Annotated in this window: 43 protein-coding genes, 1 tRNA gene and 1 pseudogene (1 of these 45 only partly in view); 17 read left to right on the top strand and 28 right to left on the bottom strand. The window is 45.4% G+C overall.

Translation table 11 applies throughout. The features are described from left to right. Nucleotides 1-85: 85 nt before the first annotated feature. The 5 genes from K941_RS0102950 (at nucleotide 86) to K941_RS0102925 (ending at nucleotide 3,591) form a co-directional block, all read left to right on the top strand. Nucleotides 86-520 carry a hypothetical protein gene (locus K941_RS0102950; RefSeq protein ID WP_029102437.1) on the top strand — a complete coding sequence of 145 codons (435 nt, stop codon included), beginning with the start codon at nucleotides 86-88 and terminating at the stop codon, nucleotides 518-520. 349 nt (nucleotides 521-869) lie between these two features. After that, complete coding sequence (locus K941_RS0102940; protein WP_029102435.1) at nucleotides 870-1,814, top strand: transporter family protein; 945 nt, start codon at nucleotides 870-872, stop codon at nucleotides 1,812-1,814. A gap of 43 nt (nucleotides 1,815-1,857) precedes the next feature. Next, entirely contained in the window at nucleotides 1,858-2,454 is a 597-nt protein-coding gene (locus K941_RS14555; RefSeq protein WP_167539582.1) for a C39 family peptidase, read from the top strand. A gap of 67 nt (nucleotides 2,455-2,521) precedes the next feature. Then, entirely contained in the window at nucleotides 2,522-3,274 is a 753-nt protein-coding gene (gene recO, locus K941_RS0102930) for a DNA repair protein RecO (RefSeq protein ID WP_029102434.1), read from the top strand. A 95-nt stretch (nucleotides 3,275-3,369) separates the two neighbouring features. Next, nucleotides 3,370-3,591 carry a hypothetical protein gene (locus K941_RS0102925; protein WP_029102433.1) on the top strand — a complete coding sequence of 74 codons (222 nt, stop codon included), beginning with the start codon at nucleotides 3,370-3,372 and terminating at the stop codon, nucleotides 3,589-3,591. Nucleotides 3,592-3,750: 159 nt separating this feature from the next. On the opposite strand, the gene K941_RS0102920 is transcribed toward K941_RS0102925, so the two are convergent. The 4 genes from K941_RS0102920 to K941_RS0102900 all read right to left on the bottom strand — a co-directional run bounded on the left by K941_RS0102920 (nucleotide 3,751) and on the right by K941_RS0102900 (nucleotide 6,796). Further along, nucleotides 3,751-4,362, bottom strand: coding sequence for an OmpW/AlkL family protein (locus K941_RS0102920; RefSeq protein ID WP_029102432.1), 612 nt, complete (start codon nucleotides 4,360-4,362; stop codon nucleotides 3,751-3,753). A 154-nt stretch (nucleotides 4,363-4,516) separates the two neighbouring features. After that, entirely contained in the window at nucleotides 4,517-5,053 is a 537-nt protein-coding gene (locus K941_RS0102915) for a YecA/YgfB family protein (protein WP_029102431.1), read from the bottom strand. Between the two features lie 97 nt (nucleotides 5,054-5,150). Then, nucleotides 5,151-5,366: a PA3496 family putative envelope integrity protein gene (locus K941_RS0102910; protein ID WP_029102430.1), complete on the bottom strand. Its 216-nt coding sequence runs from the start codon at nucleotides 5,364-5,366 to the stop codon at nucleotides 5,151-5,153. Nucleotides 5,367-5,548: 182 nt separating this feature from the next. Beyond that, nucleotides 5,549-6,796: a hypothetical protein gene (locus tag K941_RS0102900; protein WP_029102429.1), complete on the bottom strand. Its 1,248-nt coding sequence runs from the start codon at nucleotides 6,794-6,796 to the stop codon at nucleotides 5,549-5,551. Nucleotides 6,797-7,028: 232 nt separating this feature from the next. Here K941_RS0102900 and serB point away from each other — a divergent pair, with 232 nt between their 5' ends. Then, on the top strand, nucleotides 7,029-8,234 hold the full coding sequence (gene serB, locus K941_RS0102895) for a phosphoserine phosphatase SerB (protein WP_029102428.1): 1,206 nt from the start codon (nucleotides 7,029-7,031) through the stop codon (nucleotides 8,232-8,234). An 85-nt stretch (nucleotides 8,235-8,319) separates the two neighbouring features. Beyond that, on the top strand, nucleotides 8,320-8,841 hold the full coding sequence (locus K941_RS14550; RefSeq protein ID WP_051225827.1) for a hypothetical protein: 522 nt from the start codon (nucleotides 8,320-8,322) through the stop codon (nucleotides 8,839-8,841). 129 nt (nucleotides 8,842-8,970) lie between these two features. On the opposite strand, the gene K941_RS0102885 is transcribed toward K941_RS14550, so the two are convergent. The 8 genes from K941_RS0102885 to K941_RS14545 form a co-directional block, all read right to left on the bottom strand. Continuing rightward, the gene (locus K941_RS0102885) at nucleotides 8,971-10,446 is read right to left on the bottom strand and encodes a UvrD-helicase domain-containing protein (RefSeq protein ID WP_029102427.1); all 1,476 of its coding nucleotides are present in this window, start codon (nucleotides 10,444-10,446) and stop codon (nucleotides 8,971-8,973) included. 106 nt (nucleotides 10,447-10,552) lie between these two features. Beyond that, entirely contained in the window at nucleotides 10,553-11,359 is an 807-nt protein-coding gene (locus K941_RS0102880; RefSeq protein ID WP_029102426.1) for an acetyl-CoA carboxylase carboxyltransferase subunit alpha, read from the bottom strand. A gap of 344 nt (nucleotides 11,360-11,703) precedes the next feature. After that, nucleotides 11,704-12,108, bottom strand: coding sequence for a hypothetical protein (locus K941_RS0102870; protein WP_029102425.1), 405 nt, complete (start codon nucleotides 12,106-12,108; stop codon nucleotides 11,704-11,706). Further along, a complete protein-coding gene (ppx, locus tag K941_RS0102865; protein ID WP_084137656.1) occupies nucleotides 12,105-13,664 on the bottom strand; it encodes an exopolyphosphatase in 1,560 nt (519 codons plus the stop codon). Before ppx ends, K941_RS0102870 begins: the two co-directional genes overlap by 4 nt. 289 nt (nucleotides 13,665-13,953) lie before the next feature. After that, nucleotides 13,954-14,139 carry a PIN domain-containing protein gene (locus K941_RS16710; protein WP_084137655.1) on the bottom strand — a complete coding sequence of 62 codons (186 nt, stop codon included), beginning with the start codon at nucleotides 14,137-14,139 and terminating at the stop codon, nucleotides 13,954-13,956. 8 nt (nucleotides 14,140-14,147) lie between these two features. After that, entirely contained in the window at nucleotides 14,148-14,321 is a 174-nt protein-coding gene (locus K941_RS17030) for a hypothetical protein (RefSeq protein WP_156892292.1), read from the bottom strand. Between the two features lie 60 nt (nucleotides 14,322-14,381). Then, the gene (locus K941_RS17025; protein WP_156892291.1) at nucleotides 14,382-14,522 is read right to left on the bottom strand and encodes a hypothetical protein; all 141 of its coding nucleotides are present in this window, start codon (nucleotides 14,520-14,522) and stop codon (nucleotides 14,382-14,384) included. A gap of 58 nt (nucleotides 14,523-14,580) precedes the next feature. Then, nucleotides 14,581-15,555 (bottom strand): RluA family pseudouridine synthase, encoded by a 975-nt coding sequence (locus tag K941_RS14545; protein ID WP_036387329.1) that lies wholly within the window; start codon nucleotides 15,553-15,555, stop codon nucleotides 14,581-14,583. Between the two features lie 722 nt (nucleotides 15,556-16,277). On the opposite strand from K941_RS14545, the gene K941_RS0102845 reads away from it, so the two are divergent. The 5 genes and pseudogenes from K941_RS0102845 (at nucleotide 16,278) to K941_RS0102825 (ending at nucleotide 21,601) form a co-directional block, all read left to right on the top strand. Further along, complete coding sequence (locus tag K941_RS0102845) at nucleotides 16,278-20,039, top strand: Rne/Rng family ribonuclease (RefSeq protein WP_029102423.1); 3,762 nt, start codon at nucleotides 16,278-16,280, stop codon at nucleotides 20,037-20,039. A 110-nt stretch (nucleotides 20,040-20,149) separates the two neighbouring features. Beyond that, nucleotides 20,150-20,226 (top strand) — tRNA-Pro (locus K941_RS0102840). A gap of 146 nt (nucleotides 20,227-20,372) precedes the next feature. Next, a pseudogene (locus K941_RS18070) lies at nucleotides 20,373-20,732 on the top strand (Arm DNA-binding domain-containing protein). Between the two features lie 200 nt (nucleotides 20,733-20,932). Then, the gene (locus K941_RS0102830; RefSeq protein WP_029102422.1) at nucleotides 20,933-21,259 is read left to right on the top strand and encodes a hypothetical protein; all 327 of its coding nucleotides are present in this window, start codon (nucleotides 20,933-20,935) and stop codon (nucleotides 21,257-21,259) included. A gap of 21 nt (nucleotides 21,260-21,280) precedes the next feature. Further along, the gene (locus K941_RS0102825; protein WP_029102421.1) at nucleotides 21,281-21,601 is read left to right on the top strand and encodes a hypothetical protein; all 321 of its coding nucleotides are present in this window, start codon (nucleotides 21,281-21,283) and stop codon (nucleotides 21,599-21,601) included. Between the two features lie 81 nt (nucleotides 21,602-21,682). On the opposite strand, the gene K941_RS0102820 is transcribed toward K941_RS0102825, so the two are convergent. From K941_RS0102820 to K941_RS0102790, 6 genes are all read right to left on the bottom strand, one after another. After that, on the bottom strand, nucleotides 21,683-22,831 hold the full coding sequence (locus tag K941_RS0102820) for an AAA family ATPase (protein WP_029102420.1): 1,149 nt from the start codon (nucleotides 22,829-22,831) through the stop codon (nucleotides 21,683-21,685). A 60-nt stretch (nucleotides 22,832-22,891) separates the two neighbouring features. Further along, on the bottom strand, nucleotides 22,892-23,650 hold the full coding sequence (locus K941_RS0102815) for a tRNA threonylcarbamoyladenosine dehydratase (protein WP_029102419.1): 759 nt from the start codon (nucleotides 23,648-23,650) through the stop codon (nucleotides 22,892-22,894). 72 nt (nucleotides 23,651-23,722) lie between these two features. Further along, nucleotides 23,723-24,559, bottom strand: a complete 837-nt coding sequence (locus K941_RS0102810; RefSeq protein ID WP_029102418.1) for a TatD family hydrolase — start codon at nucleotides 24,557-24,559, stop codon at nucleotides 23,723-23,725. Between the two features lie 97 nt (nucleotides 24,560-24,656). Next, the gene (locus K941_RS0102805; RefSeq protein ID WP_029102417.1) at nucleotides 24,657-25,541 is read right to left on the bottom strand and encodes an NTF2 fold immunity protein; all 885 of its coding nucleotides are present in this window, start codon (nucleotides 25,539-25,541) and stop codon (nucleotides 24,657-24,659) included. Beyond that, nucleotides 25,541-28,411 (bottom strand): excinuclease ABC subunit UvrA, encoded by a 2,871-nt coding sequence (gene uvrA / locus K941_RS0102800; protein WP_029102416.1) that lies wholly within the window; start codon nucleotides 28,409-28,411, stop codon nucleotides 25,541-25,543. The genes K941_RS0102805 and uvrA overlap by 1 nt, the downstream gene beginning before the upstream one ends. A 215-nt stretch (nucleotides 28,412-28,626) precedes the next feature. Then, nucleotides 28,627-29,142 carry a hypothetical protein gene (locus tag K941_RS0102790; RefSeq protein ID WP_029102415.1) on the bottom strand — a complete coding sequence of 172 codons (516 nt, stop codon included), beginning with the start codon at nucleotides 29,140-29,142 and terminating at the stop codon, nucleotides 28,627-28,629. Between the two features lie 579 nt (nucleotides 29,143-29,721). Between K941_RS0102790 and metN the strand changes: the two genes are divergently transcribed. From metN to K941_RS0102770, 3 genes are all read left to right on the top strand, one after another. After that, complete coding sequence (gene metN / locus K941_RS0102780) at nucleotides 29,722-30,768, top strand: methionine ABC transporter ATP-binding protein MetN (protein WP_029102414.1); 1,047 nt, start codon at nucleotides 29,722-29,724, stop codon at nucleotides 30,766-30,768. Next, on the top strand, nucleotides 30,758-31,447 hold the full coding sequence (locus tag K941_RS0102775) for a methionine ABC transporter permease (RefSeq protein ID WP_029102413.1): 690 nt from the start codon (nucleotides 30,758-30,760) through the stop codon (nucleotides 31,445-31,447). The genes metN and K941_RS0102775 overlap by 11 nt, the downstream gene beginning before the upstream one ends. A 267-nt stretch (nucleotides 31,448-31,714) precedes the next feature. After that, complete coding sequence (locus tag K941_RS0102770) at nucleotides 31,715-32,584, top strand: MetQ/NlpA family lipoprotein (RefSeq protein WP_029102412.1); 870 nt, start codon at nucleotides 31,715-31,717, stop codon at nucleotides 32,582-32,584. 96 nt (nucleotides 32,585-32,680) lie between these two features. On the opposite strand, the gene pilB is transcribed toward K941_RS0102770, so the two are convergent. Further along, nucleotides 32,681-34,390 carry a type IV-A pilus assembly ATPase PilB gene (gene pilB / locus K941_RS0102765; protein WP_029102411.1) on the bottom strand — a complete coding sequence of 570 codons (1,710 nt, stop codon included), beginning with the start codon at nucleotides 34,388-34,390 and terminating at the stop codon, nucleotides 32,681-32,683. A 300-nt stretch (nucleotides 34,391-34,690) separates the two neighbouring features. On the opposite strand from pilB, the gene tpiA reads away from it, so the two are divergent. Both tpiA and secG read left to right on the top strand, forming a co-directional pair. Then, nucleotides 34,691-35,440 carry a triose-phosphate isomerase gene (gene tpiA, locus K941_RS0102755; RefSeq protein ID WP_029102410.1) on the top strand — a complete coding sequence of 250 codons (750 nt, stop codon included), beginning with the start codon at nucleotides 34,691-34,693 and terminating at the stop codon, nucleotides 35,438-35,440. A gap of 10 nt (nucleotides 35,441-35,450) precedes the next feature. Beyond that, nucleotides 35,451-35,747 (top strand): preprotein translocase subunit SecG, encoded by a 297-nt coding sequence (gene secG / locus K941_RS0102750; RefSeq protein WP_029102409.1) that lies wholly within the window; start codon nucleotides 35,451-35,453, stop codon nucleotides 35,745-35,747. 156 nt (nucleotides 35,748-35,903) lie between these two features. Here secG and K941_RS14540 read toward each other — a convergent pair whose 3' ends face one another. The 9 genes from K941_RS14540 to lepA form a co-directional block, all read right to left on the bottom strand. Further along, nucleotides 35,904-36,392: a hypothetical protein gene (locus tag K941_RS14540; protein WP_051225826.1), complete on the bottom strand. Its 489-nt coding sequence runs from the start codon at nucleotides 36,390-36,392 to the stop codon at nucleotides 35,904-35,906. Nucleotides 36,393-36,657: 265 nt separating this feature from the next. After that, a complete protein-coding gene (locus K941_RS0102740; protein WP_029102408.1) occupies nucleotides 36,658-38,430 on the bottom strand; it encodes a sodium:solute symporter family protein in 1,773 nt (590 codons plus the stop codon). 2 nt (nucleotides 38,431-38,432) lie between these two features. Further along, nucleotides 38,433-38,741, bottom strand: coding sequence for a DUF4212 domain-containing protein (locus tag K941_RS14535; protein WP_051225824.1), 309 nt, complete (start codon nucleotides 38,739-38,741; stop codon nucleotides 38,433-38,435). Between the two features lie 184 nt (nucleotides 38,742-38,925). Further along, the gene (locus K941_RS0102730; protein WP_029102407.1) at nucleotides 38,926-39,537 is read right to left on the bottom strand and encodes a 3'-5' exonuclease; all 612 of its coding nucleotides are present in this window, start codon (nucleotides 39,535-39,537) and stop codon (nucleotides 38,926-38,928) included. A gap of 144 nt (nucleotides 39,538-39,681) precedes the next feature. After that, nucleotides 39,682-40,686 (bottom strand): GTPase Era, encoded by a 1,005-nt coding sequence (era, locus tag K941_RS0102725; protein ID WP_029102406.1) that lies wholly within the window; start codon nucleotides 40,684-40,686, stop codon nucleotides 39,682-39,684. Between the two features lie 248 nt (nucleotides 40,687-40,934). Then, nucleotides 40,935-41,678: a ribonuclease III gene (gene rnc, locus K941_RS0102720; RefSeq protein WP_029102405.1), complete on the bottom strand. Its 744-nt coding sequence runs from the start codon at nucleotides 41,676-41,678 to the stop codon at nucleotides 40,935-40,937. A 5-nt stretch (nucleotides 41,679-41,683) separates the two neighbouring features. Then, a complete protein-coding gene (locus tag K941_RS0102715) occupies nucleotides 41,684-42,076 on the bottom strand; it encodes a DUF4845 domain-containing protein (RefSeq protein ID WP_029102404.1) in 393 nt (130 codons plus the stop codon). 29 nt (nucleotides 42,077-42,105) lie between these two features. Beyond that, nucleotides 42,106-43,221 (bottom strand): signal peptidase I, encoded by a 1,116-nt coding sequence (lepB, locus tag K941_RS0102710; RefSeq protein WP_029102403.1) that lies wholly within the window; start codon nucleotides 43,219-43,221, stop codon nucleotides 42,106-42,108. 51 nt (nucleotides 43,222-43,272) lie between these two features. Next, a protein-coding gene (lepA, locus tag K941_RS0102705) for a translation elongation factor 4 (protein WP_029102402.1) crosses the window boundary here: on the bottom strand, nucleotides 43,273-44,447 show its 3' portion. The gene runs 625 nt beyond the window's last position; the window shows 1,175 of its 1,800 coding nt (coding positions 626-1,800); its start codon lies off the right edge, out of view — the gene reads right to left on this strand; the stop codon is at nucleotides 43,273-43,275.

The raw sequence follows: 44,447 nt of genomic DNA, 5'->3' as shown, positions 1-44,447 counted from the left end.
ATCTCTCACCATCATCATCTTAGTGTAGTTATCGGCTATCAGTATCAGACTGATGGTTTTTTCACAACGTTAATAAGGAAAACATATGAAAAAACTCTCAATCCTAGCACTAAGTGCTACCGTAGCCATCGCTCCTGCATTTGCAGAGACGACTGCTCATTATAACACACCGAGTGTGGAATTATCTACTCAAAATATCGACCTATCCTTCGCTTTTGATGATGTGGAAAATCTGCAAACAACAGACATGACACTTGCAGAAATGCAGGAGACAGAGGGGGCGGCGTTGCCATACATTGCAGGAGCAGCGGCAGTTGGTGGCTTTTACAATCTTGGCAGTTATGCTCACAATGTACCAAAAAATCAAAGAACTTGGCGTGGATATGCCACAGCTTTTGGTAGCGGAGCTATTGGCGGAGCAGTAGCAGCAACACCTATCGGAGCAATCAGAGCTCCAATTATCGGTGGCGGAATTGTACTTGCTGGTGGTAGTATAGCAAACAATAAAATGAGAAAATAAATCTAAAAATATCTCTATCTTGCAAGATTGTGGTGGATTTATGTTGTTATTTCCATCACAATTCAAATAATTTTGGAAAGTTTTAGATTATGGATAAATTCTCTTATTTCTTGGCAACAATGCTACTGTTTTCTATATTTCAATTTTTTAATACTTTCATAAAAAAAGAAAGCTTAACCTTACAAAATATTTGCTTTGCATTAGTTTTTTTACTATTGATGGGTTTGCTTTCCATCAAATCATTAGGAATATCAAATAACTCTTTGCTTTATATTGGTATGTCTTTATGCTACCCTTTTATGGGCATGGTTGCTATATTGCATATTTATAAGAAAGATGGGAAATAATAATGTACTTATTTAAAATCATTCTAGCTGTTGGCATCTTGTTATTTGCAAGTGTTACTCACGCCGACCTCCCTCTTACAGTCGATGACCTATTGGCGGATAAAAACCGCTTTAAGCTTGATACGGATTTGAGCTATTATAATCATCATCGTTCATCTGTCGCCACACAGGGTTTTGAGATGGTGGATTTGGGGCAGGGTCGCACGCTGTATATGCCATCCATCGGCGAGAGTAATGCCAATACCGATAGCCTGATTGCAGGGCTGGGCGTGCGTTATGGCGTGAGCGATAAGCTAGAAATGGGCGTAAAAACGAATGCCATCTATCGTAATGCACGCCACCAAAATGGTGCGGAATTGTCAAAGTCAAGCAACACTCATCTCAATGACATCAGCCTTAGTGCCCAATACCAATTTACCAAAAATCATGCCAAACTGCCTGACATGATTGGCTTTGGCGAGTTATCGCTATATGACAACACACAAGGGCTTAAAAGCAAAAGTGGCACGTCAGCACTGGTTGGCTTTACCACTTATACGGTCAATGACCCCATCGTACTTAGTCTGACAGGGACTTATCAATATCAGGCAAATCGTCAGACTAACGTGGGTACTCGTGTGGAGTTGGGTGATACAGCGACATTAAACGGCTCAGTGGGTTTTGCGGTTAATCCTGACATCACGCTGACAGGTGGAGTGGGCGTACGCCATAAATGGGCGGACAAAAATGAGCTGGGTAAATTCGAAAACAGAAGCACCCAAACCACGCTAAATCTAGGATTTGCCTATGCCTTGACCGCTCGGAGCAACCTAACTGCCAATGTTCGTATGCCCATCTCTGGCGATGGTGGAAGTACGCTGTCAGTGGGATTGACAACCAAACTTGGTGCATTGCCACCGCCTTTATCTCAAAAATACCGTCAAACCAAATCAGACACTGCCGACTGACATGACACATTTTTTAAAAATTGGGCTGGTAATATCAACCATCATGGCGACATATGCTCATGCTGATTGGTACACGCCAAATTCCCTTAGTACAAAAACCACGTGGAAAGACATCAAAGACAGTCAGCTGACCAAGCAAGACGTGGATTATTCGTGCGGTGCGTCATCGCTATCCACCGTTTTGACATACTTTTATCAAAACCCTAAAACCGAAAGCGAGATTTTGGACGACATGGCATTAGATGACGTGATGGCATCGTTTTTGGATTTGGCAAAAGTGAGTGAAAAATACGGCTACACCGCTCGTGGTATGATGATGGATTATGACACACTTGCCAAAATCAAAATCCCTGCCATCGTTTATGTCAATCACAAACGGAGCGACCATTTTAGTGTGGTGCGTGCCATTGACAAGCAAAATGTTTATTTGGCGGATAGCAGTTGGGGCAACCGCACGCTGACACGCAAGCAATTTGAAAAGTTGTGGCTTACCACCGACAACCTCACATCAGGCAAAGTACTACTTATACTACCCACCACCGACCACCAAAAACAGATGAGTGATAAGGATTTTACCGCCATACAAGACGCCCAAACTCTTTTAAGACAAAGTCCTGTATTGTTTAGGCGGTTTTTATAATCCACCAAAATAAACCCTTAGTTATCACTAGCACCAAACTGTTATTTTATACACCCAGCGACCCATCATGAAAAACGAGCCACTGACCGGCTATCTACTACATGCCCGAGCCTATCAAGAAAAACGGGCGATTTATCAGTTTTTTAGTGCCGAACATGGCGTGGTGCATGGCGTAGGCGTGCGTGGCATGCCGTCCTTTGCAGTGATTGAGCTGTTTGCCAGTGGGCAAAACACCCTAAAAAACTTCACCCAAATTCACATCACGACCACATCGCCCCCACGCTCTTTGGGGCAAAATCAGTACGCCCTACTCTATCTTAATGAACTCATCTGCCGACTCATCGCCCCCGAAAACCCCTGCCCCGCCCTATGGCAACACTACCATGACAGCGTGACACAACTCCAAGCTGTCAGTCATGACATGGGCGATGATAGAAATAATAAAACGGGCAACAACACCGCTCATGAGATGAGCAACATGAACAAGATGAAACGGACACTAAGGCAGTTTGAGAGAACGTTGTTTGATGAGCTGGGTGTAGGCATTGACTGGGGTGCAGATGAGACAGGGCAGGCGATTGATGTGCAGGCATATTATGACTTTATCCCCACACGGGGCTTTGTTAGCACCGACGGCACTGGCACATCAGGGGCACTGATTAGGGCAGTCAGCAAGACAGACCATCATCAGCCAAGCCCCACCGCCTTGGCACTGCTCGGACAGGTACATCAGGCGATGATAGACTACCTACTTGACTACAAACCCTTAAACAGTCGTAAGCTATGGGCAGAACAGGTCAGATATCGCCAGTTGTCTTGACCACCTGCCCTACTTCTGTTATCCTGCCCCACTTCTGTTATACAGTCAAAGAATTATAAAATTACCACAAATTCATGTCATGTGGATGTAGGGACGTGCTGAGCACGTCCTTTAATAATGCCAATTTTGGGGTGCAAAGTCAGCCCCATAAAGCCTATGGCAATCAGTTACAACTCACCATCCGCCACAAGCGTGCGAATCACCTTTTTGTCGTGCTTGCCCACGCTGGTTTTGGGAATGTCGGCGACAAAACGTACACTCTACAAAATGAAAAAGTACCACGGTTTTCTGTTCGTGGTAAGCCTGTCGAACCATGACGGAAACCAACCCGCAGGCAGGCTCAGGGCGAACGGTTTGTGTAGTAAAATTCAATTTTGTTGGCTGTAGCATAACTCATTTAAAACACTTGTAAAGATTTTTATAAATAAAAATCCCCAACCGACGGTCAGGGATTTGACGTCTAACTGATATACAGATTAGAATTTGTGGCTAACACCTAGGGCATAGACCACAGGGTTCACTTCTAGCTCACCGATTTTGACACCGTCAACTTCCAAATCAGTTTTTAGGTCTACATAACGCACGTCAGCAAACACGCCCCATGGTGATGATGGCTTAGAGTAAGTTACACCAATTTGAGCGGCAGGAGCAACGACAGTGTCTGCTTCTAGTTTGGCATTGCTACCAAGAAGCTCTTCTTCATAAGGCACAAGTACAGTCGCACCAATACCGATGTTAGCACCAAAACCGTTGTATTCTGGGGTGTTATATTTAAAAGTCAAAGTTGGTGGTAGGTGCTTGAATTTAGCCACATCGCCTCTGTTGGCATCATTGGCACCAACACTTACGGTGTGTTCAAATGGGCTCGCCAATAACAACTCTGCTGAAAATAGGCTGTTGGCAAAGCGATAGTCAAAAGAAGGCAATACCGCCATCTCACTGCTTACTTTGGCATTTGGGAGACCTGCGGCAATGTCTTTTTCGGCAGTTGGGTTAAGATAGCCTAGACCTGCTTTAAAAGTTAGGTTGGCAGACGCTGTGGCAGACAACGCAATTACGCTGGTCGCTAAAAGAATGTGTTTTAACATTGGGGGTTACCTGTGTTAATAAAAAGAAGTGTAAAATGGTTTTACACTTCTATTATAACGCATTTTTAATCATTTTGTCACAAAGCTTGGCATAATTATGACTAATTTTTATAAAAATTATCAAAAATGATAAAAATCGGTATAGTCATCGCCATCAATCATTGGTATGAAACAACAAAAACAGCTCAGTAACATTGCCTTCTAGGCTATTGGCGAGCTGTACCATCATGTCAATGTCACCTCTCATCATGCCAAGCTCTTCACTCTCTTCGTCCATGCCTGACAAGATAACCATCGGCAAGGTCAGCTCCGCCACGTCTTCTTCGGTGTCGGCATCATCAAACCAGTCCACAGACTCATCGCCATACATCGCCTCGATAAAGCCGATACACCACGCCACCACGTCTGAGTCTTCACCAAAGTCTTCTTCGTCGTCGTCAGCATCAAAGGGCAGTTCAACAGGCTCTTCGTCTTTTAAGGTTTGATAAATCTCATCTCGCCATGCCGTCAGGGCGGTTTTGACATCATCGCTCACGTCATTTTCATGCCCATTAAAATAGACAGACAGCCAATTTGGCAGAGGCTTGCCGACGATACTGGCGGTCAAAAACCCATGCGTGGCAACAGGGTCAAAGCCATAAGGGTTCGTCTCTTCGCTGTATAGTAGTGTTATTAATTCATCACGGGTCATGGGTGTACTCTTAGGGTTTGGATTACAATAGCATGGCTAAAAGTGGTATAATTAGATGACAGGCAAATGACAACACTAAACTTAGCCTAAGGCAAGTTTAGGCATCAAAATCATCATCGTCCAAATCATCAAATTCGGCAAAATCATCGTCATCTTCTAAGGCACGCATGAGTTTATTTAGGCGTTGCTCTTCGAGCATGGCGTCGATTTTAAGGCGTTTTTCTAAGGGTTTGGCTTTGGTGTCGTCTGCCAGTTGGGCATCGGCATCTTCTTCAAAATTATCATCATCAAAATCATCATCAAGACCGCTCATGATAACTCCTTTTGGATAAATGGGTTGGGGTAAATAATGGGCAAAATGGATAAATTTGTTTTTATTTTTAAATCAATTTGGCAAAAACAAACTGACCCAATTTCAAAATCCTTATAAAGGTAAAATCATCTTTTGTCAAGTAAATTTTTAAAAATATTACCACCATTCCCCATGTTTATCCATCAGCCAGACAGCAATACCTTGTCTCGCACTCGCTCCAATATCTCGGCATGGGATACGCTCACGTGTCTTAGATGACGGCATTCACGCTCGGCGACACTAATCGGGTCGGCAAGTTTTAGAAAATTACCGTGAGACGATAAATCCGTGATGACACGATTTGGCATCAGCACCAATGGCGTTTTGCGGTGTTTTATGCCCACGCTCACCACTTCGTCTTGACGGGCGATGTCGCTGACATAAGTACGCATGGGCAGGGCAAAGCGTTTGAGTTCACGGTGCTTGTCATAGATGGTTTGATTGAGCATGAGTATCAGCCGTGCCAGCAGGATGGATGCTAGGGCAGATTTGCTGTATTTGTCTTTGCCTGACAGCACGATACGACAGCCTTGGTCACCAAAGGGCGAGATACTCTCGACACTGACCCCATAAAACACAGGCAGGGCAAGCAGTTCGGTGGTCGCCTTACTAAGTAGCTGATGGCACAGCGAAAAATAGACGTTTTTGGTCTGATTGCCCACCGTGGCAAGCAGGTCGTTGGGGTCGTCAAAGCGGGCTTGGATGACATAAGTATGCTCGCTTTGTGTTTGATGTGACGGTTCAGATTGGGCGGAGGGCGTGTCATGCTTGGCGTGATGTGCACTAGATGAGCCTGTTTGAGTGCCGATGGGGTCGCCACTGCTGTGGGCGTGGTTCTTTTGATTGACATCATACAGCAGTCCCTTGGCAAGCAGGCGGTTACGCACGTCATGGGAAATCTCAAGGCGGATGGCATCGGTCGGGCGTGCCACATAGCCATAAATAAGCAATAGCAGTGCATGTAAAAACGCCACGCCCACCAGATACATCCAGTTATCAGAGATAATCTTGGCTCGATTAATCTCATGCGTCTGCACCGTCACATGGCCCAACACGCTTTGACTGCCTGTCACCACTTCTTTGACCGCATGCCCATTTGTCTCTTTGCCCACAGGCACGAGCAGATTGTCATTAACATCATACACCCCCACAAATGCCACGTCATCGCCCCGAATGTAGCGATTTGCCACCACGCTCATGCTGATGCGGTCGTTAATGCTAAGCGGTGCGGACAGCTCTTCGGCAATCGCCACCGCTTCTGCCTGTATGCTACGCTCATAACGCTCTTTTTGCTGTCGCTCGGCACTGATGACAAAAAACAGCAAATTTAGGGTTAGGCTTACCAAAATAAAAACAGCAAATAAGCCGTGACGGGGGGCAGGATAGGTCATGATGAATCGTTCATTGGGCGTGTAGACAAATAGGGTGTAGATTTTATCATTTTTTTTGTGAAATTTTAAGCACTTAAACTCATACTGGCATGATTTGGATAAAATTTTTACATAATATTGACCAAGTTGTTATAAAATTTCAATAATTCATGTTCATGCCAATTTTAACTTTTCATTGCTCAGCTAAAAATGTTACAATAAAACGCAACATCAACAATAACGAGTACTAACGATGAATACTTACGCATTTCCCAAAGATTCTAAGGCATGGCAAAATGCCATTGACCGTGTGGCACATCTCCTACCTGAGGGTACAACAGGCAGTATTCAAGCTCTAAAACAGTTGCCCGTTTTTGCCATTATTGTGGTGGTAGCAAAGACAGCAGTTGATAAACTGACAGACAGTGGTCGGCAAATGGATGACGTGGTGCAAGCATGGAGCAGTGAGCAAAGGGGCTGGCAAGCTGTGGTGGTCGCTGATGATGAGATGGCGGTTGCTAATGCACATCTGATTGGTACTCATGAGCATCTCTCTGACGTGGCGGTATATCGTTATCTACTCATCCCAACCGACCACAAAGAGATGAATGCCGACAAGCGTGAGGCGGTCGCCTATATCATCGATGAACAGCTGACGGCTTATCTAAGAAAAACCTTAAAGCCCAAGCCCAACTATCAATTTCAAGTTGATGAGACAGGGCAAGTATCCGAACTTACCCCCGAGCAGATGACACAACTCAAAAAAGGCTATATTGACGTTCATATCCTATCCATCGCCCAAATGCTTCGCCGTCATAAACTTGTTTGTTTTGACATGGATTCAACGCTCATTCATCAAGAGGTTATCGTTGAGTTGGCACGTATTGCCGGTGTGGCGGACAAGGTTGCAGAAATTACCGAATCTGCCATGCGTGGTGAGATAGATTTTAATGAAAGTTTTGCCAAACGTGTGGCACTCTTAGAGGGTGTGGATGTCTCGGTGGTTGATGATATCATCAAAGACCACATCAGCTTCTCAGAGGGGGCATTTGCCACCATCAAAGCCCTAAAAAGCAAAGACTGTCGCACGGTGCTGATATCAGGGGGCTTTACCCCGTTTGCCAAATATGTTGCCGAGACGTTGGGCATGGATGAATATCATGCCAATCCCCTACTGGCAACAGGCGGTAAGCTGACAGGCGGGGTTGGGTCTGATATCATTGACGGCAAAGCCAAAGCCCGCATTGTCGCTCATGTCGCTGATAAGATGGCGATAGACATGGAAGAAGTGGTGTGCGTGGGCGATGGGGCAAACGACTTGCCCATGATGGCGATTAGCGACATTGGTGTTGCCTATAAAGCCAAGCCCATCGTGCGTGTTAAAGCTGACACTTCGGTTAATATCACAGGACTAGAAGGCGTGCTGTACGCCATGGGTCATCGCTTTGATAAGCACTGATAAATCCAAGTTACCAAAAAACACTTTATAAACGCTCGGATTTGCGTTAGAGTATTATTTTTTATTTTGCCATTTTGAGAACATCATGCTAACTTTACCCATCATCGACGTAAAAACCGACCCTTTGGACGCCCTGCTGTACGGCTTAGGACTGCGACTGTCAGCCCTATCCAAGGGCGATAACGAGACTTATCACAACCTAGTCAAAGACAAAGAACTCGCCATTCAATTTAAAAGTGGCGATGACGTGGCACGCTACTACCGCTTTGTTGATGGGCATTTTGGGCAGGCGTTGGGGACTGCCAGACATGCTGATTTGACCATTGATTTTAAAGACTCCATGACGGGCGTGCGACTGCTTGCCAAAGGCGACATCACCAGTTTTATGAGTGCCGTCCAAGATGGCGATGTGGTCATCTCGGGCGATTATAAGCTCGTACTGTGGTTTGCAGGTGTTGCCAAGCAGGGGGCGAGCTTGCCTGAACCTTATGCCGATTATGTCAAACAAGCCAAGCCATATTTTGAGCAGGCTCGTCCTTATATAAATAAAGCGGTTGATTTTACCAATAAGACGTTTGGTAAAAATTTTGGCAAGTCTGGTAAATAACATCTCATTCATCAAATGCATAATACATGGGGGCGTGGCATACACGCCCTTTTTTACACGTCTCTTTTTAAAATGGATGTAACAAATCGCCCCATGTCATCCCCAATTTAAATCACTACACCCATTACCTTACCCATACACCAATTTCTTACCACTGACCAGTCCTGCCAACAGCTCCTTAATGCCGTCTACGTCCAGCACGTCCTTGCCCCGAGTGCAGGCGACATAGAGCAGGCGTAGCTCTTCGGGGCTGATTTTGACGGTTTGGCGATTGACATCGTACAAAAAGTCATCATCTATCTGCACCCTGCCCCATTCTAGCCCCTTGGATTTGTGGGCGGTAGAGACGACATAGTCAGCGTATGAATGCTTGGTTAGGTTATTGATGGCGGATGTGATGGTCTTGGTGCCATGCTCTTCGATGAGTCGCACCCATGTTTTTAGGTCACTGCCTTCGCCTGTCTCGCTAAACTCTTGGACTTCGCCCCAATGACTAAAAAAGGCAAGCTCGGGCGTGCCATAGGCGGATTTGCCATGTTTTAAGCTGTCCGCTCCTTGGCAAAATCGCAGTATCCTTGCACTGTCCGCTTGCAAGGCGACTTTATGCCCCATCTTTTGCCCTGCCAACAGACGCGCCATGGCGTTGGCGTTGGTACGACAAAGAATGGCATCTTTTTGCCCATTTGCCAGTAGGCGTGCGGTCATCGAATGTTTGGCAGGGTTGCCTTTTAGAGGGATTTCTTCTTGTAATGCCTTTAAAAAAATATTGGCAACTTTGGCAATCTCATCACCAAAGCGAAACGACTGCGTAAGTAGCGTGGCAGGATACGGCAAGCGTTTCATGGCGTTGGTCGCCCCCCGCCATTCATAAATCTGCTGATGAGCATCCCCGACATAGATGGTCTGCTTATTTTGTTGTAATAACGCCCCCATCATGAGCGGGTCAGCGTCTTGGGCTTCGTCAAACAGGATGAAGTCGGCAGGAATAATGGGATTTGAGAGCGTCCACAGTTTTAGATAGACATCATGCCCTATCCCTGCACTGTGGCGGGGGTCGATAGACGACAGCCAGCGATATTCAAAGGCAGGATAGAGTAGCTCTTGCAATCGCACCTTGTCAGCATTCGACAACCAAGACGGGGGCGTGATGTGGCGTGGGGCAGGATAGGCAGATGACGTCTTACAAAACGTAATGATGGCTTCGCTTATGATATTAGCAAGTTTGGCAGGTGTCAGCACCACGGATTTTTTGACCCCGTCAAAACTTCGCTCCACTTCGATGGCACTCAAGCCAAGCTCCGTTGCCAGCCTAGCAGGGGTCAGCCGTGGCAGGCTCACTTTGGCGGTAATGCCCTGTGGCACATGGCGATAGGCGAGCGAGTGAAAGGTTTGGCATTTGACATTGGGGGGAAATTTGCCTTGGGCTTCGCTAGCGATGGACTTATTAAATGCCAAATACAGCCCACGCCCACGCAAATTTTCGCTGATGAGTTTGAGTGTCGTGGTCTTGCCTGCCCCTGCATACGCCACGATTTTAAAGGAATCGCCTGTCATCGCCATATTTAGGGCGGATAATTGCTCATCGGTGGGGGCGTATGCGGTCATGGCGTTGGTCTGGATAAAACGTGGTATTATAGCAAATTTTGCCTGTATTGTCGGTAGTTTTGGCAATAATAAACCGCCCTTTTTGGCGGTTTGTCGAACATCACAATCACAGCGAAATCTTAGAATTAAATCTCATAAGACGCTCGTACCGCCCAGCGAGCAGCTCATTTTTGCCCAGCATTTCAAGCTCGTTTAATTGCTCGTTTAACAAATTTTTCAAATTTGTCATCACCACATCAGGCTCAATATGTCCACCAGCCCCTTCGTCCACAACTTCATCAATGAGTCCTAACTGGTGCAAATTATTTGCCGACAGTTTCAACGCTTCGGACGCATCAGGGGCTTTTTCGGCGGTTTTCCATAGGATAGAGGCACAGCCTTCGGGACTGATGACCGAATAAATGCTATTTTGGAGCATATTGACCTTATCCGCCACGCCAATGGCTAACGCCCCACCAGAGCCACCCTCGCCGATGACGGTAGCGATGATTGGGGTATTAAGACTGCTAAATACCGCAATGGCACGGGCAATGGCTTCTGCCTGCCCACGCTCTTCTGCTCCCACCCCCGGATACGCCCCTGGGGTGTCGATGAATGTCAAAACAGGCAAACCAAAGCGTTCTGCCATCTGCACAAGGCGAATGACCTTGCGGTAACCTTCGGGGCTTGCCATACCAAAATTGTGGGTAATCCGCTCACGAGTAGAACGCCCACGGTGCTGACCGATGACCATGACAGGCTTGCCGTCAAAACGAGCAAGACCGCCCAAAATCGCACGGTCGTCATGAAAAGCACGGTCGCCATGCAACTCATCAAACTCGGTAAATAGCGTCTTGACATAATCCAAAAACAGCGGACGGTCGGCATGGCGGGCAAGTTTGACACTTTCCCAAACGCTCACAGGTTGGTTCATAATGTTTCCTTATCATTCGTACAAATGTAAACTTATATAGTTTAGCATACTTTTTGGCGTTTGGGAAATGGTTTAGGGGTCGTCCCACGTTCGCCCATTGGTGTAGTTTTTCTTGACAAAAGGGAAATGGCTGGCGGTTGGGTCTTGTTGGAGCATTTTTACCATATTGCTAATTATCCAAATGCAACTTTTGAGACTTTCAGGAATGTATTTTTCATTTTGATGGGTAAAATAAAAAATAGCTCCCATTTCATTGGAATTGATTACATAAGAAAAATCATGCCATAATGACTTTTTATAACTTATCGCAAACGACAGATTGCCCTTAGATATATAAACACTTCCTATCTTATCAATCGGTACAGCCACAAGCTCTTTACCAAACACATCGTACACACGCACGCCCTGATGAGTGATGGCAATAAAAGGGGTGGTTTTTGGTAGATTTTAATTACTTTTAATTGCTTTTTATATTGGTATTTGTCAATCATTGAAATGACCGCAAATATCACGATGAGTAGAAGCCAAAACCAAATAACATCCAGTATCGAATTGCCCAAAGATAACAAAAGACCCAACACAAACAGTTGCCCTATCACCACCAAAGCACAAAACAACCAACCATGCAGATTGTCTTTTTTATGATACTCTGCAAATCGCTCTTCGGTGGTATTCTCACGCATGATGACAAACGGCAAGGGAATGCTCATACGGCTTGGAATGTCATCATTGCTCTTGTATACGGTCATGGATAGCCAACCACCGACAATTTCACCCCCCATTTGGCAAATTGGGCAATGTCATTATTTAGTTCATTAACGATAAGCTCTTTGTGCAGGCCGTCCCCTAGTGTGATTTTCCAGTGGTCTTTGTCTTTGCCAATAGACAAATAAATGGGAGCGGATTTGATAGTGCGTGAGTGGTTGGCGGTAACGGCAAGGCGTAAAATCAGGCACAGATAGGCAAGTTTGCGACCGCCTAAGTTTTCAATAACATCTAGGTTTTCGGATTTGAGTTTTCGTCTGTGGTTTAGGGCAATCTGAGCCATGCTCGCCTGCCCTGTCTGGGCAAATCCTGCAATGTCCGAAAATTCAAGCAAATACGCACTATGACGCTGATAGTTGCTATGACCCACGGCAAGCCCAATCTCATGCAAATTGGACGCACGGCGGAGCAAGTCCCTGTCTTCATCATCAAAGCCCAAATCTGCCTTGACCATATCAAACAGTCGCCCACAAGTCGTCATGACACGCCCTGCCTGCTTAAAATCCACCGAATACCGCTCAGCAAGGGCGGACACCGAACGGTCTCGCACGTCTTCATTGTCAAGTCGCCCCAGCATGTCATACATCACGCCTTCACGCAACGCCCCGTCTGAATAATAAAGCTCTTTAATATCAAGCGCTTGCATGATTGCCAACAGCTCCGCCACTCCTGCTGGGAATACCGCTTGGCGATGAGCTTTTACCCCTTCAAAGGTGATTTTGTCAATGTTGCCAAGTTTGATAAGGTGTTTTTTTAATTTTGTCATGCCGTCCAGCGTGATGACATCTTTGGCAAATCCAAGCTCTTCTAGCACAAGTTTACACGCCTTTGCCGTGCCAGATGACGCAATAGCGTTGTCCCAACCTGTTTTTTTGTAGCGTTTGGCGATACTTAACAGCTCGGTTTGGGTTGCCGTCATCGCCCCGTCAAACGCACGCTCGCTGATACGTCCGTCTGCAAAAAATTTGCGAGTAAAAGACACACAGCCCATTTGCAAACTTTCCATTTCAATGGGTTCAAAGCCTTGCCCGATGATAAATTCGGTACTGCCCCCACCAATGTCAATCACAAGGCGTTTGTCGGTACTGGCGTTAGAGTGCGACACACCAAGATAGATAAGGCGAGCTTCTTCACGCCCTGCGATGACTTCAATGGGCTTTGGCAAAAAAGCATTGGCACGGCGGATAAATTCTTGGGCGTTCACCGCCTTTCTTAGGGCATTGGTTGCCACCACCCTTAGGCGGTCGGGGCTGATTTCGCTGACATGGGGCAAAAAGCGTTTTAGGCAGTCAATGCCACGCTCCATGGCTTCCTCAGATAGGACGTTGTTTTCGTCAAGCCCTGCCCCTAATTGCACTTTTTCAGAAATGCTGGCGATACGGCGGACTTCGCCGTGGTCAAGCCGAGCGATTGCCAAGTGAAAACTGTTTGACCCCAAGTCTATCGCCCCCAAAAGTTCATCACGGGACAGCCCTGTGTCAGAAATGGATTTGGCAATGGCTTCATGGCGGGCGGTCGTGTCTATCATTACAGGTTTCATGGCGTTTTTCCAAAAAATATAAATGACTACTGTAAAATAAAATTGGCAAATTGTCTAGGGCTTTTTGGGGAAATTGGGTTGATTTGGGGAAGCGTTCTGTGTTTGTCTGTCGTAATGGTAAGGTGCGTATTACGCACCAATATTTTTTAATCCTTTGCTAATTTATGATAATTTTGGATAGATTTGTAGGAGCAAATTGCAATTTTTCCCTACCAATTTATCCAAAAAAACTTACCCATTAACAATGCCTAAAAACATAGTGGTGCGTGGTATGCACCTTACTTACTTCTTAACCCTGCGTCTCTTTTTGGTATTTATTCATCAATCCGTTATCAAGCGTTAAAAGCTGTAAATCATGGGTTAAGGCGGTAGCTAAGATGATACAATCAGGTAATTTTATCTTGTGGTGCTGTCTTAGACTGATGGCTTTATTTTCTATCTGGTCATCAATGGGCAATCTTTGAGAATTTGCCAATAAGCGACTTAAATTGTCGTGGTCTTGTACTCATAGCTCAAACCCCAACACTTCCATGCGGTTAATGGGCTGATGGCACATTCCGACAAATGCACGCCTGCCATAATTTCTATGGCTTTTGGATTGCTGTTGTATAATCCCAAAATAAAGCAGGTATCTATCAAATATTTAATCCCACTCATCACGCACCGCCTTTTTTCGGGCTAATTCATCACCCAAATGGGTACGATTGGGTAGGGTTTTTAAAAGTCTGTTACCAACATATCTTTGGGTTGATAGTCATTTTGTATTTTGTTAATTAACCACTCTTGGGCAGTCATGTCCTGTTGCTCGGCTTGTTCTATGACAATTTGGGCGGTGGTCGGTGGCAGGTCAATAATCATGGCTATCCTTTTATCATTAACTATTAAATGGCATCTTAGGCAATTATAACCCCAAACCCTACCCCTCACAAACCCCCCTCATATCATCAGGCATATCCACTTCAAACACCTGCACACCATCATCGCTTGGCACGGCAATCCGCCATGCGTGCAGACACAGCCGTTTTATGCCTTTTTGGGTGGCAAGGCTTGCTTGCGTGGGCGATTGGTATTTGTCATCGCCAAGCAAGGCATGACCGACACTTGCCATATGCACACGGATTTGGTGCGTGCGTCCTGTAAGCGGACTTGCCTTGACAAGGCTTACCGCCATGCCGTCTATCTCAAAAGTCGCCAGCACCTCTATCACAGTCTGGGACGGTTTACCGTCTTTATCTACCTTGACCCGTCTTTCGCCATTTTTTAGGGTATATTTAAGGAGCGGTTTGTCTATTTTTTGACCGCTCTTTACCGTGCCATGCGCCACGCACAGATAGTCTTTTTGTATGGTTTTTTCTCTAAAATGGGCTTGTAAGTCTTTTAAGGTACTGCGTTTTTTGGCGATAAGCAATAGCCCTGACGTGTCTTTGTCAATCCTATGGATAAGTTCTAAATATTTTTTGCCCGTTGCCACTCGCATGGCTTCAATCACCCCAAAACTCTCGCCACTTCCGCCATGCACCGCCAAGCCGTGCGGTTTGTTTAGCACAATCAAGCCGTCATTTTCAAACACCACTCGTCCAAGCAAGCCTTTGGCAAAGTCATCTGACACCACAGGCTCATCACGCACCGATAGGCGAATGGGAGCAACACGCACGACATCGCCTGTACTAATGCGGTCATGGGGCTTACAGCGTTTTTTGTTAATACGGATTTCATCGTCTCTGATGAGCTTATATAGGTGCGAGCGTGGCAAGCCTTTTAAGCGAGCGAGCAAAAAATTATCAATACGTTGTCCGTGTTGGCTTTCGGTTACGGTCAAAAAATTGACACGGCTAAAATCGCTAATCGCATCATCAGCCGATTGGGGCGTTTTGGGGGAATTTTGGGTCATATTGTTAAATTTTTAAAATTTTGATAGGAAAATTTGGGTAAATCTGATATAGTTTAGCACGTTACCAAATAAAGTGATGACAAAAGTGAAATTTTTGCCAAAAATGGCGTATTTTTAGGGCGTGTCTGCCTTTGATATTTGCAAGGAAAAATGAGAGAAATCACACGTTTTTCAAGGAAAAAGTGAAGTTTGATAGCAATTCTATCAAATGAACTTTTGACGAAGAAAAACAAGATTTAGCCTTTTTTCATGCAAAAATCGATTAAAGTTTTAAATTTTCATCAGATTTTAATAAAATGTTATCAAGGGTAGGCACGCCCTAGAATATCAAATGAATTTTAGATATTGATAAATCAAACTCATCACAGGTAGCCCACCCAATTTTTTATTTTGCACATCAAGGTGCGTAAGATTTTTTGCCAAACACACACAAAAACACAAGACAAACACTGTTTTTGTAGAATTTGCTGTTTGGTCTCATCGGTGCAAGCGATGACTGTATGATAAGGGTTATTCCCAACCAATTTTTTAGGCGTTGAACTGATTTGGTAATGATTTACCAAATGGGTTTTTAGTTTTGTAGATTTTTATTGTAAAAAGCCAAAACATGGGTGCTTATGTACCCGATTTTTGCAAACCTAACACACCATAAAACCCAACCATTTGTCTAATAGGCAACGCCCTATCTTACCGCCTTGATGTTTACTTTTTTAAGGAACATCATGAAACGCATTCTTATCAACGCCACCCACAACGAAGAGATTCGTGTGGCACTGTGCAAAGACCACCACCTTTACGATTTTGACCTAGAAAATCGTACGCGTGAACAAAAAAAAGCCAACATCTACAAAGGGCATATTACCCGTGTTGAGCCGTCATTAGAAGCGGTATTTGTCGAATACGGCTCGGCTCGTCAAGGCTTTTTGCCCCTCAGAGAGATTGCCCCAGAGTACCTAAAAGGCAACCCACGCACCGACAACATCAGAGACATCATCAAAGAAGGCGACAGCGTCATCGTTCAAGTCGAAAAAGAAGAACGTGGCAACAAAGGGGCTGCCCTATCCACCTACATTTCGCTGGCTGGGCGGTATTTGGTACTCATGCCAAACAACGCCAAAGGGGGCGGTATCAGCCGTCAAATCTCAGGCAAAGTGCGTGATGAGATGAAACAAATCATCGCCAGTCTGTCCATACCTCGTGGCATGAGCGTGATTGTAAGAACGGCAGGGATTGGCAAGGGCTTTGATGACCTACAAAACGACCTAAACCACCTGCTTGATGCGTGGTCAGCCATCCAAGATCAAAACCGCACTCGCCCCAGTCCCTGCCTTGTCCACCAAGAAGCAGGCGTGGTCACTCGTGCCGTGCGTGATTATCTGCGTGATGACATCGGCGAGGTATGGATTGACAGCGAGAACGCCTATAACGAAGCGGCGCATTTTATTGCGTCCGTCATGCCCACCCAAATGGGTAAACTGCGTAAATATACCGATTATGAGCCACTGTTTAGCCGTTTTGGGGTAGAGCGCCAGATTGAGACCGCCTATCAGCGTGAAGTACGCCTGCCGTCTGGTGGCTCTATCGTCATCGACCAAACCGAAGCCATGGTAGCGATAGACATCAACTCCGCCAAGTCCACCAAAGGCTCGGACGTCTCCGAGACCGCTTATCACACCAACTTAGAAGCCGCCGATGAGATTGCCCGTCAGCTACGCCTAAGAGACATGGGCGGACTCATCGTCATTGACTTTATTGACATGAACGACTCACAGCACCAAAAGGACGTAGAAAAACGCTTGATTGATGCCACACGCTACGACCGTGCCAGAGTGCAGTTTGCCGAGATTAGCAAATTTGGGCTGATGGAGATGAGCCGTCAGCGTCTGCGTCCGTCCCTAGAAGAAGCCACAGGCTATCTATGCCCTCGTTGTCATGGCAACGGCATGATACGGGATTTGCGTTCGCTTGCCCTGTCTATCATGCGACAAATTGAGCAGATTGCCCTAAAAGAGCGTATGGGCGAGATTCAAGCCGAAGTGCCGACCGAGATTGCCGCCTTCTTGCTTAACGAAAAACGTGAAAGCCTTGTGTATCTAGAACAAGACTCAGGCACACGCATTACCATTTTACCCCATGCTCATCTAGAATCGCCCAATTTTAGCCTGCACTTCAACCCAGACGGCTTTGCCCCGTCAAGCTATGAACGGATTGTTGATGTTGAAGAGCGTGAAAACATTGACCGTGGCTATGAAGTGAACTGGCAAACCAAAACCGATGAACCAACCACAGTGGCAAACCGTTGGCAAAAGGCAGATAATGCCACTGCCAAAAACAAAGACCAAAAAGGCGACAACAAACGAGACAAAATCCCCCAAGAAACCCCCAAACAGTCCCAAGAAGTCAAAGCCGTGGCGTGGTTATCAAACCTATTTGCCCCCAAACCACAGGCACGCCTTGCTCACGCCCTAAATAACGAAGACGCCGCCGCTGCCATCGAATCTATCGTCAATGGCGGGGGTGTAAGCTTGGGTTCGTTTGGCACCCTAGCTCTACCCGAAAAAGAACACAAAGAAGCAAAAGCTGACGACAAAGCACACGACAAGAGCGGTGGCAAACATCATGACAAGACAGAACGCCCTGCTCGCTCTGAACGTGATGACAAATACAAGAAAAAGACCAAACGTGACCACAGCGACAGTGACAGTCAGAACAAGACCGACAAACGCGAAAACTATGACAAGGACAAAAACGAAAAAACCGACCGTCGCAGAAAAGAGCCAGACTATCCCAAGCGTGAGCCAAACTCTCAGCGTGAATCTCGTGGCGAAATGGTGCGTGGCGAGACACTAAGACCTGCCGACAAAGCAGACAAAGAAACGGATAAAGGCACAGGCAAGGGCATGGACAAATCGGCAACCAAACCCCAAGCCCATGAGCCAAAGCCAGAATCAAAACATGAGCCAAGAGCAGATAAGGATACTGATAAACCTGCCAAAGCTGACCGTAGCACACGCAAATCTGCCAACCCTGATGAAGTAGTGCTATACATCAGTCCCATCATCGAGCCTGAGATGACAGGCGATGTGGTGCATGTCTCGTTAGACAACAGCAAACCCAAGCCAAAACGCACCAGAGCTGAAAAAGCCGAACCCGCCGATAAACCCAACAAAGACAGCGAAGTGGTAGACTTGGCGGTGCAAGCAGAAGTGGTGACAGAAACCATCAATGTGGATGATAATGTTACCGCTCCTGTTACCACACCTGCCAATGATACAGGGGTAAATCAGAAAGGGCAAGACACATCCGCCCAAGCAGATGAAGTAAGTGCCAATGCTCATGACATGGTACAACAAGCAGACATGCCAACCGCTGATGTCGTGAGTGCAGAACGCCTAACCACGCTCGCCCAAGAGATGAATAAGGCAATCAACGACCCCCGAGTCGTGGCGGTCGCCCTGCGTGAGAAGCTTGGTCTGACCAAAGCACAGTCAGCCCCCACCACGACTCGCCCGACCATCACAGGCACGGCAGGCGAGTTCATCCAAAGCGTACTGGGCGACACCCTGTCCCAAGCATGGCGTGATGACTTTGTGGCACACTTTTTGCGTGCGGTAGACGCCATTCACGCTGACAAACCCACAGAGACTCACTCTGCGACAGACGGAGAGCAAGAGTTTGAGCAGGCGTTCGCCAAGCAGTTCGCCAACTATGGCTACGCTCCACTCTCAAGCGAATATCTGGCGGACTTTGCCGAGCATACCACCGCACAGCGTGCATGGCACATCGGACAAGGCAAAACCGAAACCATGCCACGCCCCATCGCTCAGCGTGCCAGCAACGATCCCCGTGGTCAGCACCCTGACCTAGGTAAGGGGTCTATCTGTGATGCAACGGTAGGCGAATCTGCTCCGAATGCAGTGGCAGATGAGACGCCAACCCCTGCCACGGAAACTCACAAGCCTGAGCCTGTGGACAGCCCTGACCTGCCAGTAGGCGACATGGCAGAGCCTAGTACACATGACACTACCGAGCCAAGCTTGTTAGAGTCTGCCAGCGACACCATGGATAAAGTGTTAGAATCCGCTGAGTCCGCCTTAGAATCTTTGGTGCAAGCCTTGGATGATATCATCAGCCCAACCGATGAATCCAAAGACGACGGTAAAATGTCAGACGCCAAAGCCCCCAAAGTAGCTGATAAAACTGACGATAAGACAAATGATGAGACCACCAAAACCAGTCCTGCCAGTTATAAGGACATGATTGAGAGCGTCTCAGGTCAACTGCTACAACCAACAGGGATTTTGAATTTGGTAACGCCCAAAAAGCCCAAACCTGCCAAAGCAAAAACTCCAAAACCTGCCAAAACCCCTGCCAAGAGAACATCTAAGGCAGCCCAAAAGGCAGAAGTCGTCAAACGCAAACCCAAAGCCGATGACACCGCCCCACTTGATACCCCATCATCTGATGACAATCAAGCAGGATAAACCGCCATACAAAACCGCCCAAATTTATTGGGCGGTTTTGCTTTACAATCACAATACAAGTTAAAAATCACTTGCAATCTACCAAAAACCTGCTATAATAATCGCCTATTCGGGGTGTAGCGCAGCTTGGTAGCGCACTTGCATGGGGTGCAAGGGGTCGCGAGTTCGAATCCCGCCACTCCGACCATATAACAGTCTAGGGCTATCTCACATTGTGCGATAGCCCTTGATTTTTCTTGTGTTTAGCCCTTTTCTTGTCTTTGGCTGTCCGTCATAATCTATTGCCATCCATAAAAAACTGGTATACGATTTCGTAACCAAAATATACCAAAAATGAGCCTTACAGATACCGCCATTAAACGCTTACAGTTCAATGAAAAATGCACACCGAATAAGCCCAATAAAATCAGTGATGGTAATGGGCTATGGCTTTATATGCGACATACAGGCACAAAAGTTTTTATATCAATTTACAGTCACAATGGCAAGTAAAAAGAAAAGACATTAGGCAAATGCCCTGCCTTATCGTTGGCACAAGCACGAGCCAAAAATATAGAAATCAAAGAGCAGTTAACACAAGGCATAGACCCCAAAGAAGTTGCCAAACAAGCCAAAATAAAGCAATCTAACAACCGTTTTGATACGTTCGATAAGCAGTGGTTGGGACACCCTTTTCACAAAAAAACAGCTTAAAATTGCTTATAAGCTGTTTTTTATTTTTTATCTTTTGTAATAAATCAATTTTTTGTTTAGTGGTTTTTAAAAAGCCATGAAACATAGATCTTACCCACCCTTTGTATTTACAACAAAAACATCCGTTTAAAAGGCAGGCATTCTCCATTCTTGACAAAATTATTTGGCTGATTTAGGATAAATCAAAAAGATTGCCAATCATGAAATTTATCACTCCCTTACTTATCACCCTATCATGCGTGGCGATTATCGCCATGATTTTATCACCCAATAGTCAAAGCCAATTTACCCATATCAGCCATGATATGTGCATGCACAAAGAGCTTAGCAAGATTGCCCTAAAACATGGGGCGGATTTTATGACCAATCACGATTTTGATATGCCCGCCCTTGATATCATTGGCGACAAACAAACCATTCAAACAATCCAAGATGAATTTAATCAAATCCAAAATACGCACTCGGGGGCGGATAATTGCCATATCTCCAATCTTAACTACCACGCCAAGCACATCAATCCCAAATGAGCACCCCACATTCCTAATGACGTGGATTATGTCAGTTATGCTCCGCCTAATATCGGACAGGATAAAGCGGTATATTGCCACCATCATTTTAGTGAGCAAATTTTTACCACGCCACAAGCAAAATCGCAATGCCATTTTATTTATCTTGATAATGACCGCCTTATCACCGAAGACATTAGCGATTTAGAGCGACTGCATTTAACTCTCATGCATGACACACATCAATTTTATAAACCGTATAGCTTTATTTATGAATGGCATGATAACGCCCATTTACGCTATGGCACCACCTTTGTTACTCAGGTTAATAATCAGCGTTATGGGTATGCTGGTGTTTATTAAGAGCAATTAAAAATTAATATAAAAAATAAGGGCAAATTTAATTACCCTTATTCATCTATCTAAAATTTAACACCAATAGATTTAAACAAACCCAAATCCCACTTTTTTATCATCAACCGCTTTATATTCTTTTTCATCAATATGGGTTAATTCGGCAAGGGTCATCTCTTTATCCACCGTGATGTCTTTGCCAATGGATTTAAGATAATTATTGCATTTTTCAATGGACAATTTACCAAATTGATATTCAGCAATGAGTCGCCCACGCCTTAATAAAGCATGGTCAATATCCATTAAATCAGCATTAAAGGTACAAATAAACTGGCATTCTAATACGTCTGACAATATCCCATCAGCGATATTTAGAATAATGCCCACCACATCCGTTTGATTGCCACCGCCGACACGCTCGGCAATATAATTTTCGCAGTCTTCTAATACCAATACCGAATTTTTTTGTTCAATGAGCATACTCATAAATTCAGGTTTGGCAAGCTCGCCAATCATATTATTTGGCACAAAGATAAAATTCTTATCGGGAATTTGGGCGGTGAGCCATTTGATATAATTAGTCTTGCCCGTCCCTGCCAAGCCGTGCAATAATACCACGCCTTTTTTTCCTTGTGCCAATTCATCTTTAATTTTAGCATGAACAAGCAAAAAGTCGTCATTATACATTGTCTGCAAATCAAGCGTATAAGGTTTAATGCCTTGATGCTTAAATACCAAATCTCGCCCTTCTTTTAATAATAGCAATACTTTACTATCTTTTGAGATGTATTTTTGCAAATACTCATTAAAAAAAGAGCGAATATTGATTAATGAACGCTCATTTCTTGGGTCATAAAAAATATGGTCTATTCGCAAAAATCCTGATTCAATAATGGTTTTATCATATTCATTGCTTAGGTTTTCGCTGGCGACAATAAATAAGCCATATTTATCATAAAAATAGCAAATTTCATTTTCATAAAATACATGGTTCTTTTTGTCAAACGCCACAGGATGATAATCGGTACATTTAACAAAATCCACCAATTTGTCTTTTTTAATCACCATATCATGAAAATCAACACTAGGTAAAATGGACGATAAAAGCTGATAATAAGGGTTGTCATCCGTGGACGTAGAACGCTCCAAATCCTGTGCCACGATTTGATATTGATTGTCCATATAGACTTCATTAAAAATCTTTTTTGGATGATAATGTTTGGATTGTAAAATTTTCATAAGATAACTTCGTTTTTTGTGAATATATTTATTGCCAAATTGAGATAATAACAGATAAAGTTAAAAATTACCAATCATCTTTAAACATTCGCTCGCCATTATCATGCCGACACTTGCCGTTACCGTTACTGCCGAACCATAGCCACCACAGTTAAGCCCGCTCTGGCACTCATTGGCAAGTTTTAAGGGTTCGGACGAATAGACACACTTCATGCCAAACTTTTCCTTTAAAGATTTATTGATATTTTTATCTCTTAGATTTTGGCGTAATTTGGCAAGTAAGGGATCTTGATAGACGTCTTTTAAATCACTTACCTTTATTTGTAAAGGGTCAATTTTGCCCCCTGCTCCGCCTGATATGATAAGCTTGACTTTATTAAATCGACAATATAGGGCTATTGCCAATTTGGCATTCATATCGTCCACACAGTCCAATATAATGAGCGGTCTTTTTTTTGCTTTGTATTCTTTTATGACATCAATACTTGGTAGTAGCTTATCGATATTATCAGGCGTGATAAATTCATCAATGGCATTGATTTTGATAGCAGGATTGATGCCTACCACTCGCTTTGTCATCTCGCCGATTTTGGATTCACCAAAGGTGTCCGTTAGAGCGGGCAGTTGGCGATTGACATTACTCTCCACCAACACGTCCATGTCAATGAGTGTCAGCTCGCCTATGCCGGTGCGAGCAAGGGCTTCTGTCGCCCACGACCCCACGCCACCCATACCGATGATATAAACGTGAGCATTGCTAAATTTATCAAAATCATCTTGATATAGCGTGCGGGTGCCTGTAAATCTGCGGTTGGTCATTTTATTTTTACTCTTTAAATTTTATTGATTTTTAAATAAATTAAGTGAATTAAAAAACCATTAAAAAACCATTTAACCATAGTCAAAATTAGTTTTAAATGCGTCATTGCTATTTTGCCAAAGTTTATATGCCAATATTTCTTTATCCATATTAAATAATACCGATAACTCATCTAAAACATATATTAAATTTTTTGGCTCATTAAAATAATTACCGCCTATTTGAGCAGGAATAGGGTTCATATCAGGGCAATCGGTCTCAATAACAAAAGCAGATATACCAATTTTATCAAACACCGTTTTTACCGCTTGGCGTAATTTTTTGGCATTGGGGTTGGTGATTTGCCCTGTAATGCCAATTTTAAAACCCAATTTGGCAAAATGCAACGCTTCATTTTCGCCACCGCTAAAACTGTGAGCAATACCGCCTTGATTGTGGGCGTTGTATTTTTGCATCTTTAAAATTTTTAGGGTATCGGCGTGTGATTTGCGAATGTGCAATAAAATGGGTAAATCATGCCTTTTTGATAAGCCGATTTGCTCTATAAAAAAACGGCATTGCTTATTATAATTATCCACCGATTTTAATTCATCAGGATAAGTGTCAAGCCCTATCTCACCAATGGCAATATTGGGATATTTGTTTAGATAGTTATCTAAAATATATAAATCATCATCGCCATGCTCTTTGATATATAAGGGGTGCAAGCCACACGCCAAATGGTGCTTGATTGAATAATGGTCATCGGCATAGCATTTGACCTGTCTCATTCTGTCAAAATACTTTGCCAAATAGCCAATAAGCACCACATGACGCACGCCATGAGTAAAGGCGGTGTGGTTGTAGTCATCTCGCTTGCTGTCATATTCGGGTACGTCAAAATGGGTGTGGGTGTCGAATAAGTACATTGCATTCCTAAGTGTTTTAACAGATTTTGACTTTAACCAATTTTAGCAAAAAATGCTAGGGATTTTTAAAAAAATTTCTCAGCCCACCCCACCCCAACTATGGCGTGTACGACTCCCATTTATAACCAAACTTAATTTGCATTTTATCCAATAACCACGAATTGTCCGCTTGGCGAATGAACAAAAACCGCCGTTGGCTATTCAAATCATCTTCGGTATAAAGATAAATGCGATTTTTACTCACATATTCGCTGTCCACGATTTTATGGTCTTGATAACTACCGCCACTTTGTAAATGCATTCTTTGAGTATTGTGCCAACTTTCGGTAAAAAATTGCCGATAAATTTCTGTGCTTTTTTGCATCATCTCATCATTAAAATCTGGCTCAGCAAGTGCTTCCCAACGATGAATGGCTTCAAAAAACGCCAATAACTGTGCGGTAACTTTTGCCAAATCATCGGCATTAACAGGCGTTTTGTTCTTTTTGGCAAATTCACGCTGACTGTGGCGAAATTTAGCCAATTGCTCGTCCGAAAATTGCCCGCCCCGAGCAACAGGGCGAATGTGTGGGTGCTTGGCAAGTGTCAAAAGTCCTTGCCAAGTGATTTTTGTGCCTTCAATCAAAAAAGCAGTCATATTGGGAATTTGGGCAATCAAAGGCAAAATAGTATCGTCAAGCTGGGTATTTTCCGCCCAAATGACTTCCAATTTTTTATGCCCTGCAAAATGACAAAAGCCTTGCCCTGTAATATTGGTTTGGTTAATTTTTAAAAATTCCAATTTGGGCAATTGTGCCAAACATTCAAAAACTTTGTCGCTAATGTTTGTGCCAATCAAATTCACCTGATTGATAAGTTTGCTGTCTATATTTTGACAAATGTACAAAACATAATCATCGCCAATCGGCAAATTTTCAAGGTTAATGGTATAAGTGCTAATTAGCCTATCTTTTTTGACTTTTTCCAAATCAAATGATGACATCACTTTTTCTCCGCCAAAACATTCTTCAAAAATCTACCTGTATGCGACCGCTCATCTTCTGCCACCATCTCAGGCGTACCTTGTGCCACAATCTGACCGCCACCATCACCGCCTTCATAACCCAAATCCACAATGTGGTCGGCGGTCTTGATGACGTCTAGGTTATGCTCAATGACCACTACCGTATTGCCTTTATCACGCAGGGCGTGCAAAATGTCAAGCAGTTTGGCAATGTCTTCAAAATGTAGCCCTGTGGTCGGCTCATCTAGGATATAAAGGGTTTGCCCTGTGTCTCGTTTGGCAAGCTCTTTGGCGAGCTTAACTCGCTGTGCTTCGCCCCCTGACAATGTCGTGGCGGATTGCCCAAGCTGAATGTAGCCCAAGCCCACCTGCATCAGGGCTTCTAATTTGCGATGAATAGCAGGGATTGCTTCAAAAAACGCCAACGCATCTTCTACCGTCATGGCAAGCACGTCCGAGATGGATTTGCCCTTGTAGTGGACCTCTAAGGTCTCACGATTGTAGCGACTGCCTGCACAGACATCGCACGGCACATACATATCGGGCAAAAAGTGCATTTCCACTTTTATCATGCCGTCCCCTTGACAGGCTTCACAGCGACCACCCTTGACGTTAAAGCTGAACCGCCCTGCCTTATAGCCCCTTGCCCGAGCTTCGGGGGTTTGGGTAAACAGGTCTCTGATGAGCGTAAACACGCCCGTATAAGTGGCAGGGTTGGAGCGTGGCGTGCGACCGATTGGACTTTGGTCTATGTCCACCATTTTATCAAGGTGCTCAAGCCCTGTGATTTTGTCATACGGCTCAGGCACGAGCGTGGTTGCGTTATTTAGGTGCGTGGCGGACAGTGGCATGAGCGTACGGTTGATGAGCGTGGATTTGCCCGAACCCGACACGCCTGTGATACAGGTCATCACGCCAATCGGGATGGCTAGGTTGACATTTTTTAGATTATTGCCCTTGGCTCCGTCTAGGCGGATATATAAAGGTTCGGTAATGGTTTTTTTGCCTTTTTTAATCTCGCCTGTCTTGGCACTGTGGCGGATTTTGGGAATCTCAATACGTTTTTTGCCAGATAAATATTGTCCTGTTAATGAATCATCATTTTTGGCAATCTCGTCCGCCGTCCCTGTAGCAATCACACTTCCGCCATGCACGCCTGCCCCCACGCCAATATCAATAATATGGTCAGCGGTGCGAATGGCGTCTTCGTCATGCTCCACGACAATGACGGTATTGCCTAGGTCTCGCAGGTGCGTCAGCGTGGATAACAGACGGTCATTGTCTCGTTGGTGTAAGCCAATGGACGGCTCGTCAAGCACATACATAACCCCCATAAGCCCTGCCCCGATTTGGCTTGCCAGACGGATACGCTGGGCTTCCCCACCCGATAACGTCTCGGCAGATCGGGCAAGGGTCAAATATTCTAGCCCCACTTTGGTCAAAAAGCCCAAACGCTCACGGATTTCTTTAAAAATCTTATCCGCCACTTCGCCTTTGTGTCCGCCGATGTGCAGGTTTTCATAATATTCCCACGCTTGCCCTATCGGCAGGGCAATGATGTCGCCCACGCCCCGTCCGTCCACTTTGACGTTACGGGCGATGTCATTTAGGCGAACACCATGACACACGTTACAAGTCGTATCGGATAAATATTGGGCAAGCTCATCTCGCACGATGCTACTGGTGGTGCTGTGATAACGGCGTTCTAGATACGGTAAAATCCCTTCAAATGGCACGGTTTTGGTTGTTTTACGCCCACGCTCATCGGTAAAATTAAAGGTCAGTTTTTCTTTGCCCGAACCGTTTAAAATGATGGTTTGCTCTTTTTTGGTTAAGTCTTGCCACGGCTTATCCATGTCAATGCCAAAATGCGTGCAAACGGTTGTCAATAGCCCAAAATAATACGCATGGCGTTTGTCCCAACCGTGTATCGCCCCTTGATTTAAGGATTTGGCAGGTTCGGTAACGATACGTTCGGCAGAGAAATACTGGCGTTTGCCAAGCCCATCGCAGGACGGACACGCCCCAGCGGGATTGTTAAAGCTAAACAGGCGTGGCTCTAACTCACTCACCGCCCTATCACAGGCAGGGCAAGAGTGCTTGGCGGACAGCACCGTCTCGCTCTCATCGTCCATATCGTGTAAAATGGCAATGTCCGAGCCTAGCCGTAACGTGGTCTCCAAACTCTCCGCCACTCGGTTGCCCAAATCATCTCTCACCTTAAATCTATCCACCACCACATCTATGGTGTGTTTGTGCGTTTTGGCAAGGGTTGGCAACTCGTCCATGTCATAGACTACCCCGTCAATGCGAACTTTGGTAAAGCCCTGTGCCTGTAAGCTCTCCAATAGGGCAATATGCTCGCCCTTACGCTCACGCACGACAGGGGCAAGGAGCATGAGACGAGTGCCGTCAGGTTTGGCAAGAATGTCGTCCACCATTTCGCTCACTGTTTGGGCGACCATGGGCAAGCCGTGTTCAGGACAATGGGGCGTGCCGACACGAGCAAATAGCAAACGCAGATAATCATACACTTCGGTAATCGTGCCGACGGTGGAGCGGGGGTTGTGGTTGGTTGATTTTTGTTCAATGGCAATGGCGGGGGATAAACCTTCAATGCTATCTACATCAGGCTTTTCCATTTGACTTAGAAACTGGCGAGCATAAGCGGACAAGCTCTCCACATAACGTCTTTGCCCTTCGGCGTAGAGCGTATCAAAGGCGAGCGATGATTTGCCCGAACCTGATAAACCTGTAATCACGACTAACTTGTCTCGTGGAATGTCCACGTTGATGTCTTTTAGGTTGTGGGTTTTTGCCCCTTTGATGCTGATGTATTCGTGTGCCATGATGTGCCTTTTAATATTTTGATAAATGTTTAGGTATTTAAAATACGATAGGTTTATAAATGGGGGTGTTTTTAAAATTTGAAATGGCAATAACCAAAATTTACAATGATAAAACAGCACAAAAAAACCACCTAAATGCAGAGCATTTAAGTGGTTTTATTTTATGAACCCAATTAAAATTAATCAGGCAAATTTAACTTATTATTTAGCACTTCTTAGTACTTTACACGATACCATGCATCACGAGCAGCAAGTTTGGCTTGTTCCCACGCCAAACGTGATTCGCCTTTAACTTCATTCCATGAACGCTCCAAATCATTTTCATGATCTTCAAAGCGAGCATCAGCAGGATAATGTGGGCGGTTAGCATAACCTACGGCATAAGCAGGTAGGTAGTCACGGTCATAATCATAGCCTGCTACATAAGTGGGCGATGTGGCATAGTGAGCACGCCAGTAGGCTTCTTCAATGGTTGGGTCAAAAGCTTCGCCTGCGGCACTGCCTGCACCACCACCAACGATTGCACCCACGGCACCGCCAATAAGCGCCCCTAGTGGACCTGCCAATGCACCAATGGCTGCCCCTGCGGCTGCACCGCCTAGACCACCGACTGCCGTACCCACTGGGTGTGAACCTGGCTCGCCTGTGATTGGGTCAGCGTTTAGGTCTGCTTTAGTCTCATCGGACATATTTTTTACAACGTCACGGTCGATATTGTCATAGTTGCTCATGATGAATTCCTTATTAAAAATGGGTTTGTTACTTGGTTATTACTGATTTGGGCGAAGTGAAACTCTATTTTCATTTAACGTTGATTTTATTCATTATTTAAACTAACATAACAACCTAGCAAATCATCATTAAAATCATCCAAAATTAGCTTTACCCACGGCACCAACCATGTTACGTCATTCATGCTTATTAGCTCAACAGATATCAAGCATTCATTTAGTATTCATCTATCGTTGGCGATGGATGTATGATAGGGGATTTTTGGGGCGTGTGATAGCCACAAAATGTAAAATCATCGGCAGTCTTGTGCGTGATTTACCCTAGAAATTTTAAAAATGTTACTATATTGTTGCAACTGTCGTGGTTGTGCGAATGCGTTCGGTAAAATGTAATTTTGCGTAAATTTTGGACAGTCTACCACATGAAAGCTTCTTTAAAAATTGACACTGATGTTTTTGATATCAGCAAGCAAGCATCAACATGACAATTGTTATCACAAACCTACCAATTCATCAATTTTTGCCATAACACTCGCCCAATCCATGCTATAATAACCAATTTCCCCAAATTTACCCATTATGATAAGATTACAAGGCGTTAGCAAAACTTTCGCCATAAAAAAAGACGGCAAACCCACGACCTTTACCGCCCTACAACCGAGCGATTTGACGGTGGCAAAGGGCGAGATTTTTGGTGTGATTGGAGCCAGCGGAGCGGGCAAATCCACGCTCATTCGCTGTGTCAATCTTTTGGAACGCCCCACGACAGGACACGTGTTTGTGGACGGTGTGGACTTGATGAACCTAGACAACGCTGACCTTATCAAGGCTCGCCGTCATATCGGCATGATTTTTCAGCAGTTTAACCTGCTCTCATCTCGCACGGTGTTTGATAATGTCGCTTTAAGCCTTGAACTGTCTGGCACACCCAGACACATCATCAAAGAAAAGGTAAGCTCCCTGCTTGACCTAGTGGGTTTATCCGAGCGTCATCACGCCTATCCGTCTAGCCTATCAGGCGGTCAAAAACAGCGTGTCGCCATTGCCCGAGCGTTGGCAACCGACCCCAAGGTGCTACTTTGCGACGAAGCAACCAGTGCCTTAGACCCTGCCACGACAGGGGCGATTTTGGATTTATTAAAAAAAATCAACAGCGAACTTGGCATTACCATACTGCTCATCACGCACGAAATGGACGTGGTCAAACGCATTTGCGATAAAGTGGCGGTCATTGACAAGGGCGTGTTGGTGGAGCAAGGCACGGTGGGGCAGATTTTTGCCAATCCCCAAACCGAGCTTGCTCATGACTTTATCAAGGCGACTTTTCATGTGAGCCTACCTGATGAATTTTTGGCACGCCTGCACGCCCATGAGACGGACGGCACTTATCCTGTGATACGCTTTGAATTTAGTGGCAAAACGGTGAACAGCCCGCTCTTTTCGGAGGCGACACGGCGATTTGGCGTGGCGTTTAACATTTTGACTTCACAAATGGACTATGTGGGCGGTGTCAAGTTTGGCATAACCATAAGCCAAATGATTGGGGAGCGGACGGCGTGCGTGGAGGCGTTGGCGTTTTTTACAGAACATCATGTTGGATTTGAGGTGTTAGGCTATGTGGCATGAGATTTATCAAGGCTTTATGAGCGAGCTGACCCCCCAAATGTGGCAAATGGTCTATAAGTCCACTTACGAGACGGTCTATATGGGGTTGGTCTCTACCGCCATATCAGTGCTGGTGGGGCTACCGCTTGGATTTTTGGCGTTTTTGACGGGTAAGGGGCGGATTTTGGCGAACAAGCCTTTATTTGCCATATTGGACGTGGTTATCAACGTGGGGCGGTCAGTACCGTTTATCATTTTGCTCATTATTTTATTGCCCTTTACTCGCCTGATTGTGGGGACAACGCTCGGCACGACCGCCGCCATTGTGCCACTTGCCATGACCGCCATTCCTTTTGTGGCAAGGCTTACTGCCAATGCTTTGGCAGAAATCCCCACAGGCTTGACCGAATCGGCTCATGCCATGGGGGCGACCAACTGGCAAATCATCACCAAATACTACTTCCCCGAAAGCCTACCCATACTCATCAACGCCATAACGCTCACGCTCGTCTCGCTCATCGGCTACTCAGCCATGGCAGGCGTGGTGGGCGGTGGTGGTCTGGGCAATCTTGCTATCAGCTATGGCGAACATCGTGGTATGGTCTATGTCAAATGGATAGCGACCGTCATTATCGTGGCGATTGTTATGATATGCCAAAAGGCAGGGGATATACTTGCCGAGCGGTTTGACCATAGGTGATATACCAAAATGGCATAACCTTTTGTCAAAATTTTAGCCAAAATTCATATTGAAGTTTGGCTAATTTTTTGCTTTAATATACTAAAATTTATTGTTGTCATGATTTTGTCATTTGATAAATTCAATGATTTTAAATTGACAAACAGCAGTATGGTAGGGTGCGTACCACGCACCTTTTAAGTAAAAATCTTATTGGTGCATTTTAAAGTTAAATGATTTTAAATTGACAAACAGATAAATATCAGCCCTTTTAAATAGAGAACCCTTATGAAAGCAAACAAATTTTTTGGTCTGTGTGCCTTAGCATCAGGCATTGCCCTAGTCGGCTGTGGTGGCGACAAACCTGCCCAAACCGACACCAAAACCGACACAACCACCCAAACCACAACGGCAACCGCTTGCCCTGCTGGCGACCCCAACAAAATCAAAGTGGGCGTGATGAGCGGCCCTGAACATAAAGTTGCCGAAGTGGCCGCCAAAGTCGCCCAAGAAAAATACGGTCTGGTGGTAGAATACGTTGAATTCAACGACTACGCTCTACCCAACACCGCCGTATCCAAGTGCGACCTAGACGCCAACGCCATGCAACACAAGCCTTATCTTGACAAAGACAGCCAAGAGAAAAAGCTGGACAATCTGGTCATCGTAGGCAATACCTTTGTATATCCACTGGCGGGCTATGCTAAGAAAATCAAAAGCATAAGCGAACTTAAAGACGGTGCTATCGTGGCAGTGCCAAACGACCCGTCAAACCTAGCCCGTGCACTCATTTTACTTGAAAAACAAGGGCTTATCAAGCTAAAAGACAACACCAACTTATTCTCAACATCGCTTGACATCGTAGAGAACCCCAAACAACTTAAAATCAAAGAAGTGGATACATCAATCGCCGCTCGTGCCTTAGATGACGTGGATTTGGCGGTGGTGAACAACACTTATGCAGGTCAAGTGGGTCTAACCGCTAATGACGGTGTGTTTATTGAGGACAAAGATTCGCCTTATGTGAACATCATCGTTGCCCGTGCCGACAACAAAGACTCGGACGCCATCAAAAACTTCGTTCAAGCCTATCAGTCTGATGAAGTAGAAGCCGAAGCCAAAAACCAATTTAAAGACGGTGTGGTCAAAGGCTGGTAAATAATCAAAAAATAAGGGCGTGATTGCCCTTATTTTTTACCCTGTTTTTATCAATCAAAAGCTCTTGAATATACAAGGGCTTTTGTTTAAGCGATGTTATTCAGAAGTTACCCGATACATCTCTTGGATACTGGTCGTACCTTGTAAGACTTTCATGATGCCCGAGCGTCTCAAATCACGAAAACCGTGTTTCATCGCTTCGTCTTTGATTTGAATGGCGTTGCCATCTTCCATGATAATCCGTGAAATGCTTGGGTAGATTTTCATGACTTCATAGATACCCACACGCCCCTTGTAGCCTTCACGGCATTCAGAACAGCCCACAGGCTCATAGATGACGTTATCAGGGTTGGCAAGGTCTTCTTCGGTAAAGCCCATTTCTAGCAGGCTCTGCTTAGGTACGTTGGTCGGCTTTTTGCAGTTTTTGCACAGACGGCGAGCCAGACGCTGGGCGATCACTAAGTTTACCGATGTGGCAATGTTAAACGATGCCACGCCCATATTACGCAGACGGGTCAAGGTCTCAGGAGCGGAGTTGGTGTGCAGGGTGGATAATACCATGTGTCCCGTTTGGGCGGCTTTAATGGCAATCTCCGCAGTCTCCAAATCACGAATCTCACCGACCATGACGATGTCAGGGTCTTGACGCAGGAACGCTTTTAGGGCGGAAGCGAACGTGAGACCCACTTTGGGGTTTACGTTGACTTGGTTAATCCCTTCTAAGTTAATCTCCACAGGGTCTTCGGCGGTAGAGATGTTGGTCTCGGGCGTGTTTAGGATGTTAAGACCAGTATAGAGCGAGACCGTTTTACCCGAACCTGTCGGGCCTGTGATGAGGAGCATGCCTTGAGGTTTATCAAGAGCTTCTAAGAACAGCTCTTTTTGGTCAGGCTCATAGCCGAGTGCATCAATACCAAGCATCGCCGATGACGGGTCAAGAATACGCAGTACGAGCTTTTCGCCAAAGAGCGTCGGACAGGAGTTCACACGAAAGTCAATGGCTTTTGTTTTGGAGATTTTTAGCTTAATACGACCGTCTTGGGGAGCTCGGCGTTCAGAAATATCCATTTGCGACATGACTTTAAGACGAGCGGCGATTTTACCTGCCAGTTGTACTGGTGGGCGATTAATGATTTGGAGCACCCCATCCACACGAAAACGCACACGGTAAGACTTCTCATACGGCTCAAAGTGCAAATCCGACGCCCCCATACGAATGGCGTCAAGGAGCATTTTATTGACAAACTTAACGACAGGGGCATCTTCACCACCGCCTGAATTGACGTCAGTACCTTCATCGTCTTCATCACCTGCCCCACCATCAAAGTCCCCTGACAGGTCAACATCGCCTAGGTTGCCCAGTCCGCCACCGCCTGAGTAGACATTCTCAATCATCTTTTTGAGCTTGTCTTCTTCGACAACGATGGTCTCAACAGTCAGCTTGGCGTTAAAGGAGATGGCATCAATGGCATCTAGACGGGTGGGGTCAGACAAGCCCACAAAAAGTTTATTACCCCGTTTAAAGAGTGGCAATGCCCCATACTGATTAATGATTTTCTCATCAACCAGCTCTTTATTGACCGCATCAGGAGACAGTGCATTTAGGTCAAATAATGGGTCGCCAAATTCATGAGCAAGCAGACTGGCAATCTTATTTGCAGGGGCAACTTTGTTTTCTACCAAATATGGCACAATCGCCATGCTTTGCTGCTGGGCTTCGGTCAGAGCCTTGGTCATGGCTTCGGGGGCAACCAAGCTATTTGACACCAAAATGTGTGCCAAACCACCAAAATTCGGAGCGGACATAATATTTTCCTAAATCATTTGCCAATGTTTATTAAAATCAAATGAGCGACAAATTTTAAAAGAAATGTGTCATCAGATAAAAATTGGCGTGAAAATTGCATATATTTTTGCTTATTTTACTCCAAAAATACAAAATTTGCTGTGCTTTTGCCATAAAATTTTACTCAAAGGGCGAAGTTTTAGGATTATCGGAAAAACACCGCCAATAATACCGCCCATCATTTGTGTGCTGATTTTTTGGGGAATATTTGCTATAATATGCTGTTAGGTTAAAATTACAATAGAGTTAAAGGAAACCCCATGAGTCAAAAATACGTCATCGGCAACTGGAAGTTAAACCCTGCCACCGTATCAGACGCGGCCGCCCTTGCCACAAGCCTGCCTGCCAATGATGGCTGTACTGTGGGCGTGGTGCCGAGCCTTGTGCATTTATCGGCTGTCAAATCAGCTTTGGCGGACGGTATCCTGCTTGGCGTGCAAGACATCGCCTATAAGACAGCAGAAACAGGGGCATTTACAGGCGATGTATCAGCTTGCCAAGTGGCGGATATTGGGGCAACTTTTACCCTTGTGGGGCATAGCGAACGCCGTCAATATCATGGCGAGAGCGATGAGATTTTATCCGCCAAAATCGCCAACGCTTTTACCCACGGCTTATCGGTCATCTACTGCATTGGCGAGACCAAAGACGAGTACGAGCGTGGCGAGACCTTTGGGGTTTTAAAAAACCAATTAGCCATTTTAAAGGCGTTTGCAAATCAAGCAGATGCTGATATTGCCAAACTTATCATCGCCTATGAGCCTGTTTGGGCAATTGGCACGGGGCTTACCCCAACTTTTGATGAAATTGAGAAAACACACCATTTTATCAAAGACGAATTGACTGCATTTGGTATGACCACCCCCATTTTATATGGCGGTAGCGTGAATGACAAAAACGCCCCCAACTTTGCCAAATCGGACGTGATAGATGGGGCATTGGTCGGTGGAGCGTCCTTGAAAACCGACAGCTTTACCGCCATTATCCACGCATTTAGCCAATCAAAATAACGAGAACACCATGTTTACATTTATCTTAGCCATTCATATCATTGTCGCCATTGCCTTATCAGGTCTCATACTCATTCAGCACGGCAAAGGGGCGGATGCTGGGGCAAGTTTTGGCTCTGGAACGGCAGGCACGGTGTTTGGGGCGGCAGGTTCGGCAAACTTTCTAACTCGCACCACCGCCATCCTTGCCACCATATTTTTCTGCACAAGCTTGGCACTGGGCTATCACGCCCAACAAGAAGCCCGTGACCAACTACGCCTAGATGTGCCTGTGGCTGATACGTCAACACCTGCCAAAACACCGTGATTTGATGATGGGCAGGGGCTAGGTTTTGCCAAGCCCCTGCCATTGATGAATGCTACAAATTCTAAAACCCACATTTCAATGGCGAGTCGTTTAGCCATGGATTTTTCGGCAAAATCAACAATACTTTTGGTTCCCCCTCCTCTTTTTTGCCCCAGCCTAGCGACACACCAGCCCTACCGCCTTATCGGTATAGTCCAATTTTTGCCAATTAAGACGGCTAAAATCCCGATTTATCACATAACTTTGCACGCCCTTTTTACAGTCAAATAACACGTCCAATTTTTGGGCAGGTAAGCGTCTTTCAAAAAAATACACCTGAGCTTGTTTGGTTGTTTCATCAAGGCTGACAACATTGGCGGTATCTAGCACCACAAATTGAAACACTTGGGGCTTAACGTACGACCACGGACGAAACCACGTTGTCTTTGGTACGCTTGCCACCACCATGCTTCCATCGGGCAGTTTGGCACTGGTATCGCCAAACCATCGGTATTCGCTGTACACCTGATAACTCATCATACCAAGCCCTGCCATGATGGGAATGAACCATTTTGGCGTTTTTTTGTAAAAAATCTTAATCGGCATGGCAAGCCCTGCAAATAAAAAGCCTGCAAAAATCATTGCCGTAATGTCCCAAAACATCATGTTTTTTCCTTAAAATATATTTTAAAAAACAGAGTTATATTCCGCCAACTTTGAAATAATACTGCGTCAAACTCGCTCGTAGTAGTACTACTTGTACAACTTCGTTCGTTTTCCTTGTCTTATTTCAAATTTGTTTGGCTATACACACAGTGTCTAAACTCAACATTATCGTATTAAACAACACCCAAATTTTTATCATTATAAATCAAATCCATATAAAAACTGCCTAAAACCGAGATTTTAAGCAGTTTTTGGTAAGAGCCGATTAGTGGTCAACAGCAGCACCTGCTCCTTTTGGATAACGCACGCTTTCAACCAAGTCTTGAATCTCTTGTGATGGCGGTGCAGTCATGTACGATACCGCAAAGGCAACCACAAAGTTAATCAATGCCCCGATTGGACCAAAGCCTAGTGGGCTAATCCCCATAATCCAACCTGATGCGTCATCGGCAAGCATATTAGTACCAGGGATAAAGAACCAGCCTTTGAATAGGAAAATGTACACGCACGTTACGATAAGACCTGCCAGCATGCCTGCCACCGCTCCTTTGTCGTTGATGCGTTTTGAGAAAATACCCATCATGAGTGCAGGGAACAAGGACGAACCTGCAATACCAAAGGCAAGGGCAACCGTCTGGGCGGCAAACCCAGGGGGATTCATGCCAAGCCATGTTGCAATCGCAATCGCCACAATCATTGAGACGCGAGCGACATTGAGTTCGCCCTTATCGCTAATGTCAGGTTTGATGACCATCTTGATAAGGTCGTGCGAGATGGCAGACGAGATAGCAAGCAGTAGACCTGCGGCGGTAGATAGAGCAGCAGCAATACCCCCTGCCGCGATAAGACCGATGACCCATGGTGGCAAGTTGGCAATCTCAGGGTTGGCAAGTACCATGATGTCGTTGTTTACGTCAAGCTCATTGCCTTTTAGACCTTTGGATTCGGCGGCAGCAAGGAAGGCTTCGTCTTTTGACTTGTCGTTATAGTAGTCAATTTTGCCATCATTATTTTTGTCTTCGAATTTTAAAAGACCTGTTTGTTCCCAGTTTTTCATCCACTCAGGGCGAGCTTCGTACTCAATGGGGGTAGATTGAGTGCCGTTTGGATATACAGTATCCACCAAATTCATGCGAGACATCGTACCCACCGCAGGGGCAGCGGTGTATAGCAAGGCGATAAATACCAATGTCCAACCTGCTGACGAGCGAGCGTCCGAGACTTTATTTACCGTAAAAAAGCGGATAATAACGTGGGGCAAACCTGCCGTACCAATCATAAGCGATAAAGTCAATAAGAACATATTGAGCTTATCAGGCACATCAGCGGTATAAGCGGCAAAGCCTAAGTCGGTAATCAAGCCATCGAGCTTGGCAAGCATGGTCTCACCGCCTTCTACCGTGCCAAACATACCAAGGGCAGGGATAGGATTACCTGTAATGTTTAGAGAGATAAAAATCGCAGGAACGATATAAGCAATCATCAAAACGACATACTGAGCCACTTGCGTATAGGTAATGCCTTTCATACCGCCAAGTACCGCATAGAACAATACGACAATGGCAGCGATGATAAGCCCTGTGTTTTTATCCACTTCCAAAAAGCGAGAGAAAGCCACGCCTGCCCCTGTCATCTGTCCGATGACATAAGTGGTACACGCTAGGATAAGGCAGACCACCGCAATCAAGCGAGCAGGTTTTGAATAAAAACGGTCGCCGATAAAGTCGGGCACGGTAAATTTACCAAATTTACGCAAATAGGGAGCAAGGAGCAAAGCAAGCAGTACAAATCCGCCCGTCCAACCCATAAGATAAGCGGACGCTGCATAACCGCCCATCGCAATCATGCCCGCCATCGAGATAAAGGATGCGGCACTCATCCAGTCCGCCCCTGTCGCCATGCCGTTTACGACAGGGTGAACACCGCCACCTGCGACATAGAACTCTTTGGTAGAGCCTGCTCTTGCCCAAATGGCAATCCCAAAATACAGGGCAAAGGACAGCCCCACAAAAATCAAGTTAATGGCAAATTGACTCATCCTTAGTCCTCCTCAACGCCATATTGTTTGTCCAATTTATTCATTCGCCACGCATAAAAGAAAATCAAGGCAACAAAGGTCAAAATTGCCCCCTGCTGCCCAAACCACAGCCCCAAATCCGTTCCCATAAAGCTAATGCCCATCAAAGCAGGACGCAGTAAGATGGCAAAACCGAGCGAGGCGACCGCCCAAACGACCAAACAGCCGATGATGATACGCACGTTGGCACGCCAATAGCTTTGGGCATCTGCTGGGGCATTGGGTGGCGGGGTGTTTGTTGTGGTGTGAGTGTTATTTGAAGTTTCTGACATTGCTTTCTCCAAAGTTGGTAAAAAAGCAAAGAAAGCAGATTTTGATGGGTTTTCTCCCTTGAATAATTCATTGCTTCCTTGCAAGTTACAGGTGTTTCTTACACCTTGATTTAGAATAGCACAACTGTGAGCAATTGCAATAGTCTATACAAAATTTTTTTGTTAATAAAAAGAATGGCTGTCATCAAACCCTGCGATGCCTAAGAGCCAAATACATCATCGCCACGTTGATGGCATCATTTAGGGCGTCATGGCGTGGCAAGTCAGGAATGCCTAGGGCGTTTACCATCGTTGCCATTTTTAGGTCAATTTCGGCGTCATAATATTTATGGCGAGTTTCTTGGGCGTGGTAAATCCTTGATATTTCTATTTGTTTTTGGGGTAGGGTTATCCCTGCCATTGGTTTTAAAAATTTATTGACCATCGCCACGTCATATTCCAAAAAATAACCCACAAGCGTCCGCCCACCGACAAATGCCAAAAACTGCTTAATCGCTGTCTCGATGTCCAGTCCGTCCTTTAAATCTTTGGGGCGAAGTCCGTGTATCGTTACATTGGTAGCACTCATGATGCCTTCGGGTTTAACCAGCACATAAAAGCTCTCGTCTGTCAAAATGCGATTGCCCCGAATCTTAACCGCTCCGATGGAGATGATATGAGCTTCTTTGACATTAAGGCTCGTGGTCTCACAATCAAAACTGACAAGCTCATCAGGGTGCGGTTCGTATAGGGGCAGATAAGGGGAGCTTGCAGGTAGGCGGTGCTTTGCCCAAGCCTGTTTTAGGGTGTGGAACATGGGTTTTCCTTGTGATGAACGTCTTCCTTGTTAAATGACATGTATCAAAATAAAGGGGCTCTATTCTCAACTTTGTATCAGTGATGGATTTATCAAGGGCGAATTGCAATTCGCCCCCACATTGGCAAATTTTAAAAGCCCAATTTAATACCCCAAACTATTTAACGCCCGCTCATCATCGCTCCACCCTTTTTTGACTTTGACCCATAAGGTGAGCATGATTTTTTTGTCAAACAGCTTTTCCATGTCTTGACGGGCTTCTATGCCGACTTGCTTAATGCGTGAGCCTTTGTCGCCGATGACAATGGTTTTTTGCCCTGCCCGCTCCACAAAAATGGTCGCATCAATAAACGTTACCGCACGTCGCCATTTGCCCGTCTCGGGGTCTTTGTGGGCAGGCTCGTCTTTAAAGGTGTCAATTTGCACGGTCAAATCGTACGGCACTTCATCGCCAGACGTTCGCATGATTTTTTCACGGATAATCTCGCTCGCCAAAAACCGCTCACTGCGGTCGGTAATCTGCTCGGGGTCAAAAATGGGCGGACGGGTCGGCAAAAAGCCTGTGATTACGTCCATAAGCCTATCTAAGTTATGCCCACGCAAGGCAGAGACAGGCACAATGTCGGCAAAATCAAAACTTTCTTGGTATTCGCCAATTAAGGGCAGAAGTTTGGATTTATCTTTAATGGTATCGGCTTTGTTGATGACAAGCACCACAGGCAGATTGGTCGCTGACAGTTTTTCAAGGGTCAAAAGGTCGTCCTCTCGCCACTGGACACTGTCCACCACAAACAGCACCAAATCCACATCCGATAAGGCGGACACGGCAGTTTTGTTCATACGCTCGTTGATTGCTTTGACTTCTTTGGTGTGAATGCCGGGGGTGTCCACAAACACCATTTGACAAGTGTCGTTGGTCAAAATGCCATGAATGCGATGGCGTGTGGTCTGTGGTTTACGGCTTGTAATGGATAACTTTTGTCCAAGCAAATGGTTCATGAGCGTGGATTTGCCCACGTTGGGGCGACCGACAATCGCCACAAACCCTGCTTTAAAGTCATCAGAAATCACAGGCGTGGGATTGTCATTGAAAAAGGCGGAAATGGTATTTTCGTTATTGGTCTGGTTTTGGTCGTGTGCGTTTGTCATGGTTTTCCTAAATTCTCAAAATAAGGGCAATGCTGTCATTATATAACGACAACACAGGCGGGGCAAATAGTATTTGTACATGTCGGTTGGTTTGGGAATTTAAAATATGAATGGTTGAAAATGGGTGATGATTGGTGTTATTTTTTGAGATTGTGGATTTGTAGGGGCAAATTACATTTGCCCTATATAAAAGCACTGATTTTTGGGCGAATGAATTGCCCCTACCTATTCAATTTTTAAAATATGCTTTATAACGCCTTAGGCTTTTCTAATTTATTGAGCTGATTTATCATCCGCTCGGCACATTTTTGCTCGGCAATACGTCTGCTCTCGCCCGTCTCGGTAATGGGCGTACAGTCCGCCACAGCAACGGTGCATGCCACCACAAAGGTTTGATTGGGGGCGTTGCCAATGGTATCCATGAGCGTATAAGTCGGCAAGGGCAGTTTATTGCCTTGAAGCCATTCTTGCAGGCGAGATTTGGCATCTTTTAGCACTTTTTCTTCGCCCATCTCACCAATCAAGGTCTCATACCAGCATTTAACCAAGCCTTTCACCCGTTCAATGTCGCCACTGTCTAAATACACGGACGCCAAAATCGCCTCCACCGCATCAGCCAAAATACTGGCACGGTGTCGCCCACCGCCTTTACGCTCGCCCACGCCCAGTATCAGATGAGATGACAGCTCCAGTTTTTCGGCAATTTGCACAAGGGTCTCTTGGCGTACCAATGTAGCACGCATACGGGTCAGCTTGCCCTCATCATGACGGGGAAAAAAGGTAAACAGCGCCTCGGCAATCACCGCTCCCAAAAGGGCATCGCCCAAAAACTCCAACCGCTCATAGCTCATCTTAGGGTCATACGAGCGGTGTGTTAAGGCACGTCTAAGTAAATTGGGGTCGTTAAAGGTGTAGCCCAATTTTGAACAAAGAACAGGGTAGCCCTGCTCAAAGCTGGTAAAGTGTGTCGGCAATGTGGTGTGTTTAGACATAACTCTTACTTAGCATCGGCTGCGGTAATCTCTTTTTCAAATCGATTGACAATAAAGGTCTCGCCATAGAAATTACTTTCTACTTCGTATTGGCTTTTGACCGCCAACGCCCCAGGGGTTTTGTTGGTAAAAACAATCATTTCTTCTGGCTTGGTATTATAGTTGGCATTGATAGACAACTGCTGAGATAAGCTCTGCATGAACTGACGCTCGTTTTGCTTGGCATCATTGGCTTTTTTAAGCTCGCCTGCCACCAATTTGGTGAATTGATAGTCACCAACATAAGCAGGAATAATCCCAAGTCCCAGCTTGATGATGATACCTGCCATCGCCAAACCGACAATAATCGTGGTAACGCTCGCCCCACGTTGGTTGGTTAATGAAGTTAGTTGTTGCATATCACACCTGTTAAGTTTATGTTAAGCGACTAATCAATCGCTCCTGTTCGCCCAAAGCTGGGTAGATTAAACCCAGGCTCTTTGTGCATCCAAATATAAGTTGCCCTGCCTGCCAAATGACTCTCTGGCACAAAGCCCCAAAACCGCCCGTCTTCACTGCGGTCTCTGTTGTCGCCCATGACAAAATACTGCCCACTTGGCACGGTAATTTGCCACGCTGTACCGCCTGATGTGGCAGTTTGTGGTGAGTTTTTTAATAAGAATGGAGCAATGGACGCACTATTTAAATCGCCCAAATAACGTACCGTATAGTCGTGCTCACCCAATGTCTCACGATAATAGTGAGCATGCTTTTCTTCTTCCATGCCATATCTGGCACGCTCTTCATCGGACAGGCGATGACTCTCAATCACAGCCGGCATCAGCTTGGCATTAAGTTTATCTGCCATTTGGTAATCCACGGGTGTCGTATCCACCGCTTGCCCATTGATGGATAGTACGCCATTACTAAATGCCACCGTGTCCCCCGGCAGACCTATCATGCGTTTGATGTAGTAGCGTTTGGGATTTTCAGGATAGCGAAACACCACCACATCGCCATGCTTGGGATTGCCTGTATTTAAAATCTTGGTGTGCGTAATCGGCAATCTTAGCCCATAGGAGGATTTATTGACAATGATAAAATCGCCCGTGTATAGGCTTGGCACCATTGAGCTTGATGGGATATTAAACGGCTCAATCACAAACGAACGCACCAATACGATGATGAGCAAGATGGGCAGGTACTCATACGCCCACTGCACTAATTTTGGCTCAACCACCGGTTCGCCCGCATTCATCCCTGCCTGCTTTTGCGCCTCGGCTAGGGTACGTCTGGCTTCATTATAGACAAGCGACTGATTTTTTAACATCTCTGGCGTATGTTCATTGCCGATGAACTCAGCCGGTGCCTCATCATGTCCAAAACGCACGAGTGTCGCCTTAAACTCTTTCTCCACTTGTTCTAGGTGGGTCTGAGCGTGTAAGATGAGCTTGGTTTGTTTGGCGACCAATTTATGCTGTTTTAACACAAATTTATCCGCCAAATACGCCACCAGTAGCACCAGCGTAACAGGCACCAAGATTAAATTAATGTCAAATTCCACAAGCCACCTTTATCATAAATATTTGCAAGTTTTATACCAATTTAGAAAGCCTTAACCGTCCACTTTTAGCACCGCCAAAAACGCCTCTTGGGGGATTTCTACACTGCCCACCTGTTTCATGCGTTTTTTACCTGCTTTTTGTTTTTCTAAGAGTTTTTTCTTACGGCTCACGTCCCCACCATAACACTTGGCAAGCACGTCCTTACGCATGGCTTTGACGGTGGAGCGAGCAATAATCTGACTGCCAATCGCCGCTTGAATGGCAACATCAAACATCTGTCTTGGAATCAGCTCTTTCATTTTTTCAACAAGCTGATTACCACGACGGCGAGCGTGTTCTTGATGGCAAATCATGGCAAGGGCGTCCACTTTTTCGCCATTGATAAGTACGTCCACACGAGCCAATTTGTCCGCTTGATAACGTTCAAAGCCATAATCTAGGGACGCAAAACCACGACTTGCCGATTTTAATTTATCAAAAAAGTCCATGACCACCTCACCCATCGGAATGTCAAAGACGACTTGCACTTGGCGAGCCATAAACTTCATGTCCACCTGCACGCCACGACGTTCAATGGCAAGCGTGATGACGTTGCCCAGATATTCTTGTGGCACCAAAATATTACAGCGGGCAATCGGCTCACGAAACTCTTGGATTACGCCTGTATCGGGGAGCTTGGACGGGTTATCCACATAGACAATCTCGCCATTTTTTTTGATCACTTCATAAATCACGGAAGGGGCGGTCGTAATCAAATCAAGGTCGTATTCCCGCTCCAAACGCTCTTGGATAATCTCCATATGGAGCATGCCCAAAAAGCCACAGCGAAAACCAAAGCCCAACGCCTCGGACGTGTCAGGCTCAAAAAATAAAGCAGAGTCGTTGATTTGTAGCTTTTGCAAGGCCTCACGGAATTTTTCAAAATCAGACGAATCAATGGGAAACATACCCGCATACACTTGTGGCGTTACTTTTTTAAAGCCAGCAATGCTATCCACCTCAGGCGTTTTGGCAAGGGTAATGGTATCGCCCACAGGAGCCCCTGCAATGTCCTTAATCCCTGCGATGATAAAGCCCACCTCGCCTGCTTGTAGGATATTTGTCTCCAAGCGTTTTGGGGTGAACACGCCAATGGACGTAACGAGATGGCTCTCGCCTGTGGATTTGATAAAAATCTTATCGCCTGTTTTAACCTGCCCTTCACGCACACGCACCAAAGACACCA

Origin of the sequence: Moraxella caprae DSM 19149 (genome assembly GCF_000426885.1) — a bacterium.
GTDB classification, from domain to species: Bacteria; Pseudomonadota; Gammaproteobacteria; order Pseudomonadales; family Moraxellaceae; genus Moraxella; species Moraxella caprae.
The sequence above is the reverse complement of the archived record's forward strand: the minus strand, read 5'-3'. Positions and strand labels throughout refer to the sequence as shown.

Bases quoted from the DNA above. Each gene is read 5' to 3' on its own strand.
- K941_RS0102950 (WP_029102437.1), top strand. From the start codon at position 86: ATGAAAAAACTCTCAATCCTAGCACTAAGTGCTACCGTAGCCATCGCT.
- K941_RS0102940 (WP_029102435.1), top strand. From the start codon at position 870: ATGTACTTATTTAAAATCATTCTAGCTGTTGGCATCTTGTTATTTGCA.
- K941_RS14555 (WP_167539582.1), top strand. From the start codon at position 1,858: ATGGCGACATATGCTCATGCTGATTGGTACACGCCAAATTCCCTTAGT.
- recO (WP_029102434.1), top strand. From the start codon at position 2,522: ATGAAAAACGAGCCACTGACCGGCTATCTACTACATGCCCGAGCCTAT.
- K941_RS0102920 (WP_029102432.1), bottom strand. From the start codon at position 4,362: ATGTTAAAACACATTCTTTTAGCGACCAGCGTAATTGCGTTGTCTGCC.
- K941_RS0102915 (WP_029102431.1), bottom strand. From the start codon at position 5,053: ATGACCCGTGATGAATTAATAACACTACTATACAGCGAAGAGACGAAC.
- K941_RS0102910 (WP_029102430.1), bottom strand. From the start codon at position 5,366: ATGAGCGGTCTTGATGATGATTTTGATGATGATAATTTTGAAGAAGAT.
- K941_RS0102900 (WP_029102429.1), bottom strand. From the start codon at position 6,796: ATGACCTATCCTGCCCCCCGTCACGGCTTATTTGCTGTTTTTATTTTG.
- serB (WP_029102428.1), top strand. From the start codon at position 7,029: ATGAATACTTACGCATTTCCCAAAGATTCTAAGGCATGGCAAAATGCC.
- K941_RS14550 (WP_051225827.1), top strand. From the start codon at position 8,320: ATGCTAACTTTACCCATCATCGACGTAAAAACCGACCCTTTGGACGCC.
- K941_RS0102885 (WP_029102427.1), bottom strand. From the start codon at position 10,446: ATGACCGCATACGCCCCCACCGATGAGCAATTATCCGCCCTAAATATG.
- K941_RS0102880 (WP_029102426.1), bottom strand. From the start codon at position 11,359: ATGAACCAACCTGTGAGCGTTTGGGAAAGTGTCAAACTTGCCCGCCAT.
- K941_RS0102870 (WP_029102425.1), bottom strand. From the start codon at position 12,108: ATGACCGTATACAAGAGCAATGATGACATTCCAAGCCGTATGAGCATT.
- ppx (WP_084137656.1), bottom strand. From the start codon at position 13,664: ATGAAACCTGTAATGATAGACACGACCGCCCGCCATGAAGCCATTGCC.
- K941_RS17030 (WP_156892292.1), bottom strand. From the start codon at position 14,321: ATGAGTGGGATTAAATATTTGATAGATACCTGCTTTATTTTGGGATTA.
- K941_RS17025 (WP_156892291.1), bottom strand. From the start codon at position 14,522: ATGATTATTGACCTGCCACCGACCACCGCCCAAATTGTCATAGAACAA.
- K941_RS14545 (WP_036387329.1), bottom strand. From the start codon at position 15,555: ATGACCCAAAATTCCCCCAAAACGCCCCAATCGGCTGATGATGCGATT.
- K941_RS0102845 (WP_029102423.1), top strand. From the start codon at position 16,278: ATGAAACGCATTCTTATCAACGCCACCCACAACGAAGAGATTCGTGTG.
- K941_RS0102830 (WP_029102422.1), top strand. From the start codon at position 20,933: ATGAAATTTATCACTCCCTTACTTATCACCCTATCATGCGTGGCGATT.
- K941_RS0102820 (WP_029102420.1), bottom strand. From the start codon at position 22,831: ATGAAAATTTTACAATCCAAACATTATCATCCAAAAAAGATTTTTAAT.
- K941_RS0102815 (WP_029102419.1), bottom strand. From the start codon at position 23,650: ATGACCAACCGCAGATTTACAGGCACCCGCACGCTATATCAAGATGAT.
- K941_RS0102810 (WP_029102418.1), bottom strand. From the start codon at position 24,559: ATGTACTTATTCGACACCCACACCCATTTTGACGTACCCGAATATGAC.
- K941_RS0102805 (WP_029102417.1), bottom strand. From the start codon at position 25,541: ATGTCATCATTTGATTTGGAAAAAGTCAAAAAAGATAGGCTAATTAGC.
- uvrA (WP_029102416.1), bottom strand. From the start codon at position 28,411: ATGGCACACGAATACATCAGCATCAAAGGGGCAAAAACCCACAACCTA.
- K941_RS0102790 (WP_029102415.1), bottom strand. From the start codon at position 29,142: ATGAGCAACTATGACAATATCGACCGTGACGTTGTAAAAAATATGTCC.
- metN (WP_029102414.1), top strand. From the start codon at position 29,722: ATGATAAGATTACAAGGCGTTAGCAAAACTTTCGCCATAAAAAAAGAC.
- K941_RS0102775 (WP_029102413.1), top strand. From the start codon at position 30,758: ATGTGGCATGAGATTTATCAAGGCTTTATGAGCGAGCTGACCCCCCAA.
- K941_RS0102770 (WP_029102412.1), top strand. From the start codon at position 31,715: ATGAAAGCAAACAAATTTTTTGGTCTGTGTGCCTTAGCATCAGGCATT.
- pilB (WP_029102411.1), bottom strand. From the start codon at position 34,390: ATGTCCGCTCCGAATTTTGGTGGTTTGGCACACATTTTGGTGTCAAAT.
- tpiA (WP_029102410.1), top strand. From the start codon at position 34,691: ATGAGTCAAAAATACGTCATCGGCAACTGGAAGTTAAACCCTGCCACC.
- secG (WP_029102409.1), top strand. From the start codon at position 35,451: ATGTTTACATTTATCTTAGCCATTCATATCATTGTCGCCATTGCCTTA.
- K941_RS14540 (WP_051225826.1), bottom strand. From the start codon at position 36,392: ATGATGTTTTGGGACATTACGGCAATGATTTTTGCAGGCTTTTTATTT.
- K941_RS0102740 (WP_029102408.1), bottom strand. From the start codon at position 38,430: ATGAGTCAATTTGCCATTAACTTGATTTTTGTGGGGCTGTCCTTTGCC.
- K941_RS14535 (WP_051225824.1), bottom strand. From the start codon at position 38,741: ATGTCAGAAACTTCAAATAACACTCACACCACAACAAACACCCCGCCA.
- K941_RS0102730 (WP_029102407.1), bottom strand. From the start codon at position 39,537: ATGTTCCACACCCTAAAACAGGCTTGGGCAAAGCACCGCCTACCTGCA.
- era (WP_029102406.1), bottom strand. From the start codon at position 40,686: ATGACAAACGCACACGACCAAAACCAGACCAATAACGAAAATACCATT.
- rnc (WP_029102405.1), bottom strand. From the start codon at position 41,678: ATGTCTAAACACACCACATTGCCGACACACTTTACCAGCTTTGAGCAG.
- K941_RS0102715 (WP_029102404.1), bottom strand. From the start codon at position 42,076: ATGCAACAACTAACTTCATTAACCAACCAACGTGGGGCGAGCGTTACC.